Below are 57,671 nucleotides of genomic sequence, written 5' to 3' on the forward strand. Positions count from 1 at the left end.
AAGAATGGTACGACTGAAGTGTTTGCCATATGGGAATATGATAGTTATGAACAGTATAAAGAAATAGAATCAAAGATTAGAAATGACGAGAAGCATATTAGAAAAATACATGAATGGTATGAAAAACATGGCGGAAGGGAATATGTTTTACAGGAGTACATAGTAGAGATGAAAAACGAAGAGTTAGTATGTACTGTAAAGTGATAGAGAGGTGAGAGATAGTGGGAATGAAAACAAAATTATATTTTAGTGTAGCATCCACAATTTTATTTGCAATAGCCGTAATTATTTTCTTTATAAACGGTAATCCACAAATGTGGTTTTGGTTATGTATTTTCTTTGCGTCCATTATACAAAACATAGTGCTACTAAAAAAGAATAAAGAAGTGCATTAAGATATTCAAATTATTAACATATTTGTGTCGTCTTTCTAGTTTTATTGAAAACGCTTTTATTCAGTTTTATAATAAAGGTATGTTTTTACAGATCTCCAAAACAATGAATAGGGAGATGATACAATGTTAGCTTCACCGTTTTACTTACATACATGGAAAAAGTTTGTTGATGAAGGGGTCCTTGATTCGAACCGTATGAACGAGAGAATTTCAGAGTCATGGCATCGATGTAAACAAGCAAATGTGAATCCTCATATGAATAAAGGTCAGAAAATTTTGTCTTCTAAAGTTTTTCAAGATCAAAAGAAAAAGAGTGAAATCTTCCTCGATATAGCAATACCTCAAATACAAAATATGAGAAAAACCATTGATGAACTGCAAATGTTGGCATTATTAATTGATCCAGATGGTTATGTTCTATCGTTAAGTGGAAATGAACAAACATTGAAACGAGCAAAACATATTAACTTCATTGAAGGTGTGAAATGGACGGAAGCAGCTGTTGGTACAAATGCGATAGGAACAGCGCTTGAGATTGAAGAGGCTATTATGATAAGTGGTACAGAGCATTATTCTGTCGCATCTCATAGCTGGAGCTGTGCGGCTGCTCCCATTCATAATGATGACGGGAAATTAATTGGAGTTCTAGATTTCTCTTGTCCCATTGAATTTTCCCATCCGTATATGCTCGGGATGGTAACTTCGATTGCACATGCGATTGAACGTGAATGTAGTATTCGAGTGCATCAAAATGAATTACATTTAATCCATCGTTTTTTAGATGTAATTGACAGTGATGAACAAGTTGTAATTTGTAATCATCGTAATGTTATCGTTTCTGCAAGCAAGAGGGTTCGGGAACGAGTATGTAATTGGTCACGGATGAAACTTGAAGATTTAATGCACTATGGATTGAAAACTAAATTAGAAGTTCCAGTATACAGTAATAATAGAATGATTGGGAAATGTATTTATATAAAGGGAAATAAACAAGTAAAATCATTTTCAACGTCCCCATTTATAAATGGCATCACTTTTCCTGGAGTAATTGGGACAAGCAGTGCATTTCAACATACTTTAGAAGAAATTAAGCTCGTATCACCAACTGACGCAAGTGTATATGTTTGTGGTGAAACAGGTGTAGGGAAAGAATATGTAGCGAGAGCGATTCATGAAAATAGTCCAAGAAAAAATGGCCCTTTTATAGCTGTTAACTGTGGTTCATTACCGAAAGAATTAATGGAAAGTGAATTGTTCGGTTATGCTGAAGGTGCATTTACAGGTGCGCGGCGCCACGGATATAAAGGGAAATTCGAACAAGCAGACGGAGGGACAATATTTTTAGATGAAATTGGTGAAGTGCCGCCAGAGATGCAAGTCGCATTATTGCGTGTTTTACAAGAACGAACAGTAACCCCAATTGGCAGTTCAAAAGAGATACCAGTAAATATTCGTATTATTACTGCGACACATAAAGATTTATTGCGATTAGTTGAGGAAGGCAAGTTCCGCCAAGATTTATATTATCGTTTACATGTTTATCCACTATATGTTCCATCGTTAATAGAAAGAAAAGAGGATATTCCTTACTTCATACAACATTTTTGTGAACGAAAGAATTGGAATGTTGCATTTCCGAAGAGCATTTGTAATCAGTTTTCACAGCATACATGGCCCGGAAATATTCGAGAATTATTAAATGTATTAGAACGCATTTACATTTTGTCGCAAGGACGAGAAATATGCGAAAAACAAATCTCTTTTTTATTACAAACAATGATGGGAAATCAACCTCATTTTGAATTGCAAGCAGAAAATAAAACAGAGAAAACATTAAATTTCCGTGAAAAAATACAGCGTGATAGCATGATTGAAGCGCTAGAAAAGACGAACGGAAATGTTTCGTTAGCTGCAAAACTGTTAGATGTACCTCGAAGTACATTTTATAAACGAATGCAAAAATATAAGTTATAAAGTAGATTTTTGTAATCTACTTTTTCTTTGTGGGCTCATGTTCTGTCGGAATGTGCGCTTACCGGGGAAATAATAAAATAGTTGAAAATAAATTTCCGAAAGGGGGACTTATGTGAAGTATATTGAAATTGGTATAGGAAATAGGTGGTTCGTTCGAACAGAAACTGAAAATAAAGATGGAACTGAATTTGAAGAACGAGGAATTATAAAACCTATTTATTTTGAGTCTTTATATGTACGAGTGTGGTTTCGAAAAACGTGTTTAATTTTAGATACGAAAGAAGGGTTTAAAAAGGTTAAAAAAAGGAGGATTGAATATAAATTTATTTTTGGAATTGTGAGTAGACTGGATAAAGAAAAAGTGGGCTAACGTGCGAAGTTATATTGACCAGGAAATTCTTTTGACTTATATCAAATTCATGAAAAGCACTTTTTATAAATATAAATTGTTAATAAAACCGCTAAGGAAACTTAGCGGTTTCTTTTTAAAAAGGGAGGATTTGCGTATGAATAGGATCGTAACTGTTTTACTTGCAATTATTATAATGGGGTATTCTATTTATAGTTGGAATGATACTTCGGAACTGAGTATGTTAATTTTACAAACGCTTTTAGGGTTTATGTTAGGTAGTTTAGGGGTGCAAAATTTTAAAAATAAAGAAAATAGAAGTGTGGGTATCGTTTTACTACTCGTTGCGCTATATTTAATTGTTGTATCGTTAGTAAAATATTTGGCATGAATAAGTATTTAAATGACTTATTCATGCTTTCCTTATTACGATAAATATTCTCGTAATAAAAATTAAAATTCCACTTGTATTTCACTATATAAAATATGGCATAATGATTTAGTTAAATAGAAATGGATAGGGTATTTGAGAGGGGCAGTATAATGAGTTTTGCAATTGAAATAGTAATAAAAGCACCAATGGATGTTGTATGTGACTACATAATAGAAGATGAAAAAATAAAAGAATGGAATACATTTATGATAGAAAATCGCTATCCTTCAAATATAGATAAAGAGAATCCACGTGTAGGAGATAAATATATTTCTGTTCAAAAAGTCGGTAAGAAAATATTGGAGGCAGAAGTAGAAATTCTTGAATACGATGCACCCCATATTATTTCACTTGGCAGTGAAATGAAGCAAGGTTATTCGGCAATGACTTATATGTTAGAAGAAGATGAGGAGGGTACAGCACTGACATTAATTTCAGAATATGAACCTAGTAATCTTTACTATAAAATTATGTATAAGTTAACAGGCTGGATTTCACGAGGTTTAACTATGGAACAAATTGAGCGTCTAGCAGAATGTGTAGAAGCTGCTTATCATAAAGAAGATTAATATTAAAGATATGTATGAAGGTAAAAGCGTTACTCAATCTCATGAGTAACGCTTTTACTGTTTAAAGATTTTTTATTGAAAACCTCAATAGCTTTTTCATACATTTCTTTATCAATACAAAATCTTTCTGTTATCCAATAATTAAGTTCAGAAGATGTAATGATTTGTTCTCTTTTCTTACCTTGGAAATATCGTTTTAAAACATTATCATTAATAGAAGTTGGAATACCATTGATATAACCGAAAATCTGAATTTTCTTTAATACAGGGGCTGTATACCAATCGTTAGACTTTGTAATGAGTTCTTTCATACTTGATAAATGTATTGGATCTGTATGTAAGATTTTTGTTGGACCTGGATCTCTAGTAATTTTAATCCTATTATTTGAGACTTCATAAGTGAAAGTTTCTCTTACATTACTTACTTGAAATGATTCATAAAGTGGGTAAGCTTGGAATAAAGGTGCACAATAACCAACATCAACATAATAAGGTTGGTCTAAGTTAACCCGTAAGCATAAATGTCCGGGATCCATATACATATAATGAACATTAAAACCAAGATTTGATAATAACCAATGGAATCCAATTGAGTGCGTCCAACAAGTACCCCCGAGACCTTTTGTTGTAATACGGTTTATGTATGTCTCAATGGAAGGGAAATAATTACCTGTTTCCTTACCCTTTTCCCAGTCAATTATTTTAGTGAGGGTTTCCCATTTTATTTTTTCTTGATGAGCTTTAATAAGCTCATTTAAAAACTTTAAGCTAGTAGGCTGTTTTGTCGTATCTAAAAATGATAGAAAGCTATTTACTAGTTGTACTTGGTTCATTTTCTTATCCTTTCTATATAGAAATTGTTATTGGTATTATTATACAATAGGTGTCAGAAAATACAGTTATTTATTAATGGAGTGGGAGAGAATTATATGTCGATGTCGCTATATTATAAACAAATCCGGGAGAAATTAGGTCATGAACTAATTTTTATACCGAGTGTAGCTGCTGTTATTAAAAATGAGCAAGGGGAAATCTTATTTCAATATCCTGGCGGAGAATACTGGAGCTTGCCAGCTGGAGCAATTGAACCTGGAGAAACTCCAGAAGAAGCAGTAGTTCGGGAGGTTTGGGAAGAAACGGGGCTGAAAGTACGAGTGAAAAAGCAAAAAGGGATATTTGGAGGGAAAGAGTTCCGTCATACATATTCGAATGGAGATCAAGTAGAATATATTGTTGTTGTGTTTGAATGTGAAATTACTAGTGGAAAACTGAAGTCAATAGATGGTGAATCTTTAAAACTACAATATTTCTCATTATCTGAAAAGCCTTCTTTAGCGCTACCATACCCAAATAATATATTTTTATAGATGTAAAATAGCACACCTTATGTATTGAAGGTGTGCTATTTATATAAACCAGTCGTATACATTTTCGTCAATGTATGCACAATTTCTTCTAGGTTGATCTTTTTATCATTTTGCACAATCGTCCAAAGAAACATCTCATTCATCGCAAACCAAGCACGTGCTACAATTTCTTTATTCAATTTAGAATGTGCTAACCCACTTTCTTGAGAGTATGTAATATCTTGCGTAATACTGTTTATAAAGCGTTCCCGTATCTCGTCCCATTTTTGACGTATCTCTTTTGATAACCCAATTGCTTCTTCTACAACTTGTAAAATTGCTCGTTCTTTCTCTGCTAATTGTAGAAATGCTTTAACTTGATTTTGGATCATTGTACGTGCTTCTTCTGTCGTTTGAGGCGAAAAAGAGCGCTCAGCGATATTATAAAATTGATTCATAACATCTTCCATTAAAACGATGAGAAGATCATCTTTGTTTTTAAAGTATACATATGCCGTGCCATAACCGGTTTCAGCGTGTTTAATAATTTGTGTAATGGTTGTTTTCTGAAATCCATTATTAATAAAAACAATGTAGCCGGAATGTAAAAGTTTCTTTTTAGTTTCTAAGGAGCGGTGTTTTCTTGATGAAAGAGTAGTGTTTTTCAAAGAATCACCTCTTTATACTGAAATATCTGAAAATATAACTGTATTGTAAAAGAAATTCATATATAAAGTCAACTGACATAATATCATTGACGTTATATCAACTAAGGTGATATATTTCAATTAGTTAGAATAAAAAGAAAATTAAGAGAAGGTGACACCATGTATAAAGAACCATTTCAACCAACTTATGAGTATGCGCTTGAATGTGATAAACATGATGAACTGAAAGATTTTCAAACTGAATTTTATAAAAAAGAAGGAACAATATATTTAGATGGAAACTCATTAGGGCTACTTTCAAAAAGAGCAGAGAAATCGTTACTTACGTTGCTAGATTCATGGAAAGAGTATGGCATTGACGGCTGGACCGAGGGTGAGCATCCGTGGTTTTTCCTTTCGGAGAAATTAGGTGAATTGACTGCACCTCTTATTGGAGCTTTACCAGAAGAAACTATTGTAACCGGTTCCACGACAACGAATATTCATCAAGTAATCGCAACTTTCTATGAGCCGAAAGGAATACGCACAAAAATTCTTGCAGATGAATTAACATTTCCGTCAGATATATATGCACTTCAAAGTCAAATTCGTTTAAAGGGCCTAGATCCAGATGAGCATTTAGTACGAGTGAAGAGTCGAGATGGTAGAACACTTTCTGAAGATGATATTATTCATGCGATGACAGATGATGTCGCTTTAATTTTATTGCCTTCTGTACTGTATAGAAGCGGCCAAATTCTTGATATGAAACGTTTAACAGCGGAAGCGCATAAGCGTGGTATTCATATCGGGTTCGATTTATGTCACTCAATCGGTTCTATTCCGCATCATTTCAAAGAATGGGATGTTGATTTCGCTATTTGGTGTAATTATAAATACTTAAACGCAGGACCTGGTGGTGTTGCTGGCCTTTATGTAAATAAAAAACATTGTAATAGACTTCCAGGCTTGTCTGGCTGGTTTAGTTCTAGAAAAGATAAGCAGTTTGATATGGAACATACATTAACTGCAGCAGACCATGCAGGTGCATATCAAATTGGTACCCCTCACGTATTAAGTACAGCGCCGTTAATCGGTTCTCTTGAAATGTTTAAAGAGGCTGGTATAGAACGTTTACGTGAAAAATCTTTACATATTACAAGATACATGCTTAATTTAATTGCTCATGAATTAAGTGATTTTGGATTTACAATTGGAAATCCATTAGAGGATGAAAAACGAGGCGGGCATATTTATTTAGAGCATGCAGAAGCAGCACGTATATGTAAAGCGTTAAAAGCAAATGGAGTAATTCCAGATTTTAGAGCGCCAAATGGAGTGAGACTTGCGCCAGTTGCTTTATATAATACGTACGAAGAAGTATGGCAGTCTGTTATGATTTTAAAGAAAATTATGAAAGATGAAGAGTATAAGCAATTTGAAAATAAGCGAGAGGTTGTGGCATAAGTATGAAAACATCAGAGTGGATTGATATTTCACAACCTCTAAATAATGATATTGCTACTTGGCCAGGGGATACACCGTTCTCGTATGAAGTTTCATGGTCAAAAGAAGAGAGTGGCTCAGTAAATGTCGGAAAGTTAACGATGAGTATTCATACAGGCACTCATATTGATGCACCGTTTCATTTTGATAATGATGGAAAGAAAGTGTTAGATTTAGATATCCAAGTTTATGTCGGACCTACGCGAATCATTGACGTTTCTAATCTTGAAAGCATTGGGAAAAAGGAATTAGAGAAATTTCATTTAGAAGGCGTAGAACGCTTGTTGTTACGTACATCTTCACATGGTAAAGCGAATGAATTCCCAGATATAATCCCGCATTTACGTGCGGATATAGCACCATTTCTTTCAGAAAAAGGTATACGTTTAATCGGAGTGGATGTACCATCAGTTGATCCATTAGATGATAAAGAATTAGTAGCGCATCATCAATTGTTTAAACATGGAATACACATTTTAGAAAATGTCGTACTAGATCACGTAGCAGACGGTGATTATGAATTGATCGCATTACCACTTGCCTTAACAGATGCAGATGGAAGTCCAGTTCGAGCAGTTATTAGACCAATATAAGTAGAAATATATATAAGGGGAGTTTGGCTAATATGAAAGAAAATGAAAAGGTAATTATGGAAAAAGGGATTCATACGGACTTTAAAGAGAATATGACGTACGGGGAATATTTACAATTAGATAGTTTACTATCTTCTCAAAAGAGATTATCAGACCACCATGATGAAATGTTGTTCATCGTTATTCACCAAGCAAGCGAACTTTGGATGAAGCTTATTTTACATGAGTTAAACGCAGCAATTGAATCTATTAAACAAGACAAATTACAACCAGCTTTTAAAATGTTAGCACGTGTATCAAAAATTCAATCACAAATTATTCAATCTTGGGATATTCTTGCAACATTAACACCATCCGAGTACATTGAGTTTCGTGACTCGCTTGGTCAAGCTTCAGGTTTTCAATCGTATCAATATCGTATGATTGAGTATGCACTTGGTTATAAAACGCCGCATGCATTGAAAATTTATGAAAAAGATCCAGAATTACACGCTCGACTTTATACAGCGTTACATGCACCAAGTTTGTATGATGTGGCAATTCAAGCACTTGTAAAGGAAGGATTCCCTATTCATAAAGATGTGTTGAATCGCGATATTACGCAGCCTTATGAAGAAGATGCCACGGTAGAAGCGGCATGGCTTGAAGTGTATGCCGATGTGAAAAAGTATTGGAACTTATACCAACTTGCTGAAAAATTAATCGATATTGAAGATTGGCTACAACAATGGCGTTTCCGTCATATGAAAACAGTAGAACGCATTATCGGACATAAAATGGGAACAGGTGGCTCTTCTGGTGTATCTTATTTAAAACGAGTACTTGATCAAAGCTTCTTCCCAGAGCTTTGGAATGTTCGTACGAAATTATAAAAACAAACCTGTCAGTTCATTACTGGCAGGTTTGTTTTTTATTTGAACCCAAGTATGTTTTAATGAAAGCTACAAGATATAATAAATTAGGTAATGATTTAATTGGAGGTAAAGTATTGGATTTCAAGCAGCTAAAAAATAAATTTGAAAAGAAAAAAGTAAATACATTTCTTGTTTATCAAAAAGGGGAATTAACAACCGAGTATTATAAAACACCCGAATGTACAAATAACTTATATAAAATAAATTCGATTACAAAAAGTGTCGTATCTTTATTAATTGGTATTGCAATTGATAAAGGCTATATAAATGATATACATACACCTATTACAGAGTGGATTGGAAATGTACCTGAGGGAAAACATGATTTGACGCTTTATCACTTATTAACAATGACTACTGGTGAGGAGTGGAAAGAGTTTGGAAATGGAGTAGTATTCCCGAATGACTTTGTAGAATCAGCGAACTGGGTGCAATATATATTAGAAAAACCAATGATTGAAGAACCGGCTACAAAAATGAATTATAACTCAGGCTCTTCGCATTTACTTAGTTACATTATCCAAAAAGTTACTGGAATGCCGACAGAACAGTTTGCGAAAAAATATGTATTTGATCCATTAGAAATTACCGAATATGAGTGGCAGCAAGATCCGCAAGGAATACATGTCGGCGGCTTCGGAATGAAAATGAAGTCTAAAGATTTATTAAAGCTCGGTATATTATGTTTGCAGAATGGATATTGGCAGGGGAATGAAATCATATCATCAAAATGGTTAGAAGAATCAAGTACGGCTCTATTTGAAACGTATGAACATATCGGGGCGTATGGATATCACTGGTGGGTATTGAATAACGAAAGATTTCACATACCGTACTATATGTACTTTGCTATGGGATATGGCGGGCAATACATCGTTATCATTCCGCAGTTAGAGGTCATTGCTGTAATAAGTAGTCATATGCCTAAACGTGGGCTCGTTCCATTAAAGTTATTTATCGAGCATGTACAGGAGAATTATAAGTTTGTATGAGAAGAGGAGGGACTGTATGGGGGATGTAAAAACATTATCTCTATTTAGACTATGTTTAAGCCTTCTAGCATTTAGTGCAATCATTACGCAATTTATAATACGGGCACAAGTGAAACCGTTCAATCCAGTTAACTTTTTTAGTTTCTTCACTATCGAAAGTAACATTTTAGTTGCATGTATTCTCCTTTTAAGTAGTATCGGAACAGCTACATTTGGTCGATCAGAACAGTTTGGTATACTTCGTGGTGCAGCAACTGTATACATACTTACGACTGGACTCATTTATTTTTTATTATTAAGAGGGTTAGAAGAATCACTTCAAACCGCAATACCATGGGTAAATACGGTGTTACATTATATCATGCCAATCGCAATGCTTTTAGATTGGATTTTAAATCCGCCTAGTAAGAAAATCACTTGGAAACAAGCCGCAAGTTGGCTCTTATTCCCGTTTTTTTATGTTTTATATAGCTTAATACGTGGTCCAATCGCGAATTGGTATCCTTATCCGTTTTTAGATCCGAGAATAGGTGGATATGATAGAGTACTTTTATACAGTATAGGGATAGCAGTTGTAATTGGCGCTATTTGTATATTGGTAAAATTTTTAGGGAATCGAAATTTTAGAAATGAAAGAAACCCGGCTGTTTAAATTCATAACAGCCGGGTTTCTTTCATTTTATCTACTCGTCTTCTGGAACGACACCTTTATAAATTTCTCAGACTTCGTCTCAAATTCTACATCAACAAAAACACCGTATTCTTTTCCGTCCTCACGTAACCATAATTTGAATTTTTCAACTGTTATTTGAACGGTTTTCGGTTTTCTACCTATATGAAGGTAATCAATAATCTCTGCTTTTGGGTATTGTTCTTTCGTCTTTTCTACAGCAAGTTTACCCCATTTCGCATACGGCGGCTGCGCATGAACAATTGATGAGCCTGTATATACATTTGAACATATTTTTAGGAACAGAATAACGAGTGCGACACGCTTTAACAATTTTTTCATAATGAACTCCTTTTACCTTTTTTTATATTGTTTACATACTTTTTCAACGATATTAGTTTGGATTTTTTTGTCTTCTTTACATAAAAGCGAGCCTTTTACAAAACATAACCAAGAAATCATTTCCGTAATTAAGGAGGGAAAATTATGCGCCAAAAAGCTGTTTTTAAAATAGCAGTTTTGCTTGCGTTCATAGGACTGTCTTTCATGGTCAGTAGTATACAACTAAAAAATGTAGAAGCCTTTTCTAATCAAGTCATTCAAAGGGGAGCATCTGGCGAAGATGTCATTGAACTGCAATCTCGTTTGAAATATAACGGATTTTATACAGGAAAAGTGGATGGAGTTTTCGGCTGGGGTACATACTGGGCACTTCGAAATTTTCAAGAGAAATTCGGTTTACCTGTTGATGGTTTAGCCGGAGCTAAAACGAAGCAAATGCTCGTGAAGGCAACGAAGTATGATAAGTCAATTGCTAATAAAGGAACGACAACGAATAAAGGAAATAGTGGTGGTACAGCACAAGAAAATAAACCACCTCAAAATAAAGGGACAAATGTTCCAAATGGTTATTCCCAAAACGACATTCAGCTTATGGCAAACGCAGTATATGGAGAATCTCGTGGTGAGCCGTACTTAGGACAAGTTGCAGTCGCTGCAGTTATTTTAAATCGTGTTACAAGTGCATCATTTCCAAATACTGTTTCGGGTGTGATTTTTGAGCCAAGAGCATTTACAGCGGTAGCAGACGGACAAATATATTTAACACCAAATGAAACAGCGAAAAAAGCTGTATTAGATGCAATTAATGGATGGGATCCAACAGGAAACGCATTGTATTATTTCAATCCAGATACTGCAACAAGTAAATGGATTTGGACTCGTCCACAAATTAAAAAGATCGGGAAACATATTTTCTGTAAATAGAGCGGAGGTGGAACTATGTTACGAGGTATTATAATCGTATTATTAACAATCGGTGTAGTCGGCACAGGGTACTGGGGCTATAAAGAGCATCAAGAGAAGAATGCAGTATTAATTCGGGCTGAAAATAGCTATCAACGTGCGTTTCACGATTTAGCGTACGAGGTAGATTTATTGCACGATAAAATTGGCACAACGCTTGCCATGAATTCACGTGCATCTTTATCACCTGCATTAGCAGATGTATGGAGATTAACATCTGAAGCTCGTTCAGATGTAGGGCAACTTCCTTTAACGTTAATGCCTTTTAATAAAACGGAAGAATTTTTAGCGAATATCGGTGATTTTAGTTACCGTGCAGCTATTCGTGATTTAGAAAAAGAGCCGTTAAATGATCAAGAATACAAAACGTTGCAAACTTTATACTCAAATGCCGGAAATATACAAGATGAACTAAGAAAAGTGCAACATCTTGTTTTGAAAAACAATTTACGCTGGATGGATGTTGAGATGGCACTCGCATCCAATCGTGATCCTGCCGACAATACAATTATTGACGGACTAAAGACAGTAGAAAAAAATGTAACATCGTATTCATCTACAAACTTCGGACCTACCTTTACAAGTGCACAAAAAAATAAAAAAGGTGGATTTGAAGCAGAAGGAAAAGCAATTTCAAAAGATGAAGCGGCGAAAATCGCAAAATCGTTCTTGAATTTAAAAGGAAATGAAAAAGTAGAAGTCGAGAAAAGTGGAAAAGGTGCGAAAGAATCTTTCTATAGTGTGAAAATTAAAGACGAGGCAACGAATAATGAGTTTTATATGGATATTACCGGAAAAGGCGGATATCCAATTTGGGTTATGAATAATCGAGAAATTAAAGAACAGAAAATTAGTTTAAACGATGCAGGAAGTAAAGGTTTGAAATTCTTAAAGGACCATAAGTTTCATAATATGGAGCTTTATGATAGCTCACAATATGATAATGTTGGAGTATTTACGTATGTAGTAAATGAGAATGGCGTACGAATTTATCCTGAAGCAATTCAAATGAAAATTGCTTTAGATGACGGTTCTATCGTCGGATTTTCGGCGAAAGAATATTTAGCATCACATCAAAAACGAACAATCCCTTCGGCAAAGCTAACTGCAGCAGAAGCAAGAAAGAAAATTAATCCAGATGTGAAAGTTATGGAAGAACGTAAAGCTGTCGTAGTAAATGATCTGCATAATGAAGTACTTTGCTATGAATTTGTAGGTACATTAGGGAAAGATACATACCAAATCTTCATTAATGCAAATAGCGGAGCAGAGGAAAAAGTGAAGAAAATGCAGGCTGTTGAAAAAATTTATGATTAAACTTTAATGGTAAAGTGGTGAGAATAATGAAAATCTTAATATATCTATTGATGGTTTGTTTTTTTATAACTGGATGCAGTATTGGAAAAAAAGATAGTCCAAACGAAAAGCCAGAGCAAAAAAATGTTTCGATGAAAAATGTTAATTATACGAACAAGTCAAATAAGCCAAATGAAAAAGCGGCGGACCATCTAGCATCTTTAGCAGCAAGTGTGCCAGGTGTGAATGATGCGACAGCGGTAGTAGTTGGGAAATATGCTATCGTAGGAATTGATGTAAAAGCGAAACTTGATCGAACTCGTGTTGAATCCATTAAATACTCTGTTGCAGAAAGTTTAAAAAACGATCCTGATGGTGCTAATGCAGTTGTTGTAGCAGATGTTGATACGTACGAACGACTGAAACAAATTGGAAAGCAAATTAAAAAAGGAAAAACAGGCGAAGGTATACTGGATGAGTTAGCAGCAATTGTTGGCCGTGTAATGCCACAAGTTCCAAATGACATGATTGAAAATAAAGAAACGAATCCAATTCAAGATAATGATAAACAATTACCAAAAGATGAAGAACAAGAACTAAGAAAAGAACAGAATGATCAATCAAATAATCATTTGAATAAATAAAGATAACCTTAACCCTGTACTAAATTGTGCAGGGTTTTTCAATATAATATTAAATATTCAGTTTATTTTTAAGGGAATATATGGTTTAATTATTATGGGAGGGACAACTGTTATGATGAAAAAAAGCACATTAATATTATGTAGTTTATGCTTAGGTTTCAGTATGACAGCGTGTGAACAGAAGAAAGAAGTAAAAAAGCACACAGCGACTTCTTCTACTGTAATGGAAAATCAGAAGAAAGAATCTATCAATATAAATCATTTTTTAAATATAAATGAAGGAATGACTTATAAAGAAGTAAAAGATTTAATTGGTTTTGAAGGGGATTTACTCATAGAAGAAGGTGTAGAACATTCTACACAAATTAAGCAAATTTTTGCTTGGAAGGGAAGCAATCCAACTGCATTAGTTGAAATTACCTTTTTAGATGGAAAAGTACATTCTAAAATGCAGCAAGGTTTAAGCTAATAAGTTGAAAATGGGAGAGTTTAGCATGGACATACATACAGGGGAGATTCAATTAGTTCCGTATAAAGAGGAATATAAAGAAGTTATAGAAACATTTACTTTACCAAGTGAACAAGTTCAATTTACGTCGGACCCAGCTGAATTATTGAAAAAAGCAAAAAATGATCGTACAAAAAATGTCATTGTTATTTTAGATTACAATGGGGTACCTGTTGGTCTTTTTGCATTGCAAACGGGAGATAGAGTACAGGAATTCACAGAAAATGAGAACGCTTTACTTTTAACTTCATTTTCTATAAATCACAATAGGCAAAGGAAAGGATATGCTAAAAAATCACTGGCATTATTACAAGAGTTTGTACAACGTTATTTTCCGATAAAAAATGAAGTTGTACTTGCTGTGAATGAAAAAAATATTCCAGCACAAAATTTATATGAAAAAGTTGGTTTCCAAGATAAAGGTTTTAGAAGAATGGGACCAATTGGTCAACAAATCATAATGCATTTACCTATCATAAAATAACGAGAAAAAACTTACTCTTGTACAAAAGTAGTAAGTTTTTTATTTAGAAAGATATATAATATAGAATATATAAATAAAAGAAATAGAAATGAAGGAAATACAAAATGAATCAAGTTAGAAAATGGAATATTATTGGTGGAAGGGTGATAAAAACAGGAATTGCGGTTTTTCTTACAGTTCTAGTTTGTGAATTTTTCAATATTCCAACTATATTTGCTGTTATCACCGCAATTGTAACGATTGAGCCAACTGCAACAGATTCTATAAAAAAAGGACTGGTTCGCTTTCCAGCTTCAACAATTGGATCAGCGTATGCAATGACTTTCACATTTTTCCTAGGTCATCAGGCGCTTTCTTATGCGTTAGCGGCAATGTTTACAATCGTTACATGTCAAAAACTAAGGCTACACGCTGGAACGTTAGTCGCAACTTTAACTGCTGTTGCAATGATTCCCATTACGGCAGATCATTATTTTACTGCATTTTTAATTCGATTAGCTACTACATCTACTGGTATTATAGTGTCTACTGTAGTCAATTTTTTTATTTTGCCACCACACTATGTTAAAACAATTTCGGGATGTACAGAGGAGCTATTTGTTAAAACGGCAAATGTTATGGAGGAATGGCTTACTGCGTTAATGGATGGGAAAGTTATAAAAAAGGAGACAACCTATACTCTTTCTAAATTAACTGTATTATTACATAAAGCAGTACAATTTGTTCAATATGAGCAAAAAGATTGGAAATACCATCGACATACAAAAAAAGAAATGAGAAGTTTTTTACTTGTACAAAAGCAACTTCATTTATTACAGCAAATTATTTATCATATAGATAATTTAGCTCGAGCACCAATTGAAACATGTGATTGGTCACAAAATGAAAAAGAAATTTTGCGACGAACAATTCATTCTATAATTTCTATATTAAGAAATCATTGTGAAAAAATAGATGAGGAACATTTTAAACTGATTGATGAATTAGATAAGCAATTTTGGACTAATAAAAATGATTTAGCACATTGTAAACCGAATCAATATCATCATCATTTTTCAAGCAAATCTATCATTTTATTTGAAGTATTATCTATACATGATATGTTAGAGGAATTAAAACAAATATCTGAGAAATATGAGGGTGAAAATCAACTCAATTGTTCAGTTCATTAAAATGTGGAGGATTGCTATGACAATTTATATTGCATTACTAAGAGGAATCAATGTAGGCGGGCATAAGATAATCAAAATGACTGATTTAAAACAAGCGTTTGAATCAATAGGGTTGAAACAAGTGAAAACATATATTCAAAGTGGGAATATCGTATTCAAATCTGAGAAAGATATAACATTTCTAAAGGAACGAATACAGTCTGAAATTAAAAACGTTTTTGGTTTTGATGTTCCGGTTATGTTAAGAACACATGAGGAATTTATAAACATTACAAAAAGATGCCCCTATGAAGTCAATTCATTGCGAGAAGGCGAAAGTATACATATTGCCTTCTTAGCACATGAACTTTCTAAAACAGAAAAAGATCAGCTACTTATGCAAAAAAATGAGATTGAAGATTGTTGTATTCATGAAAAAGTTGTGTATTTATTTTTCAAAAATAGCATTCGAAACTCTAAATTAATGAACCAGTTTCAGAAGTTGCATACACCAGCTACAGTAAGAAATTGGCGGACTGTGAATAAATTAAAAGCGATAGTTGAGGGGATGTAAATATAAAAAGATGAGATTTTCTGTATAAAGAAAATCTCATCTTTTTATTTATATTGTTTTGCGACTATAAGTTCGACAATAGGGTAAATAAAGAATGAAGAGCACAGTGCAATAAAAAGAGGGAAGTTTTTAATCCCATTTAAATTAGCTCCCATAGAAAACCCTTCAGAGAAGAGTAATACAAGGAACATTACAACTACGAGCGTAAAATATGCAATTTTAGAGCTTTTATATGTAATTTGTTGTCCCATTTCATCCTGACTTTCTTCTGATACACCGTGGGAATCTCCCCATGTAATATGATTGATAAGGTAGCTAAGTATTAAAGCGCTTGTGAAAATTGTTCCACCTAAAATCGCACCTTCAGCGATGTATTTATAAGCCCCGTGTATAAGCACTCCAAGTAATGATAAAACGATTGTTATTAAAATGAATTTTTTGTGATTCATATGAAAAATGGCACCTCCACTGTTGTAAAAAACTCTTTACAACTATAGTATAAAATTGGAAAAGTTTAATGTCAAATACTTTTTACACATAGAGCCGAGAAAATAATATTTTGTATGTACGGTTAATAAAAAATTACATTACATTTGAATGTAAAAGAATGGGCTCGCATATATTTGGAAGGGATGTCAGATTAATTTAGGGGGTAGTTATGTCTATTCTTTTAAAAGCTGGTGCTGATGCAGGAAATAATGGTTTGAAGTTAATGGTGAAAGGGCAAGATCCTATTTTTATTCCGAGTATATATGCTTTATATATAGGAGAGCCTACAGGACTCTTAGATGAGGAAGATGTTTCATTATCTGAATTAGAAAATCACATTGACGTGACCATTAGTTCTCCATCGTTAATGTTAAATAATGTGCGGTATATCGTTGGAGAAAAAGTCATTCAAGATCAATTAAAAGGTACTGAGGTTGAGAAGAAATCGAATAAGTCAACTGATGAGTTAATGGTTATTACAATTCTATCTGGTTTAGCCGTAAGTGCTATGCGTCAAAGCCCAACTTCTAGCCATATTAACATTCGATATGATTTATCTGTTGCTCTCCCTATGCAGCTTATTACACAAGAAATAGCGGCGGAAAATGCAAAACGTTATATGGGGAATCATAAAGTTGTGTTCCATTATCCAAACGGACGTGATGTTACAATTAATATTTCAATCGAATATTGCAAATGTCTACCTGAGGGTGCTTCTGGGACGTGGGGCATTGTATATGATGAAGAAGGAAATGTTGTGAAACATAAAATAGAATGTGAACAAAATAAAGTTTCAGAAATTGATTTTGTTGATAAAACACTATTATCTTTTGATATTGGAGCAGGGACGACAGAAGAAGTCGTTTCACTAGGCGTAAACTTTAGACCTCAATTAAGTAAGGGCTTATCATACGGTGTGAAAGAAACGTTACTACAAATTATTACGAGATGGAACCGGAAATATCCAACAAAGACGATTGATAGCATTACAGAATTCAATCAAATTTATTTAAATGATAAACACCCTAGAAATGCATTATTAGTTGAGGAATCACAACCAGCGTTATTAGGTTTAGCAGCGCGCGTTGCAACGGATATTATAAACAAAATTGATGATATGAAAGACGATCCGTACGTATTTATTTATGGCGGAGGCGCAGTTATCATAAAAAATAGCCTGAAAATGATTTTAAAACAAAAAGGGCGTTTAACAAATGTAATTTTTGTAGATAATCCATTATTTACAAATGCACGTGGATTATTAGTCTACACTTGTTCACCGAAATATAGAGAGCATAAGCAAAAAGAGTTAGGATTTACAAACTTAACGATAAGTTAGTTGGTGGAAGTATGCGATCTAGGCGATATAAACGTGGTGATCGAGTGAAAATCAATATTCATAAATCAGTATCACCTGAAATGCTTGCATGGCTGAATAAACAATCAAATCCAACCAACTTCTTTTTCTTTGCTGCGCAGCAACTTTTTAAACAAGTAGGAGATATTGATGTGGCAAAAGCTATACCAAGTAGCCATGTTTTCTCATTATACGTGGAACCATCATCTTTATTAAAAGTCGAAGTAAATCCTTTTAAAAACGTACCACTAGATGCTAATAAATCCACCGAAAATATTAAAAAAAAATCATGGGAAGCTGTTGATCAATTAGATTGTCCGTTTTTTTAAACATAGAAAAATATAAGTATTGCCCATCACTATACATACGGATACAGTGATGGGCTTTTTTACATGTAAAGATAGGGGGGACACAAATTGCGGCGTGCCCCTCCTATTCATTATTTTTCTATTATTTTAGCTGTATGTTCAGTAACAGTATGAATGATGTCTTCCCAGTCATCAGGATGAATCTCATGTCCGGCGCCTTCAAGAGTTAATAGAGCTGAGTTAGGAATCTCATCAATAAGTGCAAGGCCATGTTCAAAAGGGAGTGCGGTATCGTCTGTTCCGTGAATGACTAATGTAGGTGCTTGTATGGAGTGAAGCACCCCTTCATATGCATCATCGCCTTGAAGTAAAGCGTGATTAAACATGCTTAATAAATTGTTAGCTCGTTCAATTTCTTGTTTTACTTGATTATAGACTCTTTTTTCATCAAATGTGCGTTTGGACCCGCATAATAGACGGGACCCTGAAACTAAATATTCTGCTACAATATTTTCATTTGTCCAATCTAAATGCTTGCCATTTGCGTGATGTGTTAAAATTCTTTCATCCATCGGTGGTAAATCGCGCGTGTTATTGTCAGAGCCTATTATACTTGTAGCTAGTAATGTTAACGTTAAAACTCTTTCGGGATGTTTTACAGCAGCGATTTGAGCAATCATACCACCTAATGACATACCAAATAGATGCGCCTTATCAATATGATAAGCATCTAATACCCCAATTGCATCTTCAGCCATATTTGTAACGGTATAATTGGAAGTTCCTGGTTCATATGCGACAGAGCGTCCGACATCACGGTTATCAAAACGAATAACAAATTTCCCCGTGTTAGCCAACTGTTCACAAAATTCTTCATCCCAATAAACCATTGAACACGTAGCACCCATAATTAATAAAATAGCTGGATTTTTAGGGTTTCCAAAGCTTTCTGTACATATATCAATCCCGTTTATTTTAAATATCTTTTCAGTCATAGAGTTCTCTCCATTTCTTTTGAATGTAATTAAACATAAAATTTTGAATGACTCTAAGTTGTGTGTTAGATTTGCTTTGTTTTTTGCGTAATTACCCCCAAAAATAAGTTTATGATAATTCAAGGCAAAAAAAATTGAGAAATATTTGTATGTTATTACAATAAACAGCAAGGAGATGAGGAATTGAAAGCAATTGTTATAGATCAATATGATAGTGTTGAAGAATGAAAAGAAAAACAAGTTTTAAAACCTGGTGGTGTTTCAGTTTCAATTGTTCATGAACCAATTCAAAAAGTAAAAGGGATAAAATCAGGTTTTTTATAGCATAAACTTTCGCATTGTATCATGTAATCTCTCTAATCCACTTATCATATCTTTTTCATTTAACATTGAATAGCTAATTCTTAAATGATTATTATTTGTTTCGGGATTTAATAGACAAGCTGTACCTGGTAAAAAAGACACATCTACTTCATTTGCTTTTTGTAATAAGGTAAAGGGATCTATCGAATCAGGAAGAGTAATCCATAAATTAAAGCCGCCATTTGGTATTTCAAAGTGCATTTCTTTAAGTGGTGATAACATATCAATCGTTATATCACGTCTAATTTGTAAAGCCGTACGTAATTTTTCTAAATGATGTTTCATACGTTCTGCACGTAAAAACGGTAGAAGTGCTTTTTGTGTTAATAAAGGACTACCGATATCCATTGAACCTTTTACAGCATATAACCATTCGAAAATAGGGCCATCAGCAATAAGCGATGCGATACGCAGTCCTGGTGCTAACGTTTTACTAAATCCTTTTATATATAGTACGTGGCCGTTTGTATCAAAATTTTTAATAGGAGGGGGAACAGTCGCACCCTCAAAATATATTTCACCGAAAGAATCATCTTCAATGATAAAAAACTCATATAGCTGTGCCAATTCTATAAGTTCCATTCTCCGTTCTTTACTCATTACGGTACCTGTTGGGTTCTGGAACGTTGGATTCGTATACAATAAAACGGGATTTTTACTTTGACAAATATCATCGATTAAATCGGATCGAACCCCGTGATTATCTAGAGAAACAGGTATAATTTGAGCCCCTTTATTGATGAAAATATCAAGTGCAGCACTATAACACGGACTTTCCACTAATACAATATCACCAGGTTTTAATAGTGTTTGAGCAATTAAATCAATTCCTTGTTGTGCGCCGCTTGTAATTAATAACTGGGATGGGTCTGTCACTAATTTTTGATGTTCATTTAAGTAATTTGCTATTTCAACTCGTAGTTCATAATCTCCTTGAACTGGCCCATATGTTGCTAGGATCATCTGGTCTTTATTAAGTATTTTATGCATTTCGTCTGCCAAGAATGGATTTGGCAATAGACGTGGATACAAAATCGCTTGTGAAAAATCGTAATATTTCCGGTGCTGATTCATTGCATATTGAGATCGCATAACATTAATCGTTTTCGTTTGTTGCCATTTATACGGAATTGGTTTGGAATCTTTCTTTACATGTTTATGTATATAAGCACCTTTACCTTGCTGGATGCGTATATATTCTTTCTTTTCTAGCTGTTTATACGCCTTACGAACAGTTAATAGGCTAATCTGTAAATCTTCCGCCATAGAGCGTAAAGATGGAAGTGAGTCACCATGCGAAAGCATGCCACTTTGTATTCTTTCAACGATTTGCATATATATTTGCTTGTAATACGGTATGTTGGATTCTTTACGCAGTACAATCTTCATGGTTTCACCTTTTTCGTTTTTATTTAATTTAAGCGAAAAATATAAAGAGAATCAACTATAATTTTAGGCAACTGTTATATACAAAGATACACTGTTATACACTATACCTTCTATACTCATGTTAAGAGTAAAAAGGAGGAAGAGTAATGGTCATTTTTAATTATATTTTAGTATGTATTATTTTCGGAACAACATTTTTAACGATAAAAATCGGAATTGAAGCAGGAGCGCCCCCATTATTTTCAGCGGGAATTCGTTTCTTTTTAGCAGGAGTAATCTTAATGATTATATTTAAGATAAAACGAAAAAAAATTATGCCACACATATTTTCAAGACGAATTATATATGCTGGTTTTTGCTTAACATTTATGACATTCGCAACATTATATTGGGCAGAACAATATATTTCTTCAGGGTTAGCTGCTGTGTTATCTGCTACGGGACCGATGATGATTTTGTTATTACAGGCAAAGAGAAATAAGACAAAATTACAAAAGGAGCAACTTCTTGCTTTAATTATTGCACTAATAGGTGTTGTTTTTGTTTCTTTACCTGGAATTCACCAAGAAATAAGTTTCATATGGAGTATTGCTTGTTTTGTATTAATAATAGGAGAGTTATTTTACGGAATAGGCTCAATTCGCTCAAAAGAAATACTTTCGGATTTACAAAGTGTATCGCCATTTCTCATAAATGGTATTCAAATGTTTTATGGAGGAGTGTTACTACTAATCGTCTCCATCATAGTAGAACAACCGAATGTAACTGTATTAGCTTCATGGAGTGTACAGTGGCCTATTTTATATCTCATATTTATCGGATCAATTGGTGGGCACGGATTATATTATTGGCTCTTATCAAAAACAAATCCTGTATTCCCGTCAACCTGGTTATATGTCTCACCATTAATTGCTATTATTGTAGGATATATCATATTAGGAGAACCTTTAAACCCTACAATGGGAATAGGTGCTTGTTTCATTTTGGTTGGTGTATTTTTAGCTAATCGATCCACACTCCGGTCTTATTTCAAACAAGGAAGATTATTTGAAAAAGAAATGTAGTTGTATAAAGTAGCAGCCCTGCATATAACAGGGCTGCTTTCATTTTATTCATGATACGGATTGACTTTATTTATTGGAAAGGCGTAATATTATTAAGCTATATGAAAGAGATCTGTAAGAAGAGGGGAGTTATTATGAAAATAAATTGGACTGAAGTAAAGGAAAAAATTCGGCCGCAAATTTCAAAACCATCATATGAAACTTGGTTTACGAATACTACTGTTTATTTAGAGGATGATATATTAACAATTTATTGTCCAAATGAATTTGCACGTGACTGGTTAGAATCTCATTATAAAGAATTAGTATTTAATACATTAAGAGAAATGTTTAATACGACGTTTGAAATTCAGTTTGATCTATGTAATGGCGAGCCATCTAACTTGAAAGATGCTCAAAAAGAAAAGCTTAGTAGCTGGGATGAAGTAAAGAAAGCATTAAGACCTAAAATAGCAGAGAAAACATTTATGACATGGATTAGAAATACAAACGCTACGATAAAAGATAGTAAAGTAATAATCTTTTGTGAAGATGCGTTTCATCGTGATTTGCTTGAAGGGGAGTATAAAAATATAATTTCAAGTACCGTACAGAAAATTACTGATGAAGAATATCAAATTTGGTTCGAAATAGGATCAAGTGCTACTTCTAAAGCACAGATCCATCACGTGCAAAATAATCAACGTACTTCCGGACAAGAGGAATCAAAAACAATTTGGAATAAAATAAAAGATAAAATGCAATTAAAAATTTCGAGACCGTCATATGAAACTTGGGTCAAAGAAACGACAGCTAGAATAAATGAAGATTCATTGATCATTTATTTTGAAAACGAATTCCAACAAGAGTGGGTTAAAAAGTCTTATAAAGATTTAATTTCGCAAATAGCTAAAGAGTTAACTGGAAATACATATGAAATTCAATTTGAATTAAAATCAAATACAACCAGTAATAATGAAAAATCAACAATTGAAGATATCACTTCCGAATTAGGAGAGCAGTTCAAAGTCTCTAATAATAGTTTAAAATATAATGATGTAGATGAGAGCAATAAACGTATTCGAGCGTTAGAAGAAAAAATAATGAACTTGGAAAAGATCATTGGTACATTAGTAGAAAAATTGGATGCAGTAGAATTAAAAACACAGTTGGAAAAATAACCAACTGTGTTTTTTTACTTAATTCGCTTTTTTTATAAACCCTTTATAATGACGTTTTACAAGCTGACTTTCTAACGTTTTCATTGTTTCAAGTGCCACACCGACAATGATCAGTAAGCTTGTACCACCAATTTGTGCAGAAGGTGGTAATGTAGCAATCTTTGTGAATACAAGCGGTAAAATTGAAATTGCACCTAAGAAAATTGCACCGATAAATGTTAAACGGTATAAAATTTTCGTTACATATTGTTCTGTTGATTTACCAGGACGAATACCAGGTACATATCCATTTTGCTTTTTCAAATTCTCTGCCATTTGTTCAGGATTCACTTGAATAAATGCATAGAAGTATGTAAAAGCAACGATAAGACCTACATATAGTGTCATTCCAATTGGATGTGCGAAATCAAGGTTTGCAACTAACCATTTTGATACGCTTGAATCAGGGAAGAGCTGCGCAATTGTACGCGGCGTCATTAAAAATGCGGAAGCAAAGATGACTGGAATTACACCAGCACTATTTACTTTTAGAGGTAAATGAGTGTTTTTTGCTCCTTGATATTGATTGTTTCCTGAAACAGCTTTTGCATATTGAATCGGTATTTTACGCACAGCTTGTTGAATGTAAATAACCCCAACAACTATCGCTAAAATTATAAGACCAATTAAGACCATTTTTATGATGTGCATGAATAATTGATCGCCTGCATTTTGAAATTGTTGTAAATAAATTTGATTCGCAACATTTGGAATCGCTGCTACAAGTCCTGCAAAGATAATCATTGAAATACCATTACCTACTCCATTAGCGGTAATTTGTTCGCCTAACCAAAGTAAAAATGCAGTACCTGCAGTTAAAACTGTCGCAATAAATAAGTATGTAGTCCAGCTTTGATCTGTTATTAATTGTCCACCTGCTATATTATTAAAGCCATAAGACATCCCAATGGCTTGTATGAATGCGAGAATGATTGTAAAGTATCGAGTGAATTGAGCTGATTTCTTACGGCCCATTTCTCCTTGCTTTGCCCATTCCGAAAATTTAGGTATAACGTCCATTTGTAGTAATTGTACTATGATGGAAGCTGTAATATATGGTGTAATACCTACAGCAAAGATTGAGAAGTGTTGTAGTGCTCCTCCGCCAAAGACGTTTAGCATACCTAAAACGTTAGCTTGATCTTGTACTTTTAATACCTCTGCGTTAGTATGAGGAACTGGAATAAACGTGCCAATTCGGAAAACAATTAACATCGCTAATGTAAAAAGGATTTTCCTTCTTATCTCAGCTACTCTCATGAAATTTGAAATCGTACGAAACATAATGTCGCCTCCTATATTTTTATCAGTTTAAAACTGATTATTATATTCCGATGAAGTAACCACAAACCTCCTTCCGCATTAAATTCATTTGACAAATGGAATTTTATACATTTTGTAGTTTTCATGGATATAAAAATATAAGGTGTTTTTTAGCGACCTATAAGCTTTTCGTAATCATTCAATACACATAATATATCGAATAAATTAACAAATGTACATACATACGCATGAAAAATGAGTGAATAGAGCCATTTTTTACATTTATTTAATGATAAATTGATAGGACATTATTATTAGGGATTGTTATACATGTTATAAAAATAAAGGTGAGACATTATGATTTATAGCTAATATTCATTCGAATGTGTCAGCTAATAGTTTCTCCCAATCTTTAAAGGATAATTTATTAGTTATATGTTTTAGTGCATTAGGTACAATAATATGACAAATAAGTTCTAAGCTATTACCATCTGAATCAATAAAATAAACAGATGCATTACCTTGATGTGGACGGACAAAAGGTGCAATAGATTCATTACTATAGCTGTTAAAAAAGAATATAGAATCGAGTAAAAGTATGAAAGTACATACAACTTTAGTAGTAAATAATCTTATTTCAATTAAGATTTATGCAATTAAGAAATTTGTTTATTTAAAAGGGATTTATCAAATTGAAAGATAAATAAATTGAATAGATACTTAATAAGGGGATGATATAAATGAAAGTAGTTGTAAAAGAATTACGACCATTAGAAGTGGCATTCATAAGAAGAACTGGTAGTTACTTTGAACCACAAGATCATTGGGGGAAGTTATTGAACTGGTCTATCGAAAATAAACTTTATCCACCGGAGCAATCATTTATCGGAATCTCATTAGATAATCCTGAACTTGTTGCAAGCCATATGTGCCGACATGATGCTTGCGTGACCATACCTGAAAACTTTGAAAAAGAACAACATGAGGGTGTGCAATTTAAAAGTGTAGATGGAGGTCTATACGCTCTATACGAATTCTATGATGAACCTCATAAATTAAGTGTAGCGTATCAATACATGTACGCAGAGTGGCTACCAAATAGTGAGTATGATGCAGATTATGATAGAGATAATTTAGAGTTTTGCTTAAATAATGTTGCAGAAGATTTAGAAGGAAAGTTAAAGGTTGATTTATTTGTGCCAATTAAAAAAGTACCAATAAATATGAATGCAAATAAGTAGTATGTTTCTATCTAGCATTATCTTTACTATATTTTTTATTTGCTAATCAAACAGTAACGGAGGATACCGGCGTATTGGATGATATATTTTTAAAAGATTATTGGGTAGAGAAAACATTAAATAAACAATTAAATGAGACGAGCATATACTAATAAATGACACAATGCATAATTTATAATTGTATTTGAAGAGCACCTTAAAGTGCTCTTTTTTTATTGAAATTCATGCACTTATATAAGTTGTTCTTAATTTGAATCATCGTCCTTATATTATGTAATTTTGCATAATGTTACATAAATTGTGTATTTTCCCTTTTTTTCGACAAGAACAGCAAGTATACTTTGTACAAGCTTTCTATTTCAAAATTATACGAGGTGAAAAAATGAAAAACAAAAAGACGTTAACTAAGGTAGCATTAACAACAGGTTTAGCTTTAACAGCAGTAGCACCATACGGAGTAGGTCATGCAGAGGAAACAGATCAACTACAAGTTCAAATTCAGGAGGAATCATTCCGTTCAGGTGAACTTACACAACCGTCACAAAAGGCACCAGAGAATGTAGTAAAAGATGCTCTGAAGGAGAAAACAGAACAAGCTCTTTCTCCAAAGCAAGTCAATGGAGAAACAGGAGTAGATTATAAAGTTCTTCAAAAACGTGGTTCATATGATGGGACTACACTTGTACGTATACAGCAAACATATGAAGGAAAAGAAGTATATGGCCATCAATTAACTGCACACGTAGATCATAACGGTGTTATTAAAAGTGTTTCAGGCGATAGCGCGCAAAATTTAAAACAAGAAGAATTGAAAAAGCCTATCAATCTATCAAAAGATGAAGCGAAACAATATATTTATACGAAGTACGGGAACGATATCAATTTTATTTCGGAGCCAGAAGTTAAGGAAGTTATTTTTGTTGATGAAAATAATGGACAGGCTAGCAATGCATACCAGGTTACATTTGAAGCGGCAACACCAAAATATGTTTCCGGAACATATTTAGTAAATGCACAAAATGGTGATATGTTAAAAAATATGGTACAAGAGTCTAACTTGAAAGCAAGCGAAAAACTAGTTGGAGCCTTAAAGAAAAGTAAAAAAAGCAGTCTTACATCATTAACGGGCACTGGAAAAGATGATTTAGGGATCTCTCGTTCATTTGGTATTTCTAAACAAAGTAATGGCAAATATGCTCTTGCTGATTATACAAGAGGGCAAGGAATTGAAACATATGATGTGAATTACAGAGATATTACGAAAGAAGAAAGCTATTATCCTGGTACATTAGCAACTAGTACTTCGACAACCTTTAACGATCCAAAAGCAGTAAGTGCCCATTACTTAGCAACAAAAGTGTTTGATTTTTATAAAGATAAATACAATCGTAATAGCTTTGATAATAAGGGACAAAAGGTAGTTTCAGTTGTACACGCTTGGGATTCTGGAGATACGAATGATCCGAAAAATTGGCAGAATGCGTTAAGTGCTAATAATGGTAGTATGCTTGTATATGGAGATCCTATCGTCAAAGCATATGACGTAGCTGGGCATGAATTTACACATGCTGTTACTTCTAGTGAATCTAATCTTGAATATTACGGTGAATCTGGTGCGATTAATGAGGCACTATCTGATATTATGGGAACATCTATTGAGAAATATGTAAATAATGGAAGCTTTAACTGGACGATGGGAGAACAAACTGGATCTGTCTTCCGTGATATGGAAAACCCAGCTTCTGTTCCATCTTCACTTGGAGTACCTTATCCAGATGATTACAGTGAATTTAATGATTTTAATGGATGGGATCAAGGTGGCGTTCATTTTAATTCAAGCATTATTAATAAAGTTGCGTATCTCATCGCAAAAGGCGGAACTCATAACGGTGTAACTGTTAAAGGAATTGGTGAAGATAAAATGTTTGATATCTTCTATTACGCCAATACAGATGAGTTAAACATGACTTCTAATTTCAAAGAATTGAGATCAGCATGTATTCGAGTGGCGACTAATAAATATGGTGCGAATTCAGCTGAAGTTCAAGCGGTACAAAAGGCATTTGATGCAGCAAAAATTAAGTAAGTTAGAAATATAGTTCTTATTCATATATTATTACATTATGAAAAAACAGCTAATATCCTTAAAAGGACATTAGCTGTTTTTTTACGTAATTATGCATTAGTGAAAATATACTTACTTAGCAATAATTAGGGAGGATATCTTTAAAAGTTACGTCAAATATGTAAGGTTTATAGTATGTAAAAACAGAAAATTAATAATATATTGACCTCTTAACGGAAAGTGCTATAAAATGAAAGCGATAACAAACGGTTGCTTTAAAATAATTTCCCTGATCTTTTTGTATTTACAAATATATGAAGACAAAAATAAACTATTTTTTTAACAATTAATGCAAACGTTTTCGTATCGAAAAGATCATTGAAATACATATGTGAAAATAACCAATACGGGGGTGAAGCAAAAGAGATTTCTAGATTAATTTAAATTGTGTAATGTAGTACGGGCATAATAAATCGTTCGTACTATTTAAAGAAAGGGTGTATGTGGTGCAAATGACAAAAAGATTAATTAACAAAACAGTTTTATTACTTACTTTAATCGTTATGTTATCATCTGTTTTCTCCTTTCAGAATGTGAAGGCAGTTTCAAATTCGAAAACAACTGAAGTTATCATTCATTACAAAGAGCAGTCTGGAAATACAAAAGACTGGAACCTTTGGATATGGGGAGAAAATTCAAATGGAAAATCATATGAATTTACTGGTGAAGATGAATTTGGAAAGTACGCAAAGATTAATATAGATGGTGACTATAACCGTGTAGGATTTATCATTCGTACAAATGAGTGGGAAAAAGATGGTGGCGATCGTTGGATTGAAAATATAAAGGACGGTCGTGCTGAAGTATGGGTTCTTTCTGGTGATGAAAAAGTATATAACGCTAAGCCTTCATCGGATCTCTCAATTCAAAAAGCAACTATTGATAGTTTCCATGAAATTACTGTAACGACGAATGTCCCGTTTCATATTAAGGAAAAGAAAATTGAAATGGAAGGCATTAAAATTAAGAGTATTAGTCCTTATGATATAAACAGTGGAGATATTACGAATAAGGTGAAAATAATTACGGAAAAGAAAATTGATTTAAAACAAACATACAAAGTTAAAATAGAAAACTTAGCTGATACGAATACTGAAATCGGTAAAGTAATTCGTACTGAGGAGTTTGACCATTTATTTTATTATGGTGGCAACGATTTAGGTAATATATATACACCACAACATACAAAGTTCCGTGTATGGGCTCCTACTGCGAGTGAAGCGAAGTTAGTTACATATAAAAAATGGAACGATAAAATAGGTATTGAAATAAACATGCAACAAGGTGAAAAGGGCACCTGGAAAGCAGAACTTAAAGGGAATCAAAAAGGTCTCTATTATACGTATAAGGTGAAAATTGGTGATAAATGGACAGAGGCCGTTGATCCTTATGCACGTGCTGCTTCTGTAAATGGAGATAAAGGTGCGGTTATTGATTTAGAAGAAACAAATCCGAAAAAATGGAACACTAACAAAAAGCCTAAATTAAAAAATCCGGAAGATGCTATTATTTATGAATTGCATGTACGTGATCTTTCTATTCAGCCCGAAAGTGGCATTAAACAGAAAGGAAAATATTTAGGTGTAACAGAAAAAGGAACAAGAGGGCCTGAAGATGTGAAAACAGGACTTGATCATATAAAAGGTCTTGGTGTTACACACGTTCAGCTTTTGCCGATATTTGATTATGCTTCAGTAAATGAAGAGAATGTAAACGAACCACAATATAACTGGGGATATGATCCAAAAAACTTTAACGTACCAGAGGGGTCCTATTCTACAAATCCATACGAGCCAACTGTTCGAATCACTGAATTAAAACAAATGATTCAAACACTACATGATAATAATCTTCGTGTTGTTATGGATGTAGTTTATAACCATATGTATAATGCTGCTGAATCTAATTTCCATAAGTTGGTTCCAGGTTATTATTATCGTTACAATGAAGATGGAACATTTGCAAATGGAACAGGAGTAGGAAATGATACAGCTTCAGAACGAAAAATGATGCGAAAATTTATGGTGGATTCGGTCACATATTGGGCAAAAGAATATAACTTAGACGGATTCCGTTTTGATTTAATGGGTATTCATGATTATGAAACGATGAATGAAATACGTAAAGCTGTTAATCAAATCGATCCTTCTATTATATTGCATGGAGAGGGCTGGGATTTAAATACACCTCTTGCAGCAGAGTTGAAAGCAAATCAAAAAAATGCGGAGAAAATGAAAGGAATTGCTCATTTTAACGATAATATACGTGATGGATTAAAAGGTAGTGTATTTGAGGAGAAAGAAAATGGCTTTGTAAATGGAAAGGAAAACATGGAAGACCGTATTAAAAAAGGCATTACCGCAGGCATTGACTACGATATAAATTCGTCGACTTACCAAGATCCAGAGCAGGTGCTAACTTATGTGGAAGCGCATGATAATCATACATTATGGGATAAACTTGAGTTGACTAATTCAAGTGACAGTGAAGAAGTGCGAAAGCAAATGCATAAATTATCTTCTTCGATTTTATTAACATCACAAGGTATTCCGTTCTTACATGCGGGACAAGAGTTTATGCGCACGAAATATGGTGATCATAACAGTTACAAATCTCCAGATTCAATTAACCAGATGGACTGGTTGCGCCGTGCAGCGTTTAATAATGAAGTAGATTATATGAAGGGATTAATAGAATTACGAAAAAAGTATCCATCCTTTAGAATGACATCTGCAGAACAAATAAAAAAACAAGTATCTTTTATTGATACTCCCAAAAATGTAGTAGCTTATTCAATAGATGGAAAGGGCAAAGGAAATAAAAATGAATACTTTATAGTGGCTCATAATGCAAATAGGGAATCCGTTGAAATCTCGCTTCCATCGAAAGGTCCTTGGAAAGTACTAGTAGACGGGAAGCAGGCGGGAAGTAAACCACTTTATGTTATTCATGATAATAAAATTAAAGTTCCTGCGTTAAGTTCTTTAGTTTTAAAAACAGAGAAACCGATTAAATAAATGCCAAAAGCGGAGTGAAGGGTATTTTTACTTCGCTTTTTAAATCAAAATGATATAATTTCACATACTGTAATTATATTACAAATTAATAAATAAAAAAGAGAAGAACTCACCAAGGTTCTTCTCTTTTTTATGTGTAATTATTCTTTCTGTGGTTGTGAATATAGCAAAAGGCTAGACGATGAATCTATTTTCAAAGTGACGAGAAAATGACAAAACTGTAAGAATGCATGAATGATTGTAAGAAAGTTCGATGTTTTCCTTTTTCTTTTTTTATTAAAGTGAAAAAGAGGAAAGCGGTGTCATAAGAGGTTGGTATTTTTAGATGGTGGACAATAACCAACACTATCCATGTAATAAAAGTATATGGCAATCAGTAAGACACCTTACTAATAAGGAGGGATTTGAAATGTCTTTTTCTCAATTCAATATCGATATTTTTCGAGCCATTAATGATTTAGGTAAACAATATTCATTCCTAAACCCGGCCATCGTATTTTTGGCAGAATATATGGTATATATGTTTGCTTTAATTATTTTAGCTTATTGGTTTACTAGGTCCAGAAAAAGTAGAATGATGGTTATTCAAGCGATGGTTGCTTTTGTAATTGCTGAGGTAATCGGGAAAATAGCAGGGAAATTCCATCTAAATTATCAACCATTTGTAGTATTGCCTCATGTTAATAAACTTGTCGACCATGCTGTAGATAATTCATTTCCTAGTGATCATACAATTCTCTTTTTTTCGATTTGTTTTTCGTTTTGGCTTGTTCGTAAAAAAACTGGATGGTTATGGCTTATACTTGCATTTTGTGTAGCGATCTCACGGATTTGGGTAGGGGTTCATTATCCTTTTGATGTTGCAGTAGGGGCTTTAATAGGATGTATTTCAGCGGTATTTTCGCATTGGTTAGTACCGAAATTATCTTTTATTAGGCAATTACTTACTCAATATGAAAGAGTAGAGAAACATGTTTTACCATCCAAAAACAAATCAAAAGGATTGTGAGTATAGACCTTTATCACCCTCATTACTATTCTCCACAAGTTGAATGTTAAATGCACTTATTTACATCCATGAAGACGAAAAGGAATAGGTAGTACGTCTAGGTAATAAAACAGTTTATTACCTACTATTTAGATAACAATGAAGGCCATATCGCAAAACATTTAGTTAGCACCGAAGTGTATTTTTATCGTTTTTGAGGTAACTTATTTTCTTCAGTTGATAGACATGTGGCGTGATCCCAGTATATAAATTTGGAACGATGTTAATTTTCCATATAGGATACCGTCATATTGATATAAAGGCGTTATCCTTTCCTATGATTTCTCAGAAAGAATAACGCCTTTTTCTTTTTAGGGGAGATTTTGTCTTATTACCTTGATAGTGATGTGGTTCTCCCCCGTATAAAGGTTACAAAAATCTTTCGAATTGATCTAACTTGCACAATGCTTCCCGTTAATATAATACGCTGATTCTGTGAAAACCGTAAATACAACCTCAACTTCTGAAAGTCCAAAATTCATTACATATGTAGTAATGGCCTTGGCAAATCGATCACGAATTTCCTGTCCACGCTCGAACCATTTCACTTCAATAAGAGGAAACGCTTCTATTTCTTCTCCATTAAATACAAACGTAGAACTTGGTAGTTCCAACGTAAAATTATCCGTACCACACTCACAAATCTCTGCGAGCTCTTCTACTAATGGCTTGCTTATGTGTTTTAATTGTTCAGTAGTAATTCCACGAAACACAACATGCGGCATGTGAACCCCTCCGTTAGATAGCTTTTTATTTGTTCACATCATAGCACAATTTATTTTGCTGCACTAGAATCTATTGATACATTTCAATGACATTCTTCAGAATGGGGTCCCGTCCCGAAAAGGCGGATTGAATTTTGAAATGAGTCATAGGAGACATTCAAAAGCCTTATTCCACGTTATATTAGCCTTGTCTCAATAGGCTTTCCTCTATTGGAACGAACTAAAAAACATTGATACAAAAGACTTTTTATCTTTAACTTTGTAAAAGCGCAAAATCCTGACGCTATCCGATCACTATCAAGCTAAATTTTTTAGTACCTTCAGAACGAAATTTTGTGTTAACTTGTAACAAAAAGTGCATTTTTTTGTTTTGGGGTAATTCTGAATTCTTAAGTTGATGGATATGCGACGGTACCCTTATAAGGGCTAGTTTGTATCTTATGTGGTGAATTTTACAAATAGCGAAAAAGAGTCCTATATAAATGGGACTCTTTTTCTTCAAGTATTAACTTACTGGATATGCATTAGAACCTAGATAACGTTCTTTTATAATTTGTAGATGATGAAGCTCATGCCCAGCTATGATGTATGCTAATGCACGAACTGTAACTTCAGATTTGTTCGCATATCCTTTTTGTAACCAAGTGTCTTTATCTAAGCTTTTCAGTAAATGCAAGGTAGATTGGCGAACAACTATTAAATTCTCAAGAAGATCTTGCATAGATTGCTTATCAAAAGTAGCTTTGAGAACATACATATCATCGTTATAGCCTGGAAGTTCTGCTGTCTCGCCTCGAGCAATAGATAACAAGCGATACGCCATAACACGTTCTGTATCCGCAATATGGCCGATTACTTCTTTTATACTCCATTTAGTAGGAGCATATCGAAAAAGTCCCTCACTATCAGAAATCTCTTTTAATAAAAGATTCGTTTCCTCTATTTGTTGTGCTAAAATTTGTATGATATTTCCGTCTGATACTAAGTTAACATACGTTGCATAATAGGAGTTATATTCACTTGCCTTTGGTCTAATTTGCATACGAATCATCCTTTACATTTAATCTTTAAGTATAGCTTATCACAAAATAGTTTTTAATTAATCTGAAAGTTCTAAAGTAAAATAAAAAACCCATCTACTACTTTAGTCGAAATCGTGTACTTTCACATCATTTAACAAACAGAAAAAGGGTTTTTGATTTAACTCTTAGAATATTGTTCTATTACAAGTAATTGGATATTAATTACTTTTTTGATTACTTTTGATTATAACTAGGAAATATAGAAAGGTTGTGAAGTTATTTAATGGGTTATAAAGCTATGCTGTTTGATTTAGATGATACGTTACTTAATAGGGATAAGGCAGTAGATAATCTGTTTTTATTACTTTTGGAAAAGTGTTATGAGGATGTTAGTGATACAATCAAAAACAATATGCTACAGAAATTCAAAGAATTTGATAAAAGAGAATATGGCATGAGTGATAAAACGATAGTATTAGAATCATTGTTTGATGAATTCCCGCCGAAGTATAGATTGCCACGCAATTATATCCAAGATTTTTGGAATGAAAACTTCCCAAAATGTTTTTCAATAGACCAGAATACTATCCATTTCTTAAATCATATAAAGAAGCACCTTGAAGTTGGAATTATAACAAATGGCTCAACGCAGAGGCAAAAGGCTAAAATAATTAACACAAATTTAAACAATTACTTTGATACGATCATTATTTCTGAAGAAGTGGGATTTAGTAAACCGGATAAACGTATATTCGAGTTAGCATTAAATAAGCTAAATGTACAGCCAGAAAATACTTTATTTGTTGGGGATGACTTAGAAAAGGATATTGCTGGTCCTCAAAATGCAAATATAAAAGGTGTGTGGTTTAACCCTCAGAAAATCAAGAATACTACCAAAATACAACCATATGCCGAGATTAACACTTTGGATAGCTTGTTAAGTTATGTTACGCCACAATATTTTTCTAACAAGTAAAATTAATTTCATTGACCGTATTAGTAATAAAAAATAGAGGCGATTTTAATAGCTGCGGCTAATTTAATCTATGATTCATACGAAGTTTTGTAAAACAATTTTACTTATACTGTGTAAATTATAAAGGGGTGAGACTATGGAAATAAAGAAAGTAGTAATCGATGGAATCAATATTGCGGTCATTAGAAATGATAAGGTATTAATATCCGATGTTCAATCTGCATTAGATACTATGGCAACTGTTCAATATGAGGTAGATGCGAAGCATATTATTATCCATAAATCTTTAATAAGTGAAGATTTCTTTGATCTAAAAACACGTCTTGCGGGCGATATTCTTCAAAAGTTTATAAACTACAAGGTGAAATTTGCTATTGTTGGAAATTTCTCTATGTATACTAGTAAAAGCTTAAAGGATTTTATTTATGAATGTAATAAAGGTAAAGATATTTTTTACTTAGCAACTGAACAACAAGCAATTGAAAAACTAAGTACATTAAAGTAATAAGTATATCCTGCTAAATCCCCCGATTTCACTTAGTTCATGATTATATACGATATAGAAGAACTGACGTTTGTGATAAACTAAGAACTGAATAAAGGGGGAGTTTTTTTTGAACAATTTTAATGATGCGATACAAAACTTAAACAACATAATTTACAAACCTAACAATTTACTGATTGCGAATGTAAAAGAAGAAAAGCAAAACACAGAATATGCAGGATATTTATTTCACTTAAATAACAAAACCATTCGTTTTAGAAAATCCAAAATTACTCCTAATAAAATTGGTCAATTTGTTTCTTTTTGGGAGAAAGATGACAATATGCAGAATCGAGCGTTTTCTTATGACGCTGCTCCTGACTTATTAGTTATCACTTGTATAGATGATAACAAACTAGGACAATTTATCTTCCCTAAAGAGATTCTTCTTAAGGAAAAAATCTTGAGAACACAAAATCAAAAAGGCAAGATGGCTATGAGGATTTATCCGATCTGGAATACCCCTGTTAGCAACCAAGCTAAAAAGAGCCAAATGTGGCAGCTTCAGTATTTTGTTGATTTAAGCGATCATAATAATTTACCTATAGACAAACTATTACATTTGTATTCGTAGCTTCTTATCTTAAGTAATCTTGTTAGTTAGACTTTTTGTACCGGTACAGTTAAACGAAATGTACATTGTTTTAGTACCCCATCGAATTTACAATCAGCATATACTATTTTAACTTATATATTTTAAGGGGTGCTAACTATGACAAGTCTACAACATAAGCTGTTTACAAGATTGAATCTTGCAAATCGTACTGAGGTAAAGTTTGAAGAATTAAATACAATTCTCTTTGCATTTGCACACACTATACCATTTGAGAATTTAGATGTTATAGTAAATAACACAAATACAATTACTATGGAAAATTTACAGAATAAAATTTTAAGTACATCCCGCGGCGGACTTTGTTATGAATTAAATACGCTTTTGTACTACTTTTTAAAAGATTGTGGTTATGATGTACAACTCGCATTAGGTACCGTATATAAAAATGATATAAACGCATGGGCACTTGAGAATGGACATATAACGATTATTCTAAATTATGATAACGTACGATACGTAATTGATGTAGGTATTGCTTCATTAGTACCTCTAGTCCCTGTACCTTTTAATGGTGAGGCTGTTTCTTCTAAAAATGGTACGTATCGAGTGAGACGAAAAGATACGAGTAAAGGGAATTACGTTCTAGAAAGAAAAGATACGAACGGTGAGTGGAAAGTATGTCATGCTTTTTATAATCGTATCATTGATGAGGCAGTAGTGAATGATGTTCAAAAAAGAGTAATAGAAGATGAGAAATCTATTTTCAATAAAGGACCAATTGCAGCCAAATTAACGGAATCTGGTCATGTCTCTTTAACCAATACTAGTTTCACTGAAATAGTTCATGGTGAAAAAACGAAACGTGAAATTACAGAAGAGCAATATAGAGAGCTTTTATATACTTTATTTGCTATTGAGTTATGATAACGCGAATAGCTAGCCGGTTCTGAATAAGAACCGGCTATTTTATTAATTTAATTTAAAACAACTATTAAAGTTTGATTTTCTTAATAGATATAATACACTAGAACAGTATGAAAAAGTATAAACAATGAATTTTGAATGTAAAGGAAGATCTTCATGTCAATTATCGATAAATTGAAACTTAATAAGTATACGAATATGGTTGTTATTAATGAACCAAGTGATTACGAAGTTTTTACAGGAAAAGAAACTGTATTTTCAAAAGAACACGATGCCATTTTTATTTTTGTAGAAACACTGGATGAAATGGTGAAACAAACGAATTATATTATTAGTAATAAAGAATTATTAATTGAAAAAGGATACATATTCTTCGCATATCCGAAAAAGGGTAATTCTCGCTACAGTACGTTTATTCACCGTGATGAGATGTTTCCAGCATTAAACGTTGGAGAAGATGGATATGTGGGAGAAAGCGATATTAAATTTGCGCGAATGGTAAGTATGGATGACATCTTTACTGTTGTAGGTTTAAAGCGTGAGAAGAAAAAAGCGACAAAAACGCCTGCAATGAGCCAATGTGTAGCTGATTATGCAGATCGAATTCAAGATGTTGAAGCTTTATTAGCTAATCACCCAAATGAACTTAAGTTTTATCAAAGTTTAACACCTGGATACAAAAAAGATTGGGCACGTAATCTGTTTTCTGTCAAACAAGAAAAAACACGTGAAAAACGTTTTGAAAAGATGATTGAGGTTCTATCACAAGGCTATAAAACAATTGATTTATTCCGCAAAAAGAAAAAATAAGATTAGGAAAGTCACAATGATGCAACAATTAATTGCGATGAGTACATTGAAAAAAGTATTTCTTCCATTATACTAAGGGATGTTCTTATATTTATATAATTAGTAAAAGAGAAAAGGTGTTTGAAATGAAATCGTATATTGTAGTTGGAGCTGGAATTTTAGGAGCGTCTACTGCTTATCATCTTGCTAAGGCTGGCGTGAACGTTACTATCGTGGATCGTCAACAAGTAGGTCAAGCAACAGATGCAGCAGCAGGTATTGTCTGTCCATGGCTTTCACAACGTCGTAATAAAGCATGGTATAAAATCGTTAAAGGCGGTGCACGTTACTATTCTTCGTTAATTCAGCAATTAGAAGAAGACGGTGAAACGGATACAGGTTATAACCGTGTAGGTGCAATTAGTTTACATACTGATGAGAAAAAACTAAATCAAATGGAAGAGCGAGCTTATAAGCGCCGTGAAGATGCACCAGAGATTGGTGAAATTACTCGTTTATCAGCTGAAGAAACGAAAAAATTATTCCCAGCATTATCAGAAGAATATAGTTCTGTTCATGTTAGTGGTGCTGCACGAGTAAATGGAAGGTTATTACGTAATGCATTAATAAGTGCTGCGAAAAAACATGGTGCAACTTTTATAAAAGGCAATGCAGTATTAGTCCGTGAAGGTAGTCAAATTACGGGAGTTAAAGTAAAAGATGAAACAATTTTAGCAGAGAAGGTTATTGTAACGGCAGGTGCATGGGCGAACGAAATCTTAAGCCCTTTAGGAATTAATTTCTTAGTTACGTTCCAAAAAGGACAAATTGTTCACTTGCAAATGGAAAATACAGCAACAGAAAATATGCCAGTTGTTATGCCGCCAAATGATCAATACATTTTAACATTTGACAATGGCCATGTCGTAATTGGTGCAACACATGAGAATGATACTGGTTTCGATCACCGTGTAACGGCTGGTGGTTTACATGAAGTATTCCATAAAGCATTAACAGTTGCACCTGGCTTAGAAGATGCTACTATGCTTGAGACGAGAGTTGGATTTAGACCGTTTACTCCAGGATTCTTACCTGTTATCGGACCACTTCCTAACTTCGACGGTATTCTCGTTGCGAACGGATTAGGAGCTTCAGGTTTAACTGCTGGTCCATATTTAGGATCAGAACTTGCTAAGTTAGCGCTGGGACAACCAATTGATTTAGATTTAAATGATTATGACGTTGCTGGCGCAATTGAATAACATCGGGTATGAAAAAATACACTAAGCAAATTCGATAGGAAATAAGTAGTTTTTTCTCCGTTAAGAGTAAGACTGTTTATGAAAAATGAAATTCTTTAAAAATAAAGAGCCGACACCATAAACTTGCATTATTAATGTAGAATTATGATGTCGGCTCTTTATTCATATGTGTTTAAAGCTTATTTTCGAGAGGAGGTTAAGCAATGAGAGCACCATATCAAGTATTAATATTTCCTTATATAAAAATTGATAACTCTATTCAATATGCGATTTTCAACCGAAGTGATTATGGTTATTGGCAAGGAATAGCTGGTGGTGGGGAAGATGGTGAAATTCCTATTGAATCAGCAAAACGGGAAGCATTTGAAGAAGCTGGTATTTCAAGAGAATGTCCATATATACAATTAGATTCTGTGTCTTCACTACCAGTAGAGGATGTAGTTGGAGGATTCCTTTGGGGAGATGAGGTTTATGTAATAAAAGAATTTTCTTTTGGAGTTAAAGTACCTACCAAAAACATCTCATTATCTGAAGAACACTTACATTATAAATGGTTATGCTTTGAGGAGGCAGTAAAGTTTTTGAAATGGGATAGCAACAAAACAGCATTGTGGGAATTAAACAAAAGACTATTAAAATAGTAAAAGTATTAGCAAAGACGTTAGTGGAACAAGAATTGAACAATTAAAAAACTTACTATTCTTCATATGTAGCAAGTTTTTTTCTATACAGTTACCCCTGGAAAAATAAAAATAGTTAGAAATATTTTTTTATTGTATGGTTTTTGGCTCTGAATAGTGGAATACATATTAAGTATTCAACAGTTCAAATAAAACGAGTCATCTTTTTATTTGAAGAAGAAAGATGACTAGTTTTATGCTAAAATTCGCTTAGTGTATATTTTCGTTAAAATGTGGGCAGGCCCACTTTTAGCAAAACCGGAGTGGAAATGATGAGTATAAATTGTTTTGTGGGATTGATAAAGAATGAATTATTAAAAGAGATAAGCATAAGAAGCGAGGATGAATCCGAACCTGTAGTAGTTAAAGATATTCCTAGACTTTGGAAGTGTTTAGGGAAAGGTAATTATGCCGCAGTATTCATGCACAAAGAATACAAAGATTGGGTAGTAAAAGTTTACGCGCGAGAAGGAGAAGGTATTGAAAAAGAGTCAGAAGTATACCGCAGAATCGGAAATCATCCTTCTTATTCAAAGCTTATTTATAAAGGAGAAAATTTCATAGTATTGAAACGGTTAAAAGAAATTACCTTATACGATGCTGTTCATAAAGGGATTAAAATCCCTAAGCAGGTGATCCTTGATATCAATCAAGCTTTAGAGTATGCAAGAGAACAAGGATTAACCCCCTGCGATGTTCACGGGAAAAATGTGATGATGGAAAAAGGAAGGGGATATGTAGTCGATGTATATGATTTCTTAAAAACAAAAGAAGATAGTAAGTGGAAAGATTTAGAAAAGGCATATTTTACATTTTATTTGCCTTTCATTTATAAATTGCCTTTCCCTGTTAAAATACCGTATTTTATGTTAAACATTGTTAGACGTTCGTATAGAAAATATAAGAAACTTAAAAAGAAATTCGAATTGTAATACTTATAAGTGGACCACTAGTAAACAAAAGGACCGTACATTTTAGATATGTCTAATATGTACGGTCCTAATCTTTTTTATGTATACATATTTTTGCTAGTTATATCACTATCAATTCCAAAACGAGATATTTTGAATAAATGAAACTGTTAAAATAAATGTTGATGCGCAACCAGCAGTTAATAACATTATTATTTTTCGTCCATTCTGTTCTTTTGAAGGTTTTATCAGTTCTGTAATCAACACAATCCAAATTATTATAGATACTATCGAGATAATATTTATGGACATATGTAACACCTTCCTTTTTGTTTTCACATAAACATTTCTTATTTTGTAAAATGAAAGCAATTTAACTAGAAAATATGTACAGTATTACAAATCAGGTTTCTCCTGTTAAACCACCTTTTTTAAATAGAAATACGACTAATAAAACGATAATAACTGCCTTTAAACTGCCCCAATATGGATAAATAACATGATCTGTTAGATGAGCATGTTGAAAAATGTTCTCTAATCCATAAATTCCAATAATGACTGCTAAAAGAAAAGCGGCTTTTCCAATAGCTGTATTACAATAGAGGGTAAATAAATATAGTGCAACTATAAGTGGTAAGATGATTTGTAGCAATAGTGTCATAAGGTAGCCCCCTAATTTATCTATAATTATATTATATACAAAATTGTAATAAAAAGGAATGCGACTTATTTGATACTAATAAGATTACTCTAAACATATTCTTCTATTAAAAAGAATATAAAGGGGTGTAAAGTTAATTGACAAAAGTTAAAGTTCGTTTACGACCCATTGTTCATAACATAAATTTACCCACTGTAATAAAAACAGCAATTCTTCCAGGTGAATCGGCTGAAAAGCTATTTATCGCAACGCAATTAGGAGAGGTTTTTCACATAGGAGATGGCGTCATAAAAACATTTTTAAATATTCGTCAACGAATTATAAATTTAGGTACATCTGAAGAAGGCGTTTCTAGTAGTGGTTATGATGAACGAGGATTGCTTGGACTAGCATTTCATCCACAATTTTATCAAAACGGTTTATTTTATCTTCATTATTCTGTCGCTGGAACCCAAGGGCCAGGTGCACTTTCTGAACAATTTAAACCGAATCCTTGTGACCCAAAAACGTTAAACTTAAAGTGGACAAATAGAGATACGCAATATGATCATATCGATACAATCGAAGAATGGATTTTACAATCAAACGGTCAACCTCAAAAACGTAGAACATTACTTAATATAAAACGCCCATTTTTTAATCATAATGGGGTAAATACTTTAAACTTTTCTCCAGAGACGGGGAAACTTGTTTTTACAAATGGAGATGGTGGCTCGGGTTATGATCCGTTCAATTTAAGCCAAAATGATTTAGAAATAGCAGGTAAAATTATTGAAATCGATGTAAGTAAAAATACATTCATAAATAATCCTCCAGTCGTTACACGCTTTAATGAACTTCCTCTATCTATACAAGAAACACTTACAGTAATTGCGAAAGGTATTCGTAATATAACCGGTATTTCATTCCAAAGGTTTTATAATCAGTATATTAAATATGTAGGTAATGTCGGACAGGATATTGTAGAGTCTATTTTTTCATTTGTTCAATATAAACCAATACCGGTTACCGAACTTGTTCAAATACATGTAATGAGACTCACTTCAAATCAAGATGGATTTATTAATTTTGGTTGGAGAGGATGGGAAGGAGAATTGCCTACTTCTTTTATAAAACACTGTTCTGAAAATCCTACTTTGGATGAGAGAACAATGGTTTATTATAATGAAACAATAGAAACATCAACGAAGCGAATTCAGCCACTCATTAGTTATTTTCATAAAGACCCGAGACCAGATAAGTTTGGCGGGACTTCTCTAACAGGAGTTCAGCCATATATGGGAACTGCAATCCCGAATTTAAATGGTAGCGTTGTGTTTACCGACCTTGCTAGAAAAGAAGAGTCTCGGCCGCCAGTTAAAGGTGTATTAGCATATACTAAAGCAGGTACAGATGGTAAACATACTGGTTTTCATGTTATTGAAACTGATTATGATTTTGGTACGCAAGCAGCTTATTATATGAGTTTAGGAACAAATTTGGATCAAACTAGGTTATATTTAGGAGTTTACGGTTCTATGAAAGTAACTGATTTTAACAAAGGTACCATTTTTGAAATTATCCCTTAATACGATATACACTCGTAGTTTAATCATACAAGGAATTCCCTTTGTTTTAAAACGTACAAGTTCTCCCCCTAAAAGCCTTTTATTGTATAGTAACTCATAACAAGTAGAAAGCAGCTCATAAACCACTAGCGTATGAATAAGATAGAAAGTGATGAATGAGATATCTTTAGGGGGTATTTTGATGAATCGATTTGTACGTTATTGGTGTCAACTTATGATAGAGAATAATGGGGACTTTGTTCATAAAAGAAAATTATCCCTAGCAAATAAAGTAGTCATTACCGCTTTAATGAGTGCTTTGGCCACCATGTTTCAAGCAGCAGGTAACTTAATTCCTGGTATAGGGTTATTTATTAGCCCTTTTGCGACGTTACCAATTTTTTTGGCTATTTGCTACTCTATTCGTGAGGGAGTACTTTCTTATCTCCTTACTATCCTCCTATTATTTATTATTGAGCCAAGTGAACTAATTGTTTTTCCATTTACTACAGGCTTATTAGGTATAGCCTTAGGGCTTTCCTTTATACAATTCAAGAGGAGAATTTGGGTAATTTCCTTTTCTGCGATTTGTCTACTTATAGGAATTACGATTGTTCTAGATATTTTTCGCTTTCCTGTGCTTGGTCCTACTATTCATACAACTATGGATATAAAAATTATTTTATCAATATTTATACTGAGCTTTCTATACTGCTGGATCTATGCAGGGCTTTGTAGAATATTGTTGAATAGGTTATATAAAGTATTGTTTTAACAATTGCATAGAATGGAGATTTAAAACATGTATAACGTTGAAATTAGGAGACCGAATTCGGATGATTTAGAGGAACTTCACTCATTTTTTCGTATAGTTATTACGAATACCTTTAAAGACGAAGGTTTATCACAATTATCGGATGACATAGAAAATGAAATTAACACGAAAAAGCAATATTTAAAAACAGATTTTGATAGTAATGGAGAAAAACGTTACTTTTTATTAGCAATAGATACAAATAACGATAAAATCATTGGTACAATCGAAGTTGGTCCAGCAAGTACATTAATTAATAGTTGTACAGGCGGTGTACTTAAGGATTTGTATGAAATAGGAACTGTTTTTATACTGCCGGAGTATCAAAAAAAGGGTATCGGGAGTTTACTACTAAATGCAATATTTCTTACGTTACTTAGCAAAGGTATAACAGAGTACTGTTTAGATAGTGGATACAAAAAAGCGCAAAGTATATGGACGAAGAAGTTTGGAGAGCCTAGTTATGTACTGAAGGATTATTGGGGAGAATCAAGTGATCATATGATTTGGAAGAAGAGTTTACATGATGCCCCTATAATATTTAAATTATAAAATGAAAAATGCCTCTGAACGTAGCTTTTCTTACATATGTATGCTATTATTTACCTTTATAATAAAAGAGGACGTGAATGAACTTGATTAAAATTAGTATCCCTGAAGTTGATGTTACAATTACTGAACGTAAACAAGTTATTAGAGGAGACGAGCCAAGAATTACGCCAATCAATGGTTTTATCGATTTCCACTTGTTCCCACGAGATAAAGGCGGCATTTTTATGTTTTACAATATTAATGACGAACTTCTTTTCGTAGGTAAAGCTCGTAAAATTAGACAACGTATTAAGAAGCATTTCGAAGATAACGTTTCGCCAATTAAAAATCACCGTGACGAAGTATACCGCATTGATGCATGTATCGTAGAAGATCCAACAGAAAGAGAAATTTACGAAACATATATCATTAATGAATACAAAGCAAAATATAACGTTGATAAAGTATTCTATAAATAAGTAATAAAAAACAATCCTAGTACATATACTGGGATTGTTCTTTATTTAGAATTATTCCTCATATTTGCCTCCTTTTTTTAAATGATTAGCAGCAATAAAACAAACTACACCTATACATATAAGTACAATTCCAATTGTTTTATGTTTTCCAAAAAAGAAAGGAATATCAGAAATAACATTTGTCATACATAACCCTACAAACACGAGGATAGGTCCTACCCACAGTAATACATTGCCGAATTTCGTATGTTTCCGCATAGTAAGCCTCCTCATCCCTTTTTACATATATATCCATTAATTAAAAGGAAATTCATAGAGAAATATAGTTTTTTTCATATCGAAAATTTAACCTTCATATATTGGTACAAGCAAACAAGAAAGGGGACCATCATGAATTGGTTAGAAGCTTTTATATTAGGGATCATACAAGGTTTAACAGAGTTTTTACCGATAAGTAGTACAGGTCATCTTTATTTAGGAAGGCATTTGTTTCAATTAGATGAAGCAGGATTGTTTTTAGATACGATGCTGCACATTGGGACTTTACTTGCTGTGTTTATTTATTACAAAAAAGAATTTATATATTTAATTAAAAATCCATTTTCAAAACTAATGCTACTACTTATTGTCGGGACGATACCCGCAGTTGTAATCGGATTGTTATTTAAAGACTTTTTTGAGGATATTTCAAAAACAGGTATTACGATTGGTTGGGAGTTTTTAGTGACAGGATTCTTTCTCTACATGGCGGATAAACAAAAGAATGGCCGTAAAAAAATGGTCAACATTACATATAAAGATGCATTTATCATTGGTTCATTTCAAGCGGCTGCTATTTTTCCGGCAATTTCTCGTTCTGGAATGACAATCGTCGCTGCATTATGGAGAAAGTTAGACCGCGAAACTGCTGCTTACTTTTCTTTTTTATTATCAACACCAGCCATTGTCGGAGCTATTATTTTGCAATTTGCAGATGTTTTTCAAGGGAAAGCAGAATCTATTTCTAGTACATCTTTAATTGTCGGAACTTTATCAGCAGCATTTTTTGGTTACATAGCTGTTTCATGGATGATTCAATACTTAAAACGTCACTCTTTAAAAGTATTTGCGTATTACGTATGGGGATTAGGTATTTTAATTATAACGTTGCAATATACTCATGTGTTTTAATTATAATAGTAAAGAAATTAATTAGTTTAAGATCCTGTTTCATTCATAAAAGACAGGATCTCTTTTTATTAAGGAGGAAAATATGTTTAATAAAGCTATCGTTATTGGCGGAAGTATCGCAGGAAAGCTCGCAGCAAAAGCATTATCAACTGCTTTTAAAGAAGTAATCATTATAGAAGCCGGTGAAAGATGGGATGGAAAGTCTTCGAGAAAAAGAGTCCCACAAAGTAATCATCCTCATGTGTTATTAAAAGGTGGAGAAAACGCCATTGAGGAATTGTTTCCTAATATTACGAATGAATTAATAGAAGCAGGTAGTGTCGTACATAACTTTACTCGTGATTTAAAATGGCATCAATTTGGTTTATGGAAACAGCCGTTCATAGGGGAAGTACATATGATTCAACAAAGTCGTCCTTTGCTAGAATGGCATATTCAAAAACGAATACATCAAATTTCAAATATCACTAGTAAATTTAAAACACTAGTGGAAGGGTTAATAGTAGACAGAAAAGCTAACAAAGTATGTGGTGTAAAAGTGAAATGTTTAGAGACAGACACACAAGAAGAAATACATGCAGATATTGTTGTTGATGCAAGTGGATTCGGTTCAAAAAGTATAGCATGGTTACGCGAATGTAATATCGAAGTGCAGGAAGAGAAAGCACGTATTGATTTATTTTACACAACTAGAATGTTTAAACTTAAAGAAAATGAGAAATTAGATTACTGTAATACGCTAATGTCTCCAAGTTTCCCTGACAATCCGTATGGCGTTCTTATTCAAACGATTGAGGATAATCGTTATTTTGTTACTTTCAGTGGATATGCAAATAAAAAAGCACCACAAACAGATGAAGAATTTTATAATTTTGCTGAAAACCTATCAATCTCTAATGTTACTGATTTTCTAAATAAAGCTGAAGCCATTTCACATACCAAAACGTACAAAATTCCATATCAAGTACGTAGGCGATTTGATTTAGTGGATAATCTACCCGAAAGATTGTTAGTAGTTGGAGATGCACACTGTCGTTTTGATCCTGTTTTCGGTCAAGGTGTTTCCGTTGCTGCTATGGAAGCTCACCAGTTGCAATTACTTCTGCAAGGTAGAAAACAACTTGATAAAACATTTACACAACAATTTTATAAAAAGGCAGCTACTATAATAGAAACCCCTTGGGATATGACAACAACGGAAATATCGCGTCACCCGGAGCTACAGACAGCATTAACTACAAAACAAAAATTTCAGCTATGGTATACAAAACAAATATATCGACTATCCGCAAGTAATTCTGATGTTTATATTCGGTTAGTACGAGTGATGAATTTAATTCGTAGTCCATTTCACCTATTTCATCCAAAAGTACTACTTGCTGTGTTACTAAAACAAAAGAAATAGCAGGAAAGTAGTTGATTAAAAACGAATATATAGCAGTTAGTAGATATAGGAGGGGTAATCGAGATGAAAATATACATAGAACAATTAAAGAAACACGATGCTAAGGATTTATTTACGTTTGAACTTACGAATAAGTCTTTTTTTGAAACAATGGTACCTAATCGTGGCTCGCAATATTTTGATTTTGAATATTTCCAAAAACTACTAGATAATTTATTAATAGAACAGGCGGATGGAGAATCTTATTTTTATTTAATTCGTAACGAAGAAAATGAAATTGTAGGGAGAATAAATTTAGTAGATATAGATTCGGAGACTCGAATCAGTTCGTTAGGTTATCGGGTCGGAGAAAAATTTACTAAAAAAGGAGTTGCAACTGCAGCCGTAAAATTAATTTTAGACGTAGCAAAAAATAATGAAATTAATGAGGTTCATGCTAAAACAACTTCTAATAATCTTGCATCACAAATTGTACTAGAAAAAAGCGGGTTTTCTTCTTATCAAAACGAAGCAGATACAACATCTGTACAATTGAATGGGGAACAGGTGAATTTTGTACATTATATTTGGAGAAATACTTCGCGCTTATAAGAAGGGGGATTTATTCATGAATGATTTACGTTATCCAATTGGACAATTTACATACAAACGTCCTATAACGGAAGAAATGATAGATACATGGATTCAAGAAATTGAAGATTTACCTAATGAACTAACGAAGGCTATCAAAGATTTAGATCAGAAGCAGTTAGACACACCGTACCGCGTTGGTGGATGGACAGTTCGTCAAGTAGTCCATCACGTTGTTGACAGCCATATGAATAGCTACATACGTTTTAAATTAGCACTAACAGAAAAGAATCCAACGATTAAACCATATAAAGAAGAGAAGTGGGCAGAATTACCTGATTCTAAATTACCAGTAGATGTTTCACTAGTAATGTTAGAGTCATTACATAAAAGATGGGTTAACCTTTTATATTCTTTAGAACTTGAAGATCTAGAAAAGACATTTAACCATCCAGATACTGGTGAAACAAAACTTGCTGCTGCAATTGGACTATATGCATGGCACGGACGTCATCATACAGCTCATATAACTTCATTAAGAAAGCGACTAAATTGGTAACATGGAGATGCATTTAGAGAAAGCGAAAGAAACCGACGCAGAAGTTATATTTCAGATGCAAATAGACTCATTTAGCCCTTTATTACATAAATATAAAGACTACGAAACAAACCCAGCAAATGAATCTATTGAAAAAACGATTTTGAGGATAAATAATCCCAGCAGTAACTATTATAAAATGATAATAGATTCTAACCTTGTTGGAGCGATATGTATATCCCAAAAAGAACTACCTTATAAATTTTGGATTAGTCCAATGTTTATTCATCCAGTCTATCAAGGGAAAGGAATTGCTCAGCAGGTACTTATTTTAATTGAAGAGATGTTTCCAGAAGCACAAAGTTTTGAACTTGCTACGATTTTAGAAGAAGAAAGAAATTGTTTTCTATACGAAAAGATGGGGTATAAAAGAACAGAAGTAATAAAGAAATTAAATGATAAAACTACACTTATTTATTACAAAAAAGAAAGGTAAAGCATTTAAAATACGCTTTACCTTTTTCTGTTATTTTAGATTAAATATACAAAACTGATGAATATTCTTCCAAAATAATCGGGTTAGTAATTTCAGAAATGAATAAACATACAGAAAGACGTTATTTTGTCGTATATGTTACTAACGCTTTTTGAATGCTTAAAACACTATCGTCACCTTTAAATTCTTTCGTAATTGGGGCGCTCAAACTAGATACCCAAATTTTAAGTTCAGCATCCAAATCAAAATGCCCAGCTGTTTCAATGCTAAATTGTGTAATACTTTTATAAGGGATAGAATGGTATTCTGTTTTTTTACCTGATATTCCTTGTTTATCTACTAAAATAAGACGACGATTTGTAAATACGATTAAATCACGAATTAATTTATAAGCATGTTCAACTTTCTCATCGTCTAACATAATCTTCTCTAAATCACGTTCTACACTTTCTGTACTCGCATTTGATGCATTTCCTAAAATACCGCTAAATAAACCCATAGGAAATTCCTCCTCCATTATTTGTGGAATGTGTTACTTATATTGTACCATGCAACTCGGTGTGAAGTTATGATATTACATTAGTAGTTTCTGGCTATTGTTGTAATCCTTTTATATAACCTCATCTTAATATCTTATGCTAATATAAAAGTAAGAAAAAAGAAGCAGAGGGATATAGCATGAAAAATATCGGTTTAGTATTAGAAGGCGGAGGAATGAAAGGTTTATATACGGCAGGCGTACTCGAATATTTTATGGAAAAGAACTTATTTTTTCCTTACGTAGTCGGCGTATCCGCTGGAGCTTGTATGGGAGCAACTTATTTATCACGGCAAAAAGGGAGAAATAAAAAAGTAAATACAGAGCTAGTTGCAGATCATAGGTATATATCTTATCGAAATTTAATTCGAAAACGCGAATTATTCGGAATGGACTTTTTATTTGATGAAGTACCTAATAAAATTGTCCCATTTGATTTTCAAACTTTCTTAAACTCAAATGAACAGTTTGTTATAGGGACGACTGATTGCGAATCGGGACAAGCTATTTATTATAATAAAGCAGAACACGGAAATGACATTTTAAAAATCATTCGTGCATCTAGCTCAGTGCCGTTTATAGCGCCTGCTGTAGAATATGATAATCGCAAATTACTAGATGGAGGGATTATAGATCCTATACCGGTGTTAAAAGCGCAAACTGATGGTTATGAAAAGAACGTTGTAATTATGACAAAACCAGAAGGATATGAGAAGCAACGTAATAAATTTTCAGGCCTAGCTAAAATTTTATATAGGAAATATCCGAATATCGCACAATCTTTAGTAGAACATTATCGTTTTTATAATGAGACGATATCTTATATGCATCAAATAAAACAAAAAGACAACTTTTATATTATTCAGCCTAGCGTACAGCTTCCAATAAGCGGAATAGAAAGAAGTAAAGAAAAGCTCGTTAATTTATATAATCTTGGTTATACAGATGCTCAATATCATTATGAAAAATTATTAAGTTGGATAGAGAAGTAAAGGGGTGGAAAGTTGAAGTTAGGAAAACAAATTATTTTTAAGGAATTGCAGAAAATGCATAGTCCACTTTATAAACCGTTTCCGAATTGTGACATTCGAAAAATACGAAAAGATTTTAATACTATGTTTACAGAAGATGATTGTATAAGCGCTGATTTAAATTATTATTGGATGCATACAGCAGGTACTTTAAGTTACGTGCTTAATAATAATGAACAGGAGATTGTGTTTAATCAAATAAAATGGCTAAGGAAATCGTTTTTTGAATGGTTTCCACAATATTGTTTTCTAGAAACAGAGATTATGAAGTATCCCATTTTATATAGAGATTTCATGAATTATGAAAAGACCCGTAAGCTATTACTTTATTATCTTACTGAATAAAAATTAAAACGTACAAGTGATGCTGCTTGTACGTTTTTTGTTCATAAAATATACAATATTTACAACTTATCCATGTAGGTATTTTAACGAGAAAAAAGAAGTACATATAGAATAGGTGTGAGGGAGGAGAGAGAGGTTTGTTAGCTGTTTCCCTTTAAATTCATGTCCACTCAAATACTTCGAGTAAAATTCGCTTCTAAATGGTATTATCAAATATCAAGAAAACTAATTTAGAAACAAGGAAGGGACAGGTTTAATATGGAAAACGTATCAAATGTAGATAAAGTAGAATCAATTAAATCTTTACAGTCAACAATCCGTAAACTAGAAAATGCCTTATCACAGATGACTCAAAAAGGCTCAAACACTACTTTAGTGAAAAAAAGACTCAAAGCAGCTAGTATCGGCTTAGCTATGTTAGAAAGTATTTGGAATCAAGAAACCCATCATTACACGCAAGAGGATTTAGCAGACGCTCGAAATGTTCTAATTGGTTTGCTTCCATCAATTGAAAAGATTTATGTTAAGTCAAAGCTTGGGAGTCCTCAAAGAACACTTTTAGAAAGAAGAATAAAATCATTAGAACTTTCTATTCAGGCAATTGATTATTTTTCTAATAAATAACTTCGCTAAACAAATAACTTACGACTACTTTTATATAGGGATTCTAATGAAAAAACTACATATAGAATACTACAAAGGAGAAAGAGAGGTGACTACAATAATCAGTCCTAAGTTAGAGAAGCTTAAAAATCAATTAAAGAATGGAAACGAAAAAGCTCTTTATACTTTTTTGCATGAAATAAAGTCAAATCACACGCCACTAATAGAACAATGCCCTGCAGATAATCAGTATAAGCTTATAACGTATATATGGTTAGGGGATCGAAAAACTGAAAATGTTTATATATTCGGTAGTTTTCCTGGTTGGGATCTGTCTGTAAATCAACTACAACGGTTGTTACAGACAGATATTTGGTATGTAACGTTTAGGACGGATAAGAGTTTTATTTCAACTTATTATTTTACAGTAAATGATTTTTTCGAAAATGATTGGATAAAGCGTAGTGAACAGTACCAACTAGATCAATTCAATGAAAATATATTTGGAGAAGGTGCCAATAAAGCGTCTATGTTAAAAATAGGTATGGAAGTGCAGTATAGCAGTCGTTTTCCTTCAAATGATTATCCATCCGGAAAGATTGAAACATATTCTTTTTATAGTTCGATTTTAAATAACACACGTAAAATTTATATTTATACGCCTCATGATTATTCTCGCACTTCACATCTTCAAGAACTTCTCATTGTATTTGATGGGAATTCATTCATTAATGACCTTTCAATCACAAAAACACTTAATTATTTAATTTACGAAAAAGAAATCCCATCTTGTATCGCTGTTGCTATAGATCCTGTCGATCGATTAGTAGAGCTAACTTACAATGATAGAATGAATGCATTTTTAACAGAGGAATTACTTCCGTGGATTCAGGCGAAGTATCGTGTGCATCAAGAAGTAAAACATATAACAATTGCCGGTTTCAGTCTTGGTGGCCTAGCAGCTTGTTATGCAGCGCTTCAAAATCCACACATTTTCGGGAACGTGTTGTCTATGTCTGGATCTGTACATTGGAAAAAGAATGGATATGAAAATCAAATTCCTTGGATTGAAAATCAAATTTCATCTATAGATTCAAATGCGACACAGCCTCAATTTTATTTAGCAGCAGGCGAACTTGAAAACAAACCTCTTTTAACGGCTAATAGACGCCTATATAAAGCTTTAAAAGAAAAAGAATACCAAATTACTTGTGAAGAGTTTCAAGGCGGCCATGACGGTGTTTGGTGGCGAGAAAAGTTATTTGATGGGTTGAAAGCATTGAAACGTACAAAAACGCTACTATAAAATATAAAGAGGAGAGATTCTATGAATCAAGAAGAACTAGATAAAAAACTAAAAAAGCAAGAGATTTTAGTAAAAGATGAGAAAGTTTGGTCCTATACGTATGAGGATCATATTAGTTCTATCGTGAAGGAAGCAGAAAAGAAAGGGTCTTTTGATAATATGCCTGGTAAAGGCAAGCCTCTTAATTTAGATAACGACCTTTCGTACAATCCTGAAAAGCAACTTTATAGAACGTTAAAGAATAATCATGTTTTACCTAGGTGGATTGAGCTTTCAAAGGAAATTGATAATTTAAAAGAAAAGCTAAAAGAAAATACAAATACTGCAGAAGCAGCGGATTTAATTCGAACTATTAATAAAAAGGTATTAGAACATAATCTACTTTGTCCACCAAGTGCGCAAAAAACAAGGGTGAAAACGGACTTTTAACAATTTTCAAAGAATCCATCTCTTGCTATATAATTAAGTAAGGCATTTTCAATTCATTATGAAAGGGAGGCAAATGTAATGAAGAATACGTATCAACTTCAAATTCCGAAAGAACTAGAGCAGTATCGTACTATTTTAGAAGAAAGTGTAAAACCGTTTGTTAAAGTGTCTGGAATATTGGCTGAGACAACTCTTTTTGAGAGTAAGTTTGGTGGTTATCCGTATTTACCTATAGATCAAGAGCATCCTAGAGATTCAAATGGACAACCTATGATGTTACTTGCGCAGTTAAACTTTGAAGAAATGCCACATGTTGAACATATGCCTCAAGAGGGAATGTTACAGTTTTTCGTAAGTGCAGATGATGAGCTTTATGGAGCAGATTTTGATTATCCAACAATCCAAAAAGACTTTCGAATTATTTATCATTCTACAATTATAAAAGATTTAAATAAGGTTATTACTGATTTTAGTTATTTAAACACTTTAGAATTAGAGGATTTTATCATACCTGAAGCAGCGAAATTACAATTTGAATTAGATTATCAACCCATAACATCTAGAGATTATCGATTTGAAAAGATGTTTAGTGAGGATATTGATTGGGAAGAAATTGTTGATGAAGAAAATAATACAGAATTAGGCGAACTGTATGATGATTTATGTAAAGATTTCGGACATAAAATTGGTGGTTATCCATTTTTCACACAGACAGATCCAAGAGAATGGGAAGAAAAATACCAGCAACATGACATGTTATTGCTGCAAATCGATACAGATGATTCATTAAATATTATGTGGGGAGATTCTGGTGTTGCTAATTTCTTTATTAAAAAAGAAGATTTGTTAAATCTAGATTTTTCCAATGTTATTTACAACTGGGATTGCTACTAAAAAGATATAAATGAAATACTAGCAAGCTAAAAAATCTTCCTGAAGGTGAGGAAGATTTTTTTATGTTAAAAATAAACGTTATGTTAACTAGACTGTAAGATAATACGAATAATAAAAGTCAAGCGTAAATAACAGAAATAACAAGAAATAATATAAAGTTGTAAAACATGTGTAAATAGCAATAAATTTATAAAGTAAAACATAAAATAAAATTATTAATTTATGTTTTGTTTAGAAATGATTTTTCTGTATAAAAATTTCTCGCTGATCAAAAATGATTTTAATTCGTTTAATCTGAATCGATTATTGATTCAGAGTTGCTGCGATTGATTGTATAGCAAAATAAACGGTAAAAACTGTAGAAATCCGTTTAGATAAGATTTTATGTAAATCTCACTAAAAATCTCCGTTTCGTCTCATTAAGTATAGTTTACTTGGATTTTGATACCTGATATTGCTTTGTTTCTATAACTGCCTATAATATATATTATGTCAACTAGTAAAAAGTAATAAACTTATTATATGTTAGTTTCGTGTTTTACACTCCCCTTTTCTTTATTGATTATAGTGATTAGTTCATTATTTTTGAATTGGTGTGATTTGATAGCTGTGGAATTTGAAATTTATTTTCTTGTCTATAATGTAAATTAACAAAATTAAAAACAACTTGTTTAGAATTAATAATTAAACAAGTTGTTTTTAGATTGACCAAACTATATTTATAATTAGTTTGCTATAGCAATTACTTTGATTTCGATTAATACTTCATCGTGAATTTAAATTTTTTAATTGAACTTGCTCGCGTATTATTCGATTATCATTACAATTATTCTTTTTCTTGAAAAATATTGTATTTACGCTTTAAATACAAACCTTTATCTTTATAAATCCACCGTGAAAATTTATTAACATTATTTTTACCACTTAGATATATACGATATTGTTTTTCTTTGTCAACAAAACTCAATCGGAATTTATTATCCTCAAGGATACCTTTAAAAGAATTCATAAAATTATATGATCCTCCAACAAAGCTAACGAAATATTTATGGGAGTTCACATGACCGTCCCCATCAAAATACCCACGAACAAAATGATGTAAATGTTCTTCTGGCACGTATGGAAATTCGATGTTAAAAGATTTACATGGATTAATTCCGTGTATGTTCATAAGGTCGTCTTTTATTGTTTTGCTATTAATATTTAGCATATATACGCCTGTTTTTTTATTTTGATACAGTGGCTGGCTGGTGTTTAGTTCTTGTTTTATATCTTCTAAAATGTAACTTTCTTTTTGAGATATACTCACACATTGATTTTCTTTTTGTATGACACCATCTGCTGCTATAAATCCTAATATATAAGCCATATTATTTGACCACGTTTTAAAATAATCTTCTGTTATGTCATACTTTCTCTTCCAGCTCCCTATAGCGCGCCTTGGCACGTTGCTGTCTGATAGAACCATACGAATATACCTTGCAGATACGTTAGCAAGCATAGCGATTTCTGAGGTACCCTTCCCTTCCGCATACAGATGAATGATTTCAGGTTTTGATAGTTTACATTTTGATTTCTTTTTTCTCTCTATTTGCACTTACATCCTCTCCTTCCCTTTAATAATTAGAGACATATTTTCTTCTATAACATATAACGAAACATATGTTCTTTGTTGCTTATAAGAAGAACTTTACTAAATTAAAACAATTTACATTTACTTCATATTCCTTTTATCTGCTGCTGTAGGATTTACATTTTATATACACAAATAATGAATTTGACAAATTTATGAAATGTACTGTATTTAAGGTGAAAGGTAAAATGATTTCGTTTAAACTGCAGATAGCTACAATAACAACATACGTATATTGTTAAACGTAAAAAGGAGAACGAATGAAAAAGAAATTTATAAATCAAATTCATACTGATGTAAGTTTTAAACCGAAAGATATTATAGGTTTAATGACTGATTACTTAAAAACGAAGACAAAGCTGCGTCCTATAAAGAATTTACCGATTGTTTTATCAAATAAAGATAATGAATCTTTAGAGAGTTTGACATGGTTTGGTCATTCTGCTTCTCTTTTAAAAATAGCAGGTAAAAAATTGTTATTAGACCCGATGTTTGGAGATGCTTCTTCCCCATTTCCTCTGTTTAATAGTAAACGTTATAGCGGTACCTTTTCTTTAGAACGTGAAGACCTTCAAGAAATTGATGCGATTATCATTTCTCATAATCACTATGATCATTTAAATTATAAAAGTATTATGCAGTTAAAAGATCGCGCAAAACACTTTTATGTTCCAACTGGAGTTGCACAATATCTTATTAAATGGGGTGTTTCACCTAGTAAAATTAGTGAGCATAATTGGTGGGACGAAATTACGTTTGATAATATTAAGTTAGTATGTGCTCCTGCAAGGCATTTCTCTGGACGAAGTATGACAGATAGAGATTGTTCGTTATGGTGTTCATGGCTTATTCTTGGTCAAGAGACTAAAATTTTCTTTAGTGGTGATAGCGGTTATTCCCCTCACTTTAAGGAGATTGGTGATAAATATGGTCCATTCGATCTTACATTGATGGAATGCGGACAATATGATCCGAGGTGGTCTGCGATTCATATGTTGCCTGAAGAAACTGTACAAGCTCATATTGATGTACAAGGAGAATTACTTCTTCCGATTCATTGGGGTGCTTTTACATTAGCATTACATGAATGGAGTGACCCGGTAGAGCGTGTTACGAAAGAAGCTAACCGTTTAGGAGTTAAAATTACAACACCTCAAATTGGCGAATCTATTACGTTAAAATCTGCAAACTATCCTTCAACAGCTTGGTGGAGAGAAATTTGATTATAAATAGAAAAAGAGCGAACTCTCTTATAAGAAATTCGCTCTTTTTCTATTTATAAACTTATCTCACTATATTTGATTTCCCGCTATCTAAAATTCTATTTGCTGGTACACTGGACATTTCAATCACTGTATTCATACTCTTATCAGTTAGTTCAACGAGTTCGTTTGCATGATTGATTTTCTGTAAATCCCACACCATTCCATGGAACTCGTTATGCTGTCCACTTACCTTTGCAATACTTTTCGTTTTATTTGTAGGTTGTATTTGAAGGTTTGTAAATAGGTTACCACTAATTTCATTTAGCGTTGTTACATTACTATCCATATAAATCATATTTACACAATCTTCGAGAGAGAAGTTCATAAAACGGTTGGCATTTATCCATGCATGTCCAGATTGTGGTTTCTTTGCTACTAATTTCACCCCAGTTTCCATTCCTACAACTTTTATATTTTCAAAATTAATAAATGAAATTTCATTTTCCTTCCCACCAGAATACAAAGAAATGCCGGTACCTTTATTCGTTTCTGTCCAATTGATAATATTTATATCTTTTATTTTTGTTTTGTGCCAAGTGTTATAATACTTATTTTTTCCGTCTAAATATATAACTTCAGAATTAAATGTAGGATCATCTATAGCTATATAAGCTCCTTCAATAGAAGCGTTTTTTTCTAATTCTAGAACTCTAAAATTACCTTCAACAACAAATTGTGTTCCATAACCAAATAATAACTTTACACCCTGTTTCACTACGATTGGTGACGTGATTTTATACTTCTTATCATCAAGCAATACTGTTTTAATTTTACTAGATTCTGCTTTATTAATAGCAGATTGTATTTTGTTTGAATCAT

General features: G+C 32.9%; 66 protein-coding genes and 1 pseudogene (2 of these 67 running past the window's edge). 51 read left to right on the forward strand and 16 right to left on the reverse strand.

Annotated features, from left to right (window positions below; translation table 11 throughout):
• The 6 genes from ACTFSI_RS13295 to ACTFSI_RS13320 form a co-directional block, all read left to right on the forward strand.
• A protein-coding gene (locus ACTFSI_RS13295; RefSeq protein WP_000499968.1) for an NIPSNAP family protein crosses the window boundary here: on the forward strand, positions 1–204 show its 3' portion. The gene continues 135 nt to the left of window position 1, outside the view; 204 of the gene's 339 nt are visible here — the last part of the coding sequence; its start codon lies beyond the left edge, outside the window; the stop codon is at positions 202–204.
• Between the two features lie 23 nt (positions 205–227).
• Positions 228–395, forward strand: coding sequence for a hypothetical protein (locus ACTFSI_RS13300; protein ID WP_078383688.1), 168 nt, complete (start codon positions 228–230; stop codon positions 393–395).
• A 123-nt stretch (positions 396–518) separates the two neighbouring features.
• Positions 519–2,369 carry a sigma-54-dependent Fis family transcriptional regulator gene (locus ACTFSI_RS13305; protein ID WP_440045426.1) on the forward strand — a complete coding sequence of 617 codons (1,851 nt, stop codon included), beginning with the start codon at positions 519–521 and terminating at the stop codon, positions 2,367–2,369.
• A 112-nt stretch (positions 2,370–2,481) separates the two neighbouring features.
• Positions 2,482–2,739, forward strand: coding sequence for a DUF3977 family protein (locus tag ACTFSI_RS13310; protein WP_000873851.1), 258 nt, complete (start codon positions 2,482–2,484; stop codon positions 2,737–2,739).
• 136 nt (positions 2,740–2,875) lie between these two features.
• Positions 2,876–3,109 carry a YczI family protein gene (locus ACTFSI_RS13315; RefSeq protein ID WP_138321903.1) on the forward strand — a complete coding sequence of 78 codons (234 nt, stop codon included), beginning with the start codon at positions 2,876–2,878 and terminating at the stop codon, positions 3,107–3,109.
• A 152-nt stretch (positions 3,110–3,261) separates the two neighbouring features.
• The gene (locus ACTFSI_RS13320; RefSeq protein WP_000006424.1) at positions 3,262–3,720 is read left to right on the forward strand and encodes an SRPBCC family protein; all 459 of its coding nucleotides are present in this window, start codon (positions 3,262–3,264) and stop codon (positions 3,718–3,720) included.
• 29 nt (positions 3,721–3,749) lie between these two features.
• Here the strand turns inward: ACTFSI_RS13320 and ACTFSI_RS13325 are convergent, their stop codons facing one another.
• On the reverse strand, positions 3,750–4,553 hold the full coding sequence (locus ACTFSI_RS13325) for an arylamine N-acetyltransferase (RefSeq protein WP_138321904.1): 804 nt from the start codon (positions 4,551–4,553) through the stop codon (positions 3,750–3,752).
• 96 nt (positions 4,554–4,649) lie between these two features.
• Between ACTFSI_RS13325 and ACTFSI_RS13330 the strand changes: the two genes are divergently transcribed.
• On the forward strand, positions 4,650–5,087 hold the full coding sequence (locus ACTFSI_RS13330) for an NUDIX hydrolase (protein WP_000062939.1): 438 nt from the start codon (positions 4,650–4,652) through the stop codon (positions 5,085–5,087).
• Between the two features lie 35 nt (positions 5,088–5,122).
• On the opposite strand, the gene ACTFSI_RS13335 is transcribed toward ACTFSI_RS13330, so the two are convergent.
• The gene (locus ACTFSI_RS13335) at positions 5,123–5,734 is read right to left on the reverse strand and encodes a TetR/AcrR family transcriptional regulator (protein ID WP_000799594.1); all 612 of its coding nucleotides are present in this window, start codon (positions 5,732–5,734) and stop codon (positions 5,123–5,125) included.
• A gap of 159 nt (positions 5,735–5,893) precedes the next feature.
• On the opposite strand from ACTFSI_RS13335, the gene kynU reads away from it, so the two are divergent.
• From kynU to ACTFSI_RS13360, 5 genes are all read left to right on the forward strand, one after another.
• Positions 5,894–7,180: a kynureninase gene (gene kynU / locus ACTFSI_RS13340; protein WP_044792197.1), complete on the forward strand. Its 1,287-nt coding sequence runs from the start codon at positions 5,894–5,896 to the stop codon at positions 7,178–7,180.
• Positions 7,181–7,182: 2 nt separating this feature from the next.
• On the forward strand, positions 7,183–7,812 hold the full coding sequence (gene kynB, locus ACTFSI_RS13345) for an arylformamidase (RefSeq protein WP_138321905.1): 630 nt from the start codon (positions 7,183–7,185) through the stop codon (positions 7,810–7,812).
• Between the two features lie 32 nt (positions 7,813–7,844).
• Positions 7,845–8,684: a tryptophan 2,3-dioxygenase gene (gene kynA / locus ACTFSI_RS13350; protein ID WP_138321906.1), complete on the forward strand. Its 840-nt coding sequence runs from the start codon at positions 7,845–7,847 to the stop codon at positions 8,682–8,684.
• 116 nt (positions 8,685–8,800) lie between these two features.
• Positions 8,801–9,718 carry a serine hydrolase domain-containing protein gene (locus ACTFSI_RS13355; RefSeq protein ID WP_138321907.1) on the forward strand — a complete coding sequence of 306 codons (918 nt, stop codon included), beginning with the start codon at positions 8,801–8,803 and terminating at the stop codon, positions 9,716–9,718.
• 16 nt (positions 9,719–9,734) lie between these two features.
• On the forward strand, positions 9,735–10,370 hold the full coding sequence (locus ACTFSI_RS13360) for a Pr6Pr family membrane protein (protein ID WP_000503066.1): 636 nt from the start codon (positions 9,735–9,737) through the stop codon (positions 10,368–10,370).
• Between the two features lie 27 nt (positions 10,371–10,397).
• On the opposite strand, the gene ACTFSI_RS13365 is transcribed toward ACTFSI_RS13360, so the two are convergent.
• A complete protein-coding gene (locus ACTFSI_RS13365; RefSeq protein ID WP_440045427.1) occupies positions 10,398–10,730 on the reverse strand; it encodes a DUF3889 domain-containing protein in 333 nt (110 codons plus the stop codon).
• Between the two features lie 144 nt (positions 10,731–10,874).
• Between ACTFSI_RS13365 and sleB the strand changes: the two genes are divergently transcribed.
• From sleB to ACTFSI_RS13400, 7 genes are all read left to right on the forward strand, one after another.
• Complete coding sequence (sleB, locus tag ACTFSI_RS13370; protein ID WP_138321908.1) at positions 10,875–11,654, forward strand: spore cortex-lytic enzyme; 780 nt, start codon at positions 10,875–10,877, stop codon at positions 11,652–11,654.
• Positions 11,655–11,669: 15 nt separating this feature from the next.
• Positions 11,670–13,010, forward strand: a complete 1,341-nt coding sequence (ypeB, locus tag ACTFSI_RS13375; RefSeq protein WP_410560756.1) for a germination protein YpeB — start codon at positions 11,670–11,672, stop codon at positions 13,008–13,010.
• Between the two features lie 26 nt (positions 13,011–13,036).
• Positions 13,037–13,633 carry a YhcN/YlaJ family sporulation lipoprotein gene (locus ACTFSI_RS13380; RefSeq protein WP_044792208.1) on the forward strand — a complete coding sequence of 199 codons (597 nt, stop codon included), beginning with the start codon at positions 13,037–13,039 and terminating at the stop codon, positions 13,631–13,633.
• Between the two features lie 112 nt (positions 13,634–13,745).
• Positions 13,746–14,102: a hypothetical protein gene (locus tag ACTFSI_RS13385; protein WP_000976535.1), complete on the forward strand. Its 357-nt coding sequence runs from the start codon at positions 13,746–13,748 to the stop codon at positions 14,100–14,102.
• 25 nt (positions 14,103–14,127) lie between these two features.
• Positions 14,128–14,625, forward strand: a complete 498-nt coding sequence (locus ACTFSI_RS13390; RefSeq protein WP_044792210.1) for a GNAT family N-acetyltransferase — start codon at positions 14,128–14,130, stop codon at positions 14,623–14,625.
• A gap of 104 nt (positions 14,626–14,729) precedes the next feature.
• A complete protein-coding gene (locus ACTFSI_RS13395) occupies positions 14,730–15,797 on the forward strand; it encodes an aromatic acid exporter family protein (RefSeq protein ID WP_044792212.1) in 1,068 nt (355 codons plus the stop codon).
• A 16-nt stretch (positions 15,798–15,813) separates the two neighbouring features.
• Positions 15,814–16,350, forward strand: a complete 537-nt coding sequence (locus ACTFSI_RS13400) for a DUF1697 domain-containing protein (protein ID WP_138321909.1) — start codon at positions 15,814–15,816, stop codon at positions 16,348–16,350.
• Between the two features lie 44 nt (positions 16,351–16,394).
• Here the strand turns inward: ACTFSI_RS13400 and ACTFSI_RS13405 are convergent, their stop codons facing one another.
• Positions 16,395–16,799, reverse strand: coding sequence for a hypothetical protein (locus ACTFSI_RS13405; RefSeq protein ID WP_138321910.1), 405 nt, complete (start codon positions 16,797–16,799; stop codon positions 16,395–16,397).
• 209 nt (positions 16,800–17,008) lie between these two features.
• On the opposite strand from ACTFSI_RS13405, the gene ACTFSI_RS13410 reads away from it, so the two are divergent.
• Together ACTFSI_RS13410 and ACTFSI_RS13415 are read left to right on the forward strand one after the other, a co-directional pair.
• Positions 17,009–18,178 carry a ParM/StbA family protein gene (locus ACTFSI_RS13410; RefSeq protein ID WP_000025610.1) on the forward strand — a complete coding sequence of 390 codons (1,170 nt, stop codon included), beginning with the start codon at positions 17,009–17,011 and terminating at the stop codon, positions 18,176–18,178.
• Positions 18,179–18,189: 11 nt separating this feature from the next.
• Entirely contained in the window at positions 18,190–18,525 is a 336-nt protein-coding gene (locus ACTFSI_RS13415; RefSeq protein ID WP_001257749.1) for a hypothetical protein, read from the forward strand.
• Positions 18,526–18,635: 110 nt separating this feature from the next.
• Here the strand turns inward: ACTFSI_RS13415 and ACTFSI_RS13420 are convergent, their stop codons facing one another.
• Together ACTFSI_RS13420 and pdxR are read right to left on the reverse strand one after the other, a co-directional pair.
• A complete protein-coding gene (locus ACTFSI_RS13420) occupies positions 18,636–19,499 on the reverse strand; it encodes an alpha/beta fold hydrolase (protein WP_138321911.1) in 864 nt (287 codons plus the stop codon).
• A gap of 318 nt (positions 19,500–19,817) precedes the next feature.
• A complete protein-coding gene (gene pdxR, locus ACTFSI_RS13425; RefSeq protein ID WP_000706758.1) occupies positions 19,818–21,251 on the reverse strand; it encodes a MocR-like pyridoxine biosynthesis transcription factor PdxR in 1,434 nt (477 codons plus the stop codon).
• Between the two features lie 146 nt (positions 21,252–21,397).
• On the opposite strand from pdxR, the gene ACTFSI_RS13430 reads away from it, so the two are divergent.
• Together ACTFSI_RS13430 and ACTFSI_RS13435 are read left to right on the forward strand one after the other, a co-directional pair.
• Entirely contained in the window at positions 21,398–22,315 is a 918-nt protein-coding gene (locus ACTFSI_RS13430) for a DMT family transporter (protein WP_044792216.1), read from the forward strand.
• A 134-nt stretch (positions 22,316–22,449) separates the two neighbouring features.
• Positions 22,450–23,475, forward strand: coding sequence for a DnaA N-terminal domain-containing protein (locus ACTFSI_RS13435; RefSeq protein WP_044792218.1), 1,026 nt, complete (start codon positions 22,450–22,452; stop codon positions 23,473–23,475).
• A gap of 18 nt (positions 23,476–23,493) precedes the next feature.
• Here the strand turns inward: ACTFSI_RS13435 and secY are convergent, their stop codons facing one another.
• Positions 23,494–24,798, reverse strand: coding sequence for a preprotein translocase subunit SecY (gene secY / locus ACTFSI_RS13440; protein WP_000490140.1), 1,305 nt, complete (start codon positions 24,796–24,798; stop codon positions 23,494–23,496).
• A 354-nt stretch (positions 24,799–25,152) separates the two neighbouring features.
• Positions 25,153–25,338: pseudogene (locus ACTFSI_RS13445) on the reverse strand (VOC family protein); the annotation flags it as partial.
• A gap of 179 nt (positions 25,339–25,517) precedes the next feature.
• On the opposite strand from ACTFSI_RS13445, the gene ACTFSI_RS13450 reads away from it, so the two are divergent.
• From ACTFSI_RS13450 to ACTFSI_RS13465, 4 genes are all read left to right on the forward strand, one after another.
• A complete protein-coding gene (locus ACTFSI_RS13450; protein WP_000869972.1) occupies positions 25,518–26,018 on the forward strand; it encodes an AraC family transcriptional regulator in 501 nt (166 codons plus the stop codon).
• 382 nt (positions 26,019–26,400) lie between these two features.
• On the forward strand, positions 26,401–28,104 hold the full coding sequence (locus tag ACTFSI_RS13455) for a M4 family metallopeptidase (RefSeq protein ID WP_000791433.1): 1,704 nt from the start codon (positions 26,401–26,403) through the stop codon (positions 28,102–28,104).
• Between the two features lie 485 nt (positions 28,105–28,589).
• The gene (pulA, locus tag ACTFSI_RS13460) at positions 28,590–31,160 is read left to right on the forward strand and encodes a type I pullulanase (RefSeq protein ID WP_341871020.1); all 2,571 of its coding nucleotides are present in this window, start codon (positions 28,590–28,592) and stop codon (positions 31,158–31,160) included.
• Positions 31,161–31,569: 409 nt separating this feature from the next.
• Positions 31,570–32,169, forward strand: coding sequence for an undecaprenyl-diphosphatase (locus ACTFSI_RS13465; RefSeq protein ID WP_138321913.1), 600 nt, complete (start codon positions 31,570–31,572; stop codon positions 32,167–32,169).
• A gap of 431 nt (positions 32,170–32,600) precedes the next feature.
• Here ACTFSI_RS13465 and ACTFSI_RS13470 read toward each other — a convergent pair whose 3' ends face one another.
• Both ACTFSI_RS13470 and ACTFSI_RS13475 read right to left on the reverse strand, forming a co-directional pair.
• Complete coding sequence (locus ACTFSI_RS13470) at positions 32,601–32,933, reverse strand: DUF1904 family protein (RefSeq protein ID WP_138321914.1); 333 nt, start codon at positions 32,931–32,933, stop codon at positions 32,601–32,603.
• 505 nt (positions 32,934–33,438) lie between these two features.
• Positions 33,439–33,975 carry a DinB family protein gene (locus tag ACTFSI_RS13475; RefSeq protein WP_001167119.1) on the reverse strand — a complete coding sequence of 179 codons (537 nt, stop codon included), beginning with the start codon at positions 33,973–33,975 and terminating at the stop codon, positions 33,439–33,441.
• Positions 33,976–34,238: 263 nt separating this feature from the next.
• Between ACTFSI_RS13475 and ACTFSI_RS13480 the strand changes: the two genes are divergently transcribed.
• The 8 genes from ACTFSI_RS13480 (at position 34,239) to ACTFSI_RS13515 (ending at position 40,618) form a co-directional block, all read left to right on the forward strand.
• Positions 34,239–34,931 carry an HAD family hydrolase gene (locus ACTFSI_RS13480; protein WP_138321915.1) on the forward strand — a complete coding sequence of 231 codons (693 nt, stop codon included), beginning with the start codon at positions 34,239–34,241 and terminating at the stop codon, positions 34,929–34,931.
• Between the two features lie 136 nt (positions 34,932–35,067).
• On the forward strand, positions 35,068–35,436 hold the full coding sequence (locus ACTFSI_RS13485) for a DUF4180 domain-containing protein (protein WP_438884257.1): 369 nt from the start codon (positions 35,068–35,070) through the stop codon (positions 35,434–35,436).
• Positions 35,437–35,545: 109 nt separating this feature from the next.
• A complete protein-coding gene (locus ACTFSI_RS13490; RefSeq protein ID WP_070806174.1) occupies positions 35,546–36,049 on the forward strand; it encodes a MepB family protein in 504 nt (167 codons plus the stop codon).
• 138 nt (positions 36,050–36,187) lie between these two features.
• Positions 36,188–36,955, forward strand: a complete 768-nt coding sequence (locus ACTFSI_RS13495) for an arylamine N-acetyltransferase family protein (protein ID WP_138321916.1) — start codon at positions 36,188–36,190, stop codon at positions 36,953–36,955.
• Between the two features lie 156 nt (positions 36,956–37,111).
• Positions 37,112–37,765: a YdeI/OmpD-associated family protein gene (locus tag ACTFSI_RS13500; RefSeq protein ID WP_000022240.1), complete on the forward strand. Its 654-nt coding sequence runs from the start codon at positions 37,112–37,114 to the stop codon at positions 37,763–37,765.
• A 125-nt stretch (positions 37,766–37,890) separates the two neighbouring features.
• A complete protein-coding gene (locus ACTFSI_RS13505) occupies positions 37,891–39,006 on the forward strand; it encodes an NAD(P)/FAD-dependent oxidoreductase (protein ID WP_000844373.1) in 1,116 nt (371 codons plus the stop codon).
• Positions 39,007–39,209: 203 nt separating this feature from the next.
• Complete coding sequence (locus ACTFSI_RS13510) at positions 39,210–39,647, forward strand: NUDIX hydrolase (RefSeq protein WP_044792231.1); 438 nt, start codon at positions 39,210–39,212, stop codon at positions 39,645–39,647.
• A gap of 308 nt (positions 39,648–39,955) precedes the next feature.
• A complete protein-coding gene (locus ACTFSI_RS13515; protein WP_440045428.1) occupies positions 39,956–40,618 on the forward strand; it encodes a serine/threonine protein kinase in 663 nt (220 codons plus the stop codon).
• A 111-nt stretch (positions 40,619–40,729) separates the two neighbouring features.
• On the opposite strand, the gene ACTFSI_RS13520 is transcribed toward ACTFSI_RS13515, so the two are convergent.
• Together ACTFSI_RS13520 and ACTFSI_RS13525 are read right to left on the reverse strand one after the other, a co-directional pair.
• On the reverse strand, positions 40,730–40,909 hold the full coding sequence (locus ACTFSI_RS13520; RefSeq protein WP_000026319.1) for a hypothetical protein: 180 nt from the start codon (positions 40,907–40,909) through the stop codon (positions 40,730–40,732).
• A 91-nt stretch (positions 40,910–41,000) separates the two neighbouring features.
• Positions 41,001–41,258: a hypothetical protein gene (locus ACTFSI_RS13525; protein ID WP_044792233.1), complete on the reverse strand. Its 258-nt coding sequence runs from the start codon at positions 41,256–41,258 to the stop codon at positions 41,001–41,003.
• A 137-nt stretch (positions 41,259–41,395) separates the two neighbouring features.
• On the opposite strand from ACTFSI_RS13525, the gene ACTFSI_RS13530 reads away from it, so the two are divergent.
• From ACTFSI_RS13530 to ACTFSI_RS13545, 4 genes are all read left to right on the forward strand, one after another.
• Positions 41,396–42,826, forward strand: a complete 1,431-nt coding sequence (locus ACTFSI_RS13530; RefSeq protein WP_440045429.1) for a PQQ-dependent sugar dehydrogenase — start codon at positions 41,396–41,398, stop codon at positions 42,824–42,826.
• Positions 42,827–43,007: 181 nt separating this feature from the next.
• A complete protein-coding gene (locus ACTFSI_RS13535) occupies positions 43,008–43,580 on the forward strand; it encodes a hypothetical protein (RefSeq protein WP_001079215.1) in 573 nt (190 codons plus the stop codon).
• A gap of 27 nt (positions 43,581–43,607) precedes the next feature.
• Entirely contained in the window at positions 43,608–44,171 is a 564-nt protein-coding gene (locus ACTFSI_RS13540) for a GNAT family N-acetyltransferase (RefSeq protein WP_000282935.1), read from the forward strand.
• 77 nt (positions 44,172–44,248) lie between these two features.
• Complete coding sequence (locus ACTFSI_RS13545) at positions 44,249–44,629, forward strand: nucleotide excision repair endonuclease (RefSeq protein WP_001048949.1); 381 nt, start codon at positions 44,249–44,251, stop codon at positions 44,627–44,629.
• Positions 44,630–44,680: 51 nt separating this feature from the next.
• Here ACTFSI_RS13545 and ACTFSI_RS13550 read toward each other — a convergent pair whose 3' ends face one another.
• Positions 44,681–44,887, reverse strand: a complete 207-nt coding sequence (locus ACTFSI_RS13550) for a hypothetical protein (protein WP_070806171.1) — start codon at positions 44,885–44,887, stop codon at positions 44,681–44,683.
• 132 nt (positions 44,888–45,019) lie between these two features.
• On the opposite strand from ACTFSI_RS13550, the gene ACTFSI_RS13555 reads away from it, so the two are divergent.
• The 5 genes from ACTFSI_RS13555 to ACTFSI_RS13575 all read left to right on the forward strand — a co-directional run bounded on the left by ACTFSI_RS13555 (position 45,020) and on the right by ACTFSI_RS13575 (position 48,808).
• On the forward strand, positions 45,020–45,799 hold the full coding sequence (locus tag ACTFSI_RS13555) for an undecaprenyl-diphosphate phosphatase (RefSeq protein ID WP_070806170.1): 780 nt from the start codon (positions 45,020–45,022) through the stop codon (positions 45,797–45,799).
• 82 nt (positions 45,800–45,881) lie between these two features.
• Positions 45,882–47,204: an FAD-dependent oxidoreductase gene (locus ACTFSI_RS13560; RefSeq protein WP_070806169.1), complete on the forward strand. Its 1,323-nt coding sequence runs from the start codon at positions 45,882–45,884 to the stop codon at positions 47,202–47,204.
• A gap of 63 nt (positions 47,205–47,267) precedes the next feature.
• Positions 47,268–47,795, forward strand: coding sequence for a GNAT family N-acetyltransferase (locus ACTFSI_RS13565; RefSeq protein ID WP_000708334.1), 528 nt, complete (start codon positions 47,268–47,270; stop codon positions 47,793–47,795).
• 16 nt (positions 47,796–47,811) lie between these two features.
• Complete coding sequence (locus ACTFSI_RS13570) at positions 47,812–48,333, forward strand: YfiT family bacillithiol transferase (protein WP_000999075.1); 522 nt, start codon at positions 47,812–47,814, stop codon at positions 48,331–48,333.
• A 1-nt stretch (position 48,334) separates the two neighbouring features.
• Positions 48,335–48,808 (forward strand): GNAT family N-acetyltransferase, encoded by a 474-nt coding sequence (locus ACTFSI_RS13575; protein ID WP_197225414.1) that lies wholly within the window; start codon positions 48,335–48,337, stop codon positions 48,806–48,808.
• Positions 48,809–48,929: 121 nt separating this feature from the next.
• Here ACTFSI_RS13575 and ACTFSI_RS13580 read toward each other — a convergent pair whose 3' ends face one another.
• Complete coding sequence (locus ACTFSI_RS13580) at positions 48,930–49,307, reverse strand: PH domain-containing protein (RefSeq protein WP_000522462.1); 378 nt, start codon at positions 49,305–49,307, stop codon at positions 48,930–48,932.
• Between the two features lie 179 nt (positions 49,308–49,486).
• Here ACTFSI_RS13580 and ACTFSI_RS13585 point away from each other — a divergent pair, with 179 nt between their 5' ends.
• The 6 genes from ACTFSI_RS13585 (at position 49,487) to ACTFSI_RS13610 (ending at position 53,954) form a co-directional block, all read left to right on the forward strand.
• Positions 49,487–50,338, forward strand: a complete 852-nt coding sequence (locus tag ACTFSI_RS13585; protein WP_070806167.1) for a patatin-like phospholipase family protein — start codon at positions 49,487–49,489, stop codon at positions 50,336–50,338.
• Between the two features lie 12 nt (positions 50,339–50,350).
• Complete coding sequence (locus ACTFSI_RS13590; protein ID WP_138321918.1) at positions 50,351–50,722, forward strand: YxiJ-like family protein; 372 nt, start codon at positions 50,351–50,353, stop codon at positions 50,720–50,722.
• Between the two features lie 258 nt (positions 50,723–50,980).
• A complete protein-coding gene (locus ACTFSI_RS13595) occupies positions 50,981–51,346 on the forward strand; it encodes a hypothetical protein (RefSeq protein WP_000432682.1) in 366 nt (121 codons plus the stop codon).
• A gap of 88 nt (positions 51,347–51,434) precedes the next feature.
• Positions 51,435–52,631: an alpha/beta hydrolase-fold protein gene (locus tag ACTFSI_RS13600; protein ID WP_320411907.1), complete on the forward strand. Its 1,197-nt coding sequence runs from the start codon at positions 51,435–51,437 to the stop codon at positions 52,629–52,631.
• Positions 52,632–52,652: 21 nt separating this feature from the next.
• Positions 52,653–53,060 carry a J-domain-containing protein gene (locus ACTFSI_RS13605; RefSeq protein ID WP_001070920.1) on the forward strand — a complete coding sequence of 136 codons (408 nt, stop codon included), beginning with the start codon at positions 52,653–52,655 and terminating at the stop codon, positions 53,058–53,060.
• Positions 53,061–53,138: 78 nt separating this feature from the next.
• Positions 53,139–53,954 (forward strand): YwqG family protein, encoded by an 816-nt coding sequence (locus ACTFSI_RS13610; RefSeq protein WP_138321920.1) that lies wholly within the window; start codon positions 53,139–53,141, stop codon positions 53,952–53,954.
• Positions 53,955–54,780: 826 nt separating this feature from the next.
• Here ACTFSI_RS13610 and ACTFSI_RS13615 read toward each other — a convergent pair.
• Positions 54,781–55,551 carry an LAGLIDADG family homing endonuclease gene (locus ACTFSI_RS13615; protein ID WP_138321921.1) on the reverse strand — a complete coding sequence of 257 codons (771 nt, stop codon included), beginning with the start codon at positions 55,549–55,551 and terminating at the stop codon, positions 54,781–54,783.
• 296 nt (positions 55,552–55,847) lie between these two features.
• Here ACTFSI_RS13615 and ACTFSI_RS13620 point away from each other — a divergent pair, with 296 nt between their 5' ends.
• Positions 55,848–56,810, forward strand: a complete 963-nt coding sequence (locus ACTFSI_RS13620; RefSeq protein WP_138321922.1) for an MBL fold metallo-hydrolase — start codon at positions 55,848–55,850, stop codon at positions 56,808–56,810.
• A 61-nt stretch (positions 56,811–56,871) separates the two neighbouring features.
• Here the strand turns inward: ACTFSI_RS13620 and ACTFSI_RS13625 are convergent, their stop codons facing one another.
• Positions 56,872–57,671: the 3' portion of a hypothetical protein gene (locus tag ACTFSI_RS13625; RefSeq protein ID WP_440045430.1), read on the reverse strand. Its footprint extends 139 nt past the window's final position; the window shows 800 of its 939 coding nt (coding positions 140–939); the start codon falls outside the window, past its right edge — the gene reads right to left on this strand; it ends in the stop codon at positions 56,872–56,874.

Source organism: Bacillus cereus group sp. MYBK101-2 (genome assembly GCF_051918845.1).
Classification (GTDB): Bacteria; Bacillota; Bacilli; order Bacillales; family Bacillaceae_G; genus Bacillus_A; species Bacillus_A paranthracis.

Bases quoted from the DNA above. Each gene is read 5' to 3' on its own strand.
- ACTFSI_RS13450 (WP_000869972.1), top strand. From the start codon at position 25,518: ATGAAAGTAGTTGTAAAAGAATTACGACCATTAGAAGTGGCATTCATA.
- ACTFSI_RS13300 (WP_078383688.1), top strand. From the start codon at position 228: ATGAAAACAAAATTATATTTTAGTGTAGCATCCACAATTTTATTTGCA.
- ACTFSI_RS13480 (WP_138321915.1), top strand. From the start codon at position 34,239: ATGGGTTATAAAGCTATGCTGTTTGATTTAGATGATACGTTACTTAAT.
- ACTFSI_RS13525 (WP_044792233.1), bottom strand. From the start codon at position 41,258: ATGACACTATTGCTACAAATCATCTTACCACTTATAGTTGCACTATAT.
- ACTFSI_RS13520 (WP_000026319.1), bottom strand. From the start codon at position 40,909: ATGTCCATAAATATTATCTCGATAGTATCTATAATAATTTGGATTGTG.
- ACTFSI_RS13380 (WP_044792208.1), top strand. From the start codon at position 13,037: ATGAAAATCTTAATATATCTATTGATGGTTTGTTTTTTTATAACTGGA.
- ACTFSI_RS13390 (WP_044792210.1), top strand. From the start codon at position 14,128: ATGGACATACATACAGGGGAGATTCAATTAGTTCCGTATAAAGAGGAA.
- ACTFSI_RS13485 (WP_438884257.1), top strand. From the start codon at position 35,068: ATGGAAATAAAGAAAGTAGTAATCGATGGAATCAATATTGCGGTCATT.
- ACTFSI_RS13580 (WP_000522462.1), bottom strand. From the start codon at position 49,307: ATGGGTTTATTTAGCGGTATTTTAGGAAATGCATCAAATGCGAGTACA.
- ypeB (WP_410560756.1), top strand. From the start codon at position 11,670: ATGTTACGAGGTATTATAATCGTATTATTAACAATCGGTGTAGTCGGC.
- ACTFSI_RS13545 (WP_001048949.1), top strand. From the start codon at position 44,249: ATGAACTTGATTAAAATTAGTATCCCTGAAGTTGATGTTACAATTACT.
- ACTFSI_RS13565 (WP_000708334.1), top strand. From the start codon at position 47,268: ATGAAAATATACATAGAACAATTAAAGAAACACGATGCTAAGGATTTA.
- ACTFSI_RS13315 (WP_138321903.1), top strand. From the start codon at position 2,876: ATGAATAGGATCGTAACTGTTTTACTTGCAATTATTATAATGGGGTAT.
- ACTFSI_RS13535 (WP_001079215.1), top strand. From the start codon at position 43,008: ATGAATCGATTTGTACGTTATTGGTGTCAACTTATGATAGAGAATAAT.
- kynB (WP_138321905.1), top strand. From the start codon at position 7,183: ATGAAAACATCAGAGTGGATTGATATTTCACAACCTCTAAATAATGAT.
- ACTFSI_RS13515 (WP_440045428.1), top strand. From the start codon at position 39,956: ATGATGAGTATAAATTGTTTTGTGGGATTGATAAAGAATGAATTATTA.
- ACTFSI_RS13385 (WP_000976535.1), top strand. From the start codon at position 13,746: ATGATGAAAAAAAGCACATTAATATTATGTAGTTTATGCTTAGGTTTC.
- ACTFSI_RS13410 (WP_000025610.1), top strand. From the start codon at position 17,009: ATGTCTATTCTTTTAAAAGCTGGTGCTGATGCAGGAAATAATGGTTTG.
- sleB (WP_138321908.1), top strand. From the start codon at position 10,875: ATGCGCCAAAAAGCTGTTTTTAAAATAGCAGTTTTGCTTGCGTTCATA.
- ACTFSI_RS13550 (WP_070806171.1), bottom strand. From the start codon at position 44,887: ATGCGGAAACATACGAAATTCGGCAATGTATTACTGTGGGTAGGACCT.
- ACTFSI_RS13420 (WP_138321911.1), bottom strand. From the start codon at position 19,499: ATGACTGAAAAGATATTTAAAATAAACGGGATTGATATATGTACAGAA.
- ACTFSI_RS13400 (WP_138321909.1), top strand. From the start codon at position 15,814: ATGACAATTTATATTGCATTACTAAGAGGAATCAATGTAGGCGGGCAT.
- ACTFSI_RS13500 (WP_000022240.1), top strand. From the start codon at position 37,112: ATGTCAATTATCGATAAATTGAAACTTAATAAGTATACGAATATGGTT.
- kynA (WP_138321906.1), top strand. From the start codon at position 7,845: ATGAAAGAAAATGAAAAGGTAATTATGGAAAAAGGGATTCATACGGAC.
- ACTFSI_RS13495 (WP_138321916.1), top strand. From the start codon at position 36,188: ATGACAAGTCTACAACATAAGCTGTTTACAAGATTGAATCTTGCAAAT.
- secY (WP_000490140.1), bottom strand. From the start codon at position 24,798: ATGTTTCGTACGATTTCAAATTTCATGAGAGTAGCTGAGATAAGAAGG.
- ACTFSI_RS13610 (WP_138321920.1), top strand. From the start codon at position 53,139: ATGAAGAATACGTATCAACTTCAAATTCCGAAAGAACTAGAGCAGTAT.
- ACTFSI_RS13365 (WP_440045427.1), bottom strand. From the start codon at position 10,730: ATGAAAAAATTGTTAAAGCGTGTCGCACTCGTTATTCTGTTCCTAAAA.
- ACTFSI_RS13570 (WP_000999075.1), top strand. From the start codon at position 47,812: ATGAATGATTTACGTTATCCAATTGGACAATTTACATACAAACGTCCT.
- ACTFSI_RS13325 (WP_138321904.1), bottom strand. From the start codon at position 4,553: ATGAACCAAGTACAACTAGTAAATAGCTTTCTATCATTTTTAGATACG.
- kynU (WP_044792197.1), top strand. From the start codon at position 5,894: ATGTATAAAGAACCATTTCAACCAACTTATGAGTATGCGCTTGAATGT.
- ACTFSI_RS13455 (WP_000791433.1), top strand. From the start codon at position 26,401: ATGAAAAACAAAAAGACGTTAACTAAGGTAGCATTAACAACAGGTTTA.
- ACTFSI_RS13585 (WP_070806167.1), top strand. From the start codon at position 49,487: ATGAAAAATATCGGTTTAGTATTAGAAGGCGGAGGAATGAAAGGTTTA.
- ACTFSI_RS13555 (WP_070806170.1), top strand. From the start codon at position 45,020: ATGAATTGGTTAGAAGCTTTTATATTAGGGATCATACAAGGTTTAACA.
- ACTFSI_RS13395 (WP_044792212.1), top strand. From the start codon at position 14,730: ATGAATCAAGTTAGAAAATGGAATATTATTGGTGGAAGGGTGATAAAA.
- ACTFSI_RS13320 (WP_000006424.1), top strand. From the start codon at position 3,262: ATGAGTTTTGCAATTGAAATAGTAATAAAAGCACCAATGGATGTTGTA.
- ACTFSI_RS13575 (WP_197225414.1), top strand. From the start codon at position 48,335: ATGGAGATGCATTTAGAGAAAGCGAAAGAAACCGACGCAGAAGTTATA.
- ACTFSI_RS13415 (WP_001257749.1), top strand. From the start codon at position 18,190: ATGCGATCTAGGCGATATAAACGTGGTGATCGAGTGAAAATCAATATT.
- ACTFSI_RS13475 (WP_001167119.1), bottom strand. From the start codon at position 33,975: ATGCAAATTAGACCAAAGGCAAGTGAATATAACTCCTATTATGCAACG.
- ACTFSI_RS13330 (WP_000062939.1), top strand. From the start codon at position 4,650: ATGTCGATGTCGCTATATTATAAACAAATCCGGGAGAAATTAGGTCAT.
- ACTFSI_RS13435 (WP_044792218.1), top strand. From the start codon at position 22,450: ATGAAAATAAATTGGACTGAAGTAAAGGAAAAAATTCGGCCGCAAATT.
- ACTFSI_RS13465 (WP_138321913.1), top strand. From the start codon at position 31,570: ATGTCTTTTTCTCAATTCAATATCGATATTTTTCGAGCCATTAATGAT.
- ACTFSI_RS13540 (WP_000282935.1), top strand. From the start codon at position 43,608: ATGTATAACGTTGAAATTAGGAGACCGAATTCGGATGATTTAGAGGAA.
- ACTFSI_RS13305 (WP_440045426.1), top strand. From the start codon at position 519: ATGTTAGCTTCACCGTTTTACTTACATACATGGAAAAAGTTTGTTGAT.
- ACTFSI_RS13560 (WP_070806169.1), top strand. From the start codon at position 45,882: ATGTTTAATAAAGCTATCGTTATTGGCGGAAGTATCGCAGGAAAGCTC.
- ACTFSI_RS13505 (WP_000844373.1), top strand. From the start codon at position 37,891: ATGAAATCGTATATTGTAGTTGGAGCTGGAATTTTAGGAGCGTCTACT.
- ACTFSI_RS13605 (WP_001070920.1), top strand. From the start codon at position 52,653: ATGAATCAAGAAGAACTAGATAAAAAACTAAAAAAGCAAGAGATTTTA.
- ACTFSI_RS13510 (WP_044792231.1), top strand. From the start codon at position 39,210: ATGAGAGCACCATATCAAGTATTAATATTTCCTTATATAAAAATTGAT.
- ACTFSI_RS13470 (WP_138321914.1), bottom strand. From the start codon at position 32,933: ATGCCGCATGTTGTGTTTCGTGGAATTACTACTGAACAATTAAAACAC.
- ACTFSI_RS13430 (WP_044792216.1), top strand. From the start codon at position 21,398: ATGGTCATTTTTAATTATATTTTAGTATGTATTATTTTCGGAACAACA.
- ACTFSI_RS13360 (WP_000503066.1), top strand. From the start codon at position 9,735: ATGGGGGATGTAAAAACATTATCTCTATTTAGACTATGTTTAAGCCTT.
- ACTFSI_RS13595 (WP_000432682.1), top strand. From the start codon at position 50,981: ATGGAAAACGTATCAAATGTAGATAAAGTAGAATCAATTAAATCTTTA.
- ACTFSI_RS13620 (WP_138321922.1), top strand. From the start codon at position 55,848: ATGAAAAAGAAATTTATAAATCAAATTCATACTGATGTAAGTTTTAAA.
- ACTFSI_RS13405 (WP_138321910.1), bottom strand. From the start codon at position 16,799: ATGAATCACAAAAAATTCATTTTAATAACAATCGTTTTATCATTACTT.
- pdxR (WP_000706758.1), bottom strand. From the start codon at position 21,251: ATGAAGATTGTACTGCGTAAAGAATCCAACATACCGTATTACAAGCAA.